Genomic DNA, 55,944 nt, shown 5'->3' on the forward strand with positions numbered 1-55,944 from the left:
CATGACCGCCCGCCCGCCAGCCGCACCCCGCCACAAGGCCCGCATTCTGATAGCCGCCGCAGTCGTCGCCGCCGTCCTCGCCGGTGCTGGAGTGTTCGTCGCTCGCATGGGCAACTCCGGGGACAGTACGGCCGCTTCGCGGCCCAGCCGCTCCGCTCCGGCCGGTGACGTGGTCGGTCCGGCCTCGCCCACCGGGCCCACGGGCGCTCACCGCTCGGGCGACGCCAAGCCCACCGGTCAGGGCGACGACGGGGCCCAGGCGCCGACGCAGCAGCACACAGGCAAGGGGGAGGACGCGGCAGACGGGCGGACTCCCAACGCCACCCCGACCAAGTCCGAGGCCGGCGGCGGCAGCGACCCGACGACCGGCGGAGCCACTCCCAGCTCCAGCCCTGCCCCCGCCTGCCAGCCCATCGGCAGCGGCAAGTACAACTGCCAGGTGTGGCGCAGCGCCAAGTCCTACACCGCGTCCGGCACCGAAGTCGGTGTCCTCGGCGCTGGTACCAACTACTTCTTCTGCCAACAGAACATGGGCCGCCGCGAGACGTACGGCCAGTGGACCAACGTCTGGTGGGCCAAGACGGACGACGACAGCGGCAACACCGACGTCTATGTCAGCGACGTCTACATCAAGGGCGGCGGCAACGACGATCCGGTCCCGGGACTGCCGGTCTGCTAAGGCCACCAGGGCGTCATGGCATCACAGCCTCAGTGCCCTTGTGCCCTCAGTGCCTCACTGCATCGGAGCCTCAGGGCAGTTGAGGCCTTACGAAGCCCTCCAACCCCGACTCCGTCACCAGCCCCACCTCCCGTAACACCCGCGTACCCCGCTCGCACAACTCCCGGTCCGCACGCGCCCGTGCGCAGAACTCCTCCGGTGTCCGCCCGAACAGCATCCTCAACTCCGCCGATCCACACAGCAGTTCGGTGAGCAGCGCCCGCTCGCCCGGATGCCGACGCGGCACACCCGTACCGTCATGCAGGACACCGTGCCGGTTGACATAGACGTACGCGCCCCGCATCAACGCCCCTGATCCAAGCGCGACTGGGAACTCGGCCCCGGACAACCACGCCCGGTCGTACGCCCCTTCGCTCGCGTCCACCACCGCAAGCTGCCGCGCGTCGAACCACGTCACGAACAACTCCCGTACGACACCAGGAGAGTTGACCGGCGACGCCGACACATACCCCACGCGGCTCACATGCGCCGAGACACCGACCTCGATGCCCGTGACTCGTACCTTCACCATCGGGACGGGAGACGTGATCTCGAACTCCGCCATCTTGTGGCGGAGTTGGCCGGGACAGGCGTTGGAGCCGATCGCGAGCACCGGAGTGCGGTCCTCGTACGTGACGCGGTCGTCGAGGGGCAACAGCAGGTCCCCGACGAGGAGTCCGGACGTGGCGGGCCACACGCCCGGGTAGCTGAGCGGATCCTCGCGCGGCGCCCCCGCCAGCCCCAGCTCCTCCAACGTAAGCAATGGACGCAACCTACTGCCGCCCACAGGGTCGTTCACCCCCCGCTCAGTCCGACGGCGGCAGCTCGCCCGAGCCCCGGGTGATCAACCGGGTCGGCAACTCGATGCGTTCCGGGGCGATGAGCGTGCCGTCCAGTTGACGGAAGAGGCGGTCCGCGGCCGTACGGCCGAGGGTCGCCGAGTCCTGGGCGACGACGGTCACGCCCGGCTGGAGCAGATCGGCGAGTTCGAAGTCGTCGAAGCCCACCAGGGCGACCCGACGGGCCTGTTCGGCGAGGACCCGGACGACGGTGACCGTCACACGGTTGTTGCCGGCGAAGATCGCGGTCACGGGGGAGGGGCCGGTCAGCATCTCCTCGGCCGCCCGGCGCACCCGCACAGGGTCGGTCACGCCGAGGGACATCCACGCGTCCTCGACCGGTATCCCCGCGTCCTCCATGGCGGCCCGGTAACCACGCAGTCGCTCAACAGCCGTGTGGATACGGGGCATGTCACCGATGAAGCCGATGCGCCGGTGGCCGTGGGCGATGAGATGGGTGACGCCGTCGCGCGCGCCGCCGTAGCTGTCGGACAGGACGACGTCCGCGTCGATCTGGCCGGCCGGGCGGTCGACGAAGACCGTCGCGACGCCCGCCTTGATCTCCGGCTCCAGATAACGGTGGTCGTCCCCGGCCGGGATCACCACAAGACCGTCCACGCGCCGCGCGCACAGCGCCAGCACCAACTCCTGCTCGCGGTCCGGGTCTTCGGCGCTGGAACCGTTGATGAGCAGGGCACCGTGGGCGCGGGCGACCTCTTCGACGGCGCGGCTGAGCGGGCCGTAGAACGGGTCGGCGAGGTCCTCCAGGACGAGGCCGATGCTGGCCGTGCGGCCCTTGCGCAGGACGCGGGCGCTGTCGTTGCGGCGGAAGCCGAGGGCGTCGATCGCCTCCTGGACCCGGCGCTCGGTGTCGGGAGTGACGCCCGGCTCGCCGTTGACCACGCGCGACACCGTTTTCAGGCCGACACCGGCGCGCGCGGCCACGTCCTTCATGGTCGGACGGTTGCCGTAGCGGTTCTCGGGGCGGCGGGCGGTCTCTGGCACGATGCGCTGTCCTGTCCTGTCGTCCACGGGGGATGCATAGGTCCATGGGTTTGTATGAGGATGTGGCGTCGAGCATAGAGCCTGGACAACGTTGTCATATGCGAGAGAGACTGTCCACCGAATATCTCCGGCCTGCGCCCCCACCGCGAGACCGGCCCAACTCACCTTCTGGTGGTTCTCATGTTTGACGGGGAGATCTGACACTGTGATGCACACCGACCTCGTGGCCGCGCTCGACATCGGCGGCACCAAGATCGCCGGGGCGCTGGTGGACGGCCACGGCAAGATCCTGGTGCGCGCGCAGCGCCCGACGCCCTCGCAGGACGACGGCGACACCGTGATGCGAGCCGTGGAGGAGGTGCTCGCCGAGCTGACCGCATCGCCCTCGTGGTCCCGTGCGAGCGCCCTCGGCATCGGCAGCGCGGGTCCCGTGGACGCCTCCGCCGGCACCGTGAGCCCGGTCAACGTGCCCGGCTGGCGCGACTATCCGCTCGTCGAGCGGGTGCGCGCGGCGACCGGGGACCTGCCCGTCGAGCTGATCGGCGACGGCGTGGCGATCACCGCGGCCGAGCACTGGCAGGGCGCCGCGCGCGGGCACGCCAACGCGCTGTGCATGGTGGTGTCCACGGGAGTCGGGGGCGGCCTCGTCCTCAACGGGCAGCTGCACCCCGGACCCACCGGCAACGCGGGCCACATCGGCCACATCAGCGTGGACCTGGACGGCGACGCCTGCCCGTGCGGTTCGCGCGGCTGCGTCGAGCGGATCGCCAGCGGTCCCAACATCGCCCGGCGGGCGGTCGAGAACGGCTGGCTGCCGGGCCCGGACGGCGACACCTCGGCCGCCGCGGTGGCCGCCGCCGCCCGCGCGGGCGACCCGATCGCCGTGGCCTCCTTCGAGCGGGCCGCGCAGGCCCTCGCCGCCGGGATCGCCGCCACCGCGACCCTGGTCGAGATCGACATCGCCGTGATCGGCGGCGGCGTCGGCAAGGCGGGCGACGTGCTCTTCACCCCGCTGCGCAAGGCGTTGAGCGACTACGCGACGCTGTCCTTCGTGCAGCGTCTGACGGTGACGCCGGCCCAAATGGGCACGGACGCAGGGCTGGTGGGAGCGGCCGCGGCCGCGCTCGCCGGGCGGACGAGCACGACCGCGGCCGGGGTGGTGTGAGGCACCGACCGGCGGAAACGTTCGTTCAGCGGCCGACGACCCCGATCAGCAGGTGAGTTGAGCGTCCGCCCAGTCCGCGTGGTCCGAGTCGATCCCGTCGCCACCGTCGGTGACGACGAGTCGGACCACCTGGGCGCCGGTCACGTCCGCCGTGATCGGCTGGGCGGGCATCGCGTTGGTGAGGACGCCGGTGGAGGCGACCTTCGTACCGTCCGCCCAGATCTCGAAGGCGACGGTTCCGTTGGCCCCCTTCTCGTCGTCCACACCGACGTCCGCGGTGACCTTCTCGCACGTCTTCCCGGTGTAGTACTCGACGTCGCTCGCGGCGTGTACGCCCAGCCCCTTGGCGTACACGACCCCGCCGAGACTGATCGGATGACCGTCCCCGGCGGCACTCTCCCCGTTGCTGGTGTTGCGCTCGACGGGCCCCCATCCATTGGTCGTCGACATCCAGGGAAGGTCGCCGAGGTACGAGGTGCCCGCGGGGGGAGCGACCACCACGGACGCGGTGAACGGCAGGGTGTCGGTCACGCGCGTACCGCTCGGTGAGCGGTAACTCGCCTTCAGCGTCAGGTCGTACGACCCCGTCGGCGTCCCCGCCGGAGCGGTGACCGTCCACCTGGTGCGCAGCGACCGGCCTGTGGCTACGGCCTTGGCGGTCGTCGACGACTTGGCCCGCACCTTCCAGCCCGCGGGCCCGGTCAGGCTCACCGAGACGTGCTCGGCGGTCGTACGGCCGAGGTCGGTGACCGTCGTCGTGAGTGCGGTCGGCTTGGCCGCCTGGACCAACGGGGCACTGTCCAGGCCGAGTTCGACGGCGGGCGGGTTCTTGATCGCGTGCCGGTCGGCGGAGACCCGTACGAGGACCGTGCCGTGGGCCGGGACCGTCGCGGAGATCGTGCCCGCGGTGTTGTAGCTCTGGTGCTGCCACAGGTCCCGCAGGGTGTACGCCTTGGCGTTCGGGAGGCCGACGGCCGCCGCGGTCGTGGCGATGCGCTGGGCGCTGCCGGACTCGTTGAAGAGCGCGACGCTACGACTGCCGTCCCGCATCGGCTTGGCGACGACCCAGCGTCCGCCCTCGGACGTGACAACGTTGCCCTGCTTGCCCAGCGGGTCCTGGTCGACCGCGATGACCTCCTTGTTGTCGAGGATGTCGAAGGTCGCGGCGGTCGCGGTACGGAGGTCGGAGCCGATGAGGAGCGGCGCGGCCATGATCGACCACAGCGAGAAGTGCGAGCGGTACTCGGTGTCCGTCATGCCGCCGTTGCCGACCTCCAGCATGTCGGGGTCGTTCCAGTGCCCGGGGCCGGCGTACGGAGCAAGTGGCAGGTTCTGCTTGAGGATCGACAGCATCGAGCCCCAGTTGTCGCTGATGTCACCGGTCGTGCGCCACAGATGTCCGACGTCCGCGGCCCACTCCCAGGGCTTGTTCTCGCCCCACTCGCAGATGCTGAAGACGATCGGGCGGCCGGTCGCCTTCAGGGCGTCGCGCATCGTGTTGTAGCGCAACTTGGCGTCCACGCCCTGGTTGTTGCAGTTGTCGTACTTGAGGTAGTCCACGCCCCAGTCGGCGAACTGCTGCGCGTCGCTGTACTCGTGGCCCAGGCCGCCCGGGAATCCCGCGCTGTTGCACGTCTTGGTGCCCGCGCTGGTGTAGATGCCGAGCTTGAGCCCCTTGGAGTGCACGTAGTCCGCGACGGCCTTGATGCCGTGCGGGAAGCGGACCGGATCGGGGACGAGCTTGCCGTCGGCGTCCCGGGACGGCAGGGCCCAGCAGTCGTCGAGGTTGACGTACTGGTAACCGGCGGCCTTCAGGCCCTTGCTGACGAAGAGGTCCGCAATGCCCTCGACCATGGACTCGTTGAACTCGGCACGGCAGTGGGTGGAGTTCCAGTTGTTGAAACCCATCGGAGGTGTGAGTGCCTGACCGTCGGCCAGGGCGGGGGAGAGGGGGTCCTGCACGGGGGCCGCGACTGCGGGCGCGGCGAGGCCCGCCGTGCACAACAGCCCTGCTGCGAGCGCTCCGAATGCTCTTCGGCGGGTCGTGCGGGTGTGGGGCTGACGCATGCTGACGTTCCTCCGGACTCGCGAGAGATGGGATCACTTCCTGTGCATGCCATGTGCGCGATTACGGTAGGACGTGTCGAACTCTGTTGGAAGAGGTGCGTATTTATTGTTCGACTTTCCATCGCGCAAGTTTTGAACACGTTCAACTTTCTGCGCTAGGCTCACTCCCGAACAGCCCGATCGGAAGGGGGAGCCCGGTGAAGATCGTCATTCCCGGCGGCACGGGACAGGTGGGCGCGATCCTCGAACGCGCCCTGACCGAGGCCGGCCACGAGGTCGTCGTCCTGACCAGGCGGCCGACGCGCGACCGCGAGGTGTGGTGGGACGGCGAGCGGCCGGGCACCTGGGCCCGGGAGATCGACGGCAGCGACGTCGTGATCAACCTGGCGGGCCGCAGCGTCAGTTGCCGCTACACCCCCGCCAACCTGAAGGCCATGATGGACTCGCGCGTGCGCTCCACCCGGGTCGTCGGCGAGGCGATCGCCGCCGCCGCGCACCCGCCGCGCGTCTGGCTCCAGATGAGCACCGCCACCGTCTACGCCCACCGCTACGACGCCCCCAACGACGAGGCCACCGGCGTGATCGGCGGCGCCGAACCCGACGTACCGGACTACTGGTCCTACAGCGTGGAGATCGCCAGGAACTGGGAGCGCGAGCAGGAGCGGGCCGACACCCCGCACACCCGCAAGGTCGCCCTGCGCGCCGCCATGGTGATGAGCCCCGACCGGGGCGGTGTCTTCGACGTCCTGTCGGGGATGGTCCGGCTCGGGCTCGGCGGTCCGGTCGCGGGCGGTGCCCAGTACATCTCCTGGATCCACGACCAGGACTTCGTCCGCGCGGTCGAGTTCCTTCTCGACCGCGACGACATCGCCGGACCGGTGAACCTCGCCGCCCCCGGACCGCTCCCGCAGCGCGCCTTCATGCGCGTCCTGCGCGCCGCCCGCGGCGTCCCGGTGGGGCTGCCCGCCACCAAGTGGATGGCGGAGCTGGGCGCCTTCGCGCTGCGCTCGGACACCGAACTCCTGCTCAAGAGCCGCCGGGTGGTCCCGGGGCGGCTGCTGGCCGAAGGGTTCACCTTCGACCATCCGCAGTGGCCGGAAGCGGCCGTCGACCTCGTACGGCGGGCCCGGGACGGGGCGGGTTCCACCCGGCGGCCGGTCCGGGCGTGACCCCGGCGCGCTTCGTCAGTTGAACGGGGCATGAAGAAGCGCAGCATGCTGGCCATCGCCTCCCTCGCCACCGGTTTCGTCGTCGCCGCGATCTCCCCGTCGCACTCGCACGACCACGACGTACTCGGCGATCTGAACGTCAAGGACACCGTGGGCTCCATGGATCACCTCGTCAGTGACGGCAGCTTCGCCGTCGACGAGAACGCCCTGGGACAGAACAGCTGACACCGGTCGGAAAGCTCGGCGCCGGTGCCCCGTCGGAGGGGGCACCGGCGCCGTCGTATGCACGCCCTCAACTGCGGCTGGTTTCCGTGGCAGGGTGGAACGGGCAAGCCTCAGGGGGCCAAGAGAAGAGGGGGAACTGTCCGTGATCGTCTGGATCAACGGTGCGTTCGGTGCAGGCAAGACCACCACCGCACGGGAACTGATCGACCTGATCCCGAACAGCACGTTCTTCGACCCCGAGATCATCGGCGGGGCACTCCCGAAGCTGCTCCCGCCCAAGCACCTCGCGGAGGTCGGCGACTTCCAGGACCTGCAGATCTGGCGGCGGCTCGTGATCGAGACGGCGGCCGCCATGCTCGCCGAGCTCGGCGGGACCCTCGTCGTCCCGATGACACTGCTGCGCCAGGAGTACCGGGACGAGATCTTCGGCGGCCTCGCGGCCCGCCGGGTCACGGTCCGGCATGTGCTCCTCGCCCCGGCGGAAACGATCCTGCGCGAGCGAATAGCCGGCCGGGAGGTCCCACCGGACCTCCCCGACGGCGAGATCCGGATGCGGCAATGGGCGTACGACCACATCGAGCCGTACCGCACCGCGCTCGCCTCCTGGCTCACCGCCGACGCGCATCTCGTCGACACCAGTGCCCTCACCCCGTACGAGACGGCCTGCCGGATCGCCGAGGCCGTCGGCAGCGGTGCCGTGCCCGTGTGCGACATCGTGCAGACCCCGGAGCCCACCTCCGAGACCCTCGCGGCCGGAGTGCTCCTCTTCGACGAACAGGACCGCGTGCTGCTCGTCGACCCCACCTACAAGGCCGGCTGGGAGTTCCCCGGCGGTGTCGTCGAACCCGGCGAGGCACCCGCCCGGGCCGGTATGCGCGAGGTCACCGAGGAGACCGGCCTCGTGCTGGACGAGGTACCCCGACTGCTCGTCGTCGACTGGGAACCGCCCGCACCGCCCGGCTACGGCGGGCTGCGCCTCCTCTTCGACGGCGGCCGGCTGGACGCCGCCGTGGCCGACCGACTGCTGCTGCCCGGGCCGGAGTTGCGCGGCTGGTGCTTCGCCAGCGAGGAGGAGGCCGCCGACCTGTTGCCGCCGGTCCGCTACGAGCGGCTGCGGTGGGCGCTCAGGGCCCGGGAACGCGGCGCCGCGCTCTATCTGGAGGCGGGCGTACCGCTCGGCTGACGACCTGTCAATTTGCGCTCTGATCAACGATGTTGGTCGTGACTTTGCCTTTTCGGGGACACCACCTGGGGACTTTGCGGGGTGTGGGTCGTTCCGATAACAAAGCGAGGGTGAATTGTCGCCTTCCCGGTATGAACAGGAACGTGAAGAAGGTACGTCGGAGCTCTAACGTCTTTGCGCAGCTCAGTTCTCTCGCGGCCGCCGGCCGCCTCGACGGGACCGGACATTTCGCCGGTCGAAGGAGAGGAACATGCGCGTGCCATCCTCGGCCCTCACCCGGGCCCTCACACTCGCCGCCGGGCTCGTCCTGGTGCTCACCGCCTGTAGCAGTGGCGGCGGAGGCGGCGACTCCAGCAAGGGCAGCTCGGCCGGGCTCACGTCCTGCAACACCGTGGGCAAGGCCAACACCTGCAACTCGGCCACCACCAAGTCCGGCGGAACGTTCACCTACGTGCTGGAGAAGAACATCCAGCAGTGGAACGTCCAGGACGTCAACGGCAACACCTTCGAGAACGGGGAGGCCCTGGAGGTCGTCCTGCCGCAGGTGTTCATACCCCAACCGGACTTCACCGTCGCCCTCAACACCGACCTGGTGACCTCGGCGACGCAGACCAGCACCAGCCCGCAGACCATCGTCTACAAGATCAACCCGAAGGCGGCGTGGAACGACGGGACGCCCATCACCGCCGACGACTTCATCTACTACTGGCGCACCAACAACGGCAAGGACTGCCCGCCGCCGCCCGCCAGCGACTCCACGCAGACCAAGGGCTGTCTGCCGCAGAGCACCGCGGGCTACGACCGGATCAAGTCCCTCACGCCTTCCGACAACGGCAAGACCGTCACGCTGGTGATGACGAAGCCGTACTCGGACTGGAAGTCCCTGTTCGGCGCGGGCTATCCGCTCTACCCGGCCCACACCGCGGAGAAGATCTCCGGTGCCAAGGTCGGTGACGCCACCGCCATGACGGCCACACAGATGGCCCAGGCCTGGCAGTACTTCCTGAAGACACCGCCCACCAAGTACCCCACCGCGGGCGCCTACAAGATGCAGCAGTGGGTCGACAACGACCACGCCACCTATGTGCCCGACCCGAAGTGGACCGGCGCGAAGAAGGCCACTCTCCAGCGGCTGATCTTCAAGGTGATCTCGGACGCCACCCAGGAACCGACCGCCCTCAAGAACAACGAGGTTCAGGCGATCTACCCGCAGCCCGAGGTGGACCTGGTCAACCAGGTCAAGGACATCCCCGGTGTCACCTACACCATCGGCAACGGGCTGACCTGGGAGCACTTCGACCTCAACCTGCACAACCCGGTGCTCGGCAAGTATCTGCCGCTGCGGCAGGCGATGTTCACGGCGATCAACATCAAGGACATCATCGCCAAGACGGTCGGTCAGTTCGACCCGGCCGTGAAGCCGCTCGGCAACCACAACTTCGTTCCCGGGCAGGCCGGTTACAAGGATCTGGTCACCAGCACCGGCCAGGGGTCGGGTGATCTGACCAAGGCGAAGAAGTACCTCACGGACGCCAAGTTCACCGGTGTGGGCACGGCGTTGAAGACTCCGGACGGCAAGGCCGTCGGACCCTTCAACTGCCGCTACACCACCGGCAACCAGATCCGGCAGAGCGAGTGCCAGATCCTGCAGAGCAACCTGGCGAGCCTCGGCATCAAGGTCACCATCAAGCCGATCGGCGCCGCCGACCTCGGCACGGTCCTCTCCGGGCACCAGTACGACATCATCGTCTTCGCCTGGGTCGCGGCACCGTTCCCGAGCAGCGGCGCCCAGCAGAACTGGTTCACCGGCGGTGGCGGCAACTTCGGTGGCTACAGCAACAAGACGGCCGACTCCCTGATCTCCCAGGCCGTGGGTGAGACCGACGCGACGAAGGCCGCCGCGCTCCTCAACCAGGCCGACCAGCTCATGGTGAACGACGCCTACGTCCTGCCGCTCTACCAGAAGCCGACGTTCCTCGCCGTGCAGACGCGGTTCGTGAACATGCGGAACAACGCCACGAACGTGGGCCCGGCCTACAACACCGGTGAATGGGGCCTGAAGAAGTAGTCCCTCAGTCAGAGGAAACAGCTCCACCGGCACGCCCGCCGGGCCCGTCCCCGCAGACACCGGGGCCGGGCCCGGCCGGGACGGCATCACCGACCCGCCGGCCTCCGAGAGAAGACCGCATGCTCGCCTACACCGTGCGCCGCATCCTCGTCTCCATACCCGTTCTCGTCGTCTCGACGTTCATCGTGTTCCTCGTCGTCATCAACTCCGGTGATCCGGTGGCGAACTTCGCCACCTCACGACAACCCGCGCCCAGCCAGGCGGCGGTGACCGCCTTCGCGCGGCACATCCACGCCAACCAGCCGGTCATGGAACGCTATTGGAACTGGATCACCGGCGTCCTGCACGGCGACTTCGGCCCGTCCGTGCAGGCCAACCTGAACATCGGACACGACCTGTTCACCCGCTTCAAGGTGACCATCACCCTGGTCGCCGCGGCGATGATCCTCGCGCTGATCATGGCCGTCGTCTTCGGCGTGTTCAGCGCCATCCGCCAGTACTCCGCCGCCGACTACACCATCACCTTCTTCGGCTTCCTCTTCCTCGCCATGCCCGTGTTCTGGTTCGCGGTCCTGCTCAAGCAGGCCGGGATCTGGTTCAACCAGAAGACCGGCAGCCAGTTCCTCGGCACCATCGGAGAGAAGTCGCCGTACCTCGAAGTCGACACCACCTGGAACGAGTTCACCGACCACGTGGGCCACCTCATCCTGCCCACCATCACCCTCGCGCTGGTCTCCTTCGCGTCCTGGACCCGCTACACCCGTGCCTCCATGCTGGAGGTCCTCAACAGCGACTACGTACGGCTCGCCCGCGCCAAGGGCCTTCGGCGCGGCAAGGTGATGACACGGCACGCGCTGCGCACCGCCCTCATCCCGCTGGCCACCGTCACCGCGCTCGACATCGCGATCATCCTGGGCGGCGCGGTGATCACGGAGACGATCTTCCAGTGGCACGGCATGGGCGAGATGCTGGTCCAGGCGGCGACCACGCTCGACGTCTACCGCACCATGGCCTGGCTGTTGCTCTCCGCCGTCGTCGTCATCGGGTTCAACCTCATCGCCGATCTGCTCTACGCCGTACTCGACCCGAGGATCCGCTATGACTGACATCGAGGCACCGGGGTCCGCGGGCACTCAACTACCCCGTGGGGACCACGAGTTCACCGTACGACAGCGCACCCAGACCCAGCTGGTGCTGCGCCGCTTCGTGCGGCACCGGGCCGCGATGGTCAGCCTCGTCGTGTTCCTGCTGATCATCCTGTGGGCGTTCATCGGTCCGCACCTGTGGCACTACTCGTACGCGAAGTACACCGAGGACAACTCCAAACCCCCTTCCTGGAAGCACCCGTTCGGCACCGACTCCTCGGGCTACGACGGCTACGCACAGGTCATGCGCGGCACCCAGACCTCGCTGAAGATCGCCATCATGATCGCGCTCGGCTCCACCTTCCTCGGTGCGATCTGGGGAGCCGTCGCCGGCTTCTACAAGGGCATCGTCGACGCCGTCATGATGCGCATCGCGGACCTGGTGCTTACGCTGCCCCTGTTCGCGATCGCCCTGGTCATCTCCTCCCGCACCGGCGGCTCCTGGTACTGGATCGCCATCGTGATCGCCGGGCTGACCTGGGCGTACGTGGCCCGGGTGGTGCGCTCTTCGGTGCTGTCGCTGCGCGAGAAGGAGTTCATCGAGGCGGCGCGGGCGCTCGGCGCCTCGGACACCCGGATCATCTTCCGGCATCTGCTGCCGAACGCGCTGGGCCCGATCATCGTCAACGCGACGATCCTGGTGGCGACCGGCATCCTCACCGAGACCGCGCTCTCCTTCCTCGGCTTCGGTGTCCAACCGCCCGACACCTCCCTGGGGTTGCTGGTCTCCCAGGCGCAGACGGCGGTCGACACCCGGCCCTGGCTCTTCTACATCCCCGGCGCGTTCATCATCGCGATCGCGCTGACCATCAACTTCATCGGCGACGGACTGCGCGACGCCTTCGACCCCCGGCAGCAAAGGGTGCGACAGTGACGACCACGAGTCATGGAGTGCACGAGGTCCCCGTGACGTCCGCGGTGCTCGAAGTCGAGGACCTCAGCGTGGAGTTCGGCACGGAGGACGGGACGGTACGGGCCGTGCGCGGCGTCGGCTACCGGCTCGACCGGGGCGAATCGCTGGGCATCGTCGGCGAGTCGGGGTCCGGGAAGTCGGTGACCGCCCTCGCCGTCATGGGCCTGCTGCCGACCGGCGCCAAGGTGAGCGGCTCGGTCCGCTTCGAGGGCACGGAACTGCTCGGTCTCTCCGACGCGCGCCTGTCCGACCTGCGCGGCAGCGGCATCGCGATGATCTTCCAGGACCCGATGACCTCGCTCAACCCCGTCTACAACGTGGGCTATCAGATCAGCGAGACCCTGCTCCGGCACAACCCCGGGATGACCCACAAGGACGCCCGCAAACGGGCCGTGGAACTCCTCGGCACGGTCGGCATCCCCAGCCCCGAGCGGCGCGTCGACACCTACCCGCACGAGATGTCCGGCGGGATGCGCCAGCGCGTCGTCATCGCGATCGCGATGGCCAACGACCCGGACGTGATCATCGCCGACGAGCCGACCACCGCCCTCGACGTCACCGTGCAGGCCCAGATCCTCGAAGCGCTGGAGACCGCCCGCGCCGAGACCGGCGCCGCGCTCGTCCTCATCACCCACGACCTCGGAGTGGTGGCCGGCCACACCGACCGGGTCGCCGTCATGTACGCGGGCCGGATCGTGGAGACCGGGTCGGTCGAGGACATCTTCTACACCCCCCGCATGCCCTACACCCTGGGCCTGCTCGGCTCCCTGCCCCGCCTCGACCGCGAGGAGGCACGGCTCACCCCCATCGGCGGATCACCGCCGAGCCTGCTCAACCTGCCACCCGGCTGCCCCTTCTCCCCCCGCTGTCCGATGCGCCGGGACGTGTGCGACACCGACGAACCCGTCCTGCGCAGGGCGGGCGGAGATCTGCACCTCAGCGCCTGCCACTTCGCCGACGAACTCGTCGACACCGGCGCCGACCAGGTCTTCGACGCGGTCGGCGCGGACGCCGAGGCCCTGGCCCGCTTCGCCGACGCGGCGCCCGCCACGAACCCCGAGGAGGACCCCGTATGACCGCGCCCGCGCAGGCCGCCACCCCCCTGCCGCCGCTGCCCGGCCACGGCGGCACCGGCGAACCGGTCCTCCAGGTAAGGGACTTGGTCAAACACTTCCCGGTCATGTCCAAGGGCGTCATCCGCCGGCGCGTCGGCGACGTGCACGCCGTCTGCGGGGTCTCCTTCGACCTCTACGCGAACGAAACCCTGGGCCTGGTGGGGGAGTCGGGCTCCGGCAAGACGACGATCTCCCGCACCGTCCTCGGCCTGGAACGGGCCACCGCGGGCCAGGTCCGCTACGGGGAGCACGAGCTGACCAAGCTGAGCAGACGTCAGATGCGGCCGCTGCGCCGCGAGTTGCAGATCGTCTTCCAGGACCCGTACGCCTCCCTGGACCCGCGGATGACCGTCCACGAGATCGTCGCCGAGCCGCTGCGCATCCACGGCCGGTACGGAGCCGGGGCGGGCGGCGAGGTGAGCGAACTCCTGCGGCTGGTCGGACTCAACCCCGAGCACGGCAACCGCTTCGCCCATGAGTTCTCCGGCGGGCAGCGCCAACGCATCGGCATAGCAAGGGCGTTGGCCCTGCGCCCGAAGGTCGTCATCCTCGACGAACCGGTGTCGGCCCTCGACGTGTCGATCCAGGCCGGTGTTCTCAACCTGCTCATGGACCTGCAGAGCGAACTCGGCCTGTCCTTCCTGTTCGTCGCCCACGACCTGTCCGTGATGCGGCATGTGGCCGGCCGGGTCGCCGTCATGTACCTGGGCCGCCTGGTCGAGATCGCCCCGGCCCGCCAGCTCTTCGCCCGCCCGGCGCATCCGTACACCCAGGCGTTGGTCTCCGCCATCCCGCTGCCCGACCCGCGCAAGGAACGCGCCCGGAAACGGATCACCATCCAGGGCGACGTCCCGAGCCCGGTCCGCCCGCCCAGCGGCTGTCGCTTCCGCACCCGCTGCCCGAAGTTCGCGAACCAACTCACCGACAGCGAACGGACGTCGTGCGTCGAGGAGGCCCCGGCGCTGGTGGACCGGGGTGGTGGCAACCCGGTCGCCTGCCACTACGCGGAGAGCATGGAGCTGTTGTAGCCGAGTTCCTCGGCGGACGGGTACGGCGTCAGCCTGCTCCCGTCCATGAAGCGCCGGTTGAAGTCGCCCACGGTCAAAGCGAGTCGGGCGTACCGGGAGATGAGCGCGGCGGCCGCACCCGGGATGCCCTCGGGCTGCTTGCCGTCAGAGCACGCGCGGATGAACTCCAGCCGCTCGTCCGGCCCGTAGCCGTACTGGTCCACGACGAGCCAGTGCACCAGATAGGAGAAGGCGTAGGCGCGGTCGTAGTGGAGGTGGCGGTCGTAGAAGTCGCTTTCGTCCGCCGCGAGTTTGAAACGCGGGGAGAGCGCCAGGCCGTAGTCGGCGAGATGGAGCTGCTGCCCGTCGGTGAGGATGTTCCTGAAGTGGACGTCGAAGTGCAGGAGTTGCCGCTCGCGGAGGAAGCCGGTGACGGCATCGAGGCCCTGCTCCACGAGGGCGCAGGCGATGTCGGCGTCGTCGGTGCGGAGTTGGGCGTTCAGCCAGTCGTGGACGGTGAGCGGCAGGTGTTCCATGAACAGCGTCAGGCTCGCGGACGCCGTGCGCAGGGCCTCGATGTGCTCACGTCCGGCGCCCCAGTACGCCACGGTCCGTTCCACGTCGGCGAGTTCGTCGGGCAGCGGCTGCTCCGGGTCGGGCAGGACCCGCCAGTGGTGCAGCAGCGGGAAGCCCGAAAAGCGGTCGGACAGCACCCAGTTGGTCGTCATCTCGTGGACGGCCAGCTCACGCCAGACGCCGAAGCCGGGACTGGGGAGCGCGCCGATGCCGTAGTGGCAGAAGGCGGGTGCCCCGAACACGTTGGCCGTGGACCGCACGTTCTCCGGATGCCGCTCCAGGTCCGTGAGCGGCATCCGCTTCACGAACACCTTTCTGCCGTCGACCTCGATCAGCGCCGAGCGCCCGCCGATGCCGGACCCCAACGGCGTTCCGGACGCGACCAGTTCGGCGAGTTCGTGGTCGGAGAGGAGGGCGAGGGAGGTGGCGATGTCACTGTGGGCGGCGATGCGCGCGGTGCGGGACATGCGCCCATCCTCGTTCAGGCGGCGCCGAGCCGGACGGTCATCTCGACGCTCACCGTGTCGTCCGCGCCAAGCCCCTGCGGCTTCCGCACGGCGTTCTTGAGCGGCAGCAGATAGCCGCCGTCCTTGGGGAAGAGGGACGTCGTGAACCCGACCCCGCCGATCCGCGCCTCGACGGGGATCACTCCCCAACCGTACGAGGCCATGGCGGCGACCTCACGGATGTCCGCCGACTCCTCGTCCGGCACGGGGACGAAGTAGTACGGCGAAGGGCCGCGCCACTCGATCACCCGCCCGGTGAAGACGAACCGCATTGCTTCGAACCCCCAACACCCCTCAGAACGCGCTCAGTTGGCCGCGTAGTTCTGGAGGAACAGCGCCTCCGCCACCGACAGCCGCTCCAACTCCTCCGGCGACACGCTCTCGTTGACCGCGTGGATCCGGGCCTCCGGTTCGCTGAGGCCGATGAGGAGGATCTCCGCCTGCGGGTAGAGGGCGGCGAGGGTGTTGCACAGCGGGATGGAGCCGCCCTGGCCGGCGTACTGCATCTCCTGGCCCGGGTAGGCGACCGCCATCGCGTCGGCCATCGCCGTGTACGCCGGGCTCGTCGTGTCGGCGCTGAAGGGCTGGCCCTGGCCGATCTGCTCGGTGCTGACACGGGCGCCCCACGGGGTGTGGGCCTCCAGGTGGGCCTGGAGCAGCTTGGTCGCCTCGGCCGCGTCCACGCCCGGCGGGACGCGGAGGCTGACCAGCGCGCGGGCACCGGCCTGCACGGACGGGGTGGCGCCGACGACCGGCGGGCAGTCGATGCCGAGGACCGTGACGGCCGGGCGCGCCCAGAGCCGGTCGGCGACCGCGTCGGAACCGGTCAGCTCGACGCCGTCCAGCACCTTCGCGTCCTTGCGGAACTGCTCCTCGTCGTACGCCAGCCCGTCCCAGGTCGCGTGCGCCGCGAGCCCGTCGACCGCCGTCGAACCGTCCTTCGCGCGCAGCGAGTCCAGTACGCGGATCAGCGCGGCCAGCGCGTCGGGCGCGGCGCCGCCGAACTGGCCCGAGTGCAGGTTGCCCTCGAGGGTGTCGATCCGGACCCGCACCATGGTCATGCCGCGCAGGGTCGAGGTGACCGTGGGCAGCCCGACCCGGAAGTTGCCTGTGTCGCCGATCACGATCGTGTCGGCCGCGAGCAGCTCGGGGTGTGCCTCGGCGTACCGCTCCAGGCCGCCGGTGCCCTGCTCCTCCGAGCCCTCGGCGATCACCTTCACGTGCACCGGGACCCCGCCGTTCGCCTTGAGGGCGCGCAGCGCGAGCAGATGCATGATGAAGCCGCCCTTGCAGTCGGCGGCACCGCGCCCGTACCAGCGGCCGTCGCGCTCGGTCAGTTCGAAGGGCGGGGTCGTCCAGCCGGCCTCGTCCAGCGGCGGCTGCACGTCGTAGTGGGCGTACAGGAGCACGGTCTTCGCGCCCTCGGGGCCGGGCAGGTAGCCGTAGACCGACTGTGTGCCGTCCGGGGTGTCGAGCAGGGCCACGTCCTGGAAACCCTCGGTGCGCAGGGCGTCGGCGACCCAGCGTGCAGCGCCCTCGCTCTCGCTCTTCGGGAACTGGTCGAAGTCCGCCACCGATTGGAAAGCCACGAGCTCGGTGAGCTCGGTCCTCGCCGTGGGCATCAGCGAGGCGACGGTCTCGGCGACCGGATTCGACGACATGGGCACGCTCCTTGTGGGTGCGACGTTGTACGAATGATGCCGTCGATCCTCCCACAACGGCCTGTGGCGATGTCCGCCGTAGGATGCGGGGGACAGGTGCGGCAGCGGCTTGATCGGGAGCAGTAGACCATCGTGAGCAGCGAGAACTCTTCGGCGGGCGACGAACAGCGGGTGTGGGACGTCGTCGTGGTGGGCGCGGGACCCGCGGGGGCTTCGGCCGCCTATGCGGCGGCGGTCGCGGGACGGCGCGTGCTGTTGCTGGAGAAAGCCGAGCTGCCCCGCTACAAGACATGCGGCGGCGGCATCATCGGACCTTCGCGCGACTCCCTCCCCCCCGGCTTCGAACTGCCGCTGAAGGACCGGGTGTTCGCCATAACGTTCTCGAACAACGGGCGCTTCACGCGGACCCGGCGGTCCCGGCAGATGCTGTTCGGGCTGATCAACCGGCCCGAGTTCGACCAGCAGCTCGTCGAGCACGCGCAGAAGGCGGGCGCCGAGCTGCGCACGGGCGTCACCGTGACACGGGTCGAGCAGCACGGCTCCGCGGTGCCCGACCGGCGTACGGTCGCCGTCGTCCTCCAGGGCGGTGAGACGGTCCTCGCGCGGGCCGTCGTCGGCGCCGACGGCAGTGCCAGCCGCATAGGGGCGCACGTCGGGGTCAAGACCGACCAGGTGGATCTGGGCCTGGAGGCGGAGATCCCGGTGCCGGAGACCGTTGCCGAGGACTGGAAGGGGCGGGTGCTCATCGACTGGGGCCCGATGCCCGGGAGTTACGGCTGGGTCTTCCCCAAGGGGGACACGCTCACGGTCGGGGTGATCTCCGCGCGCGGTGAAGGCGCCGCCACCAAGCGGTACTTGGAGGACTTCATCGCCCGGCTCGGCCTCGCCGGCTTCGAACCGAGCATCTCCTCCGGTCACTTGACCCGCTGCCGGGCCGACGACTCACCGCTGTCGCGCGGCCGGGTGCTGGTCTGTGGAGACGCGGCGGGCCTGCTGGAGCCGTGGACCCGCGAGGGCATCTCGTTCGCGCTGCGCTCGGGGCGGCTCGCGGGGGAGTGGGCGGTCCGGATCGCCGAGGCGCACGACGCCGTGGACACCCGCCGCCAGGCGCTGAACTACGCGTTCGCGATCAAGGCGGGGCTCGGTGTGGAGATGAGCGTCGGCAAGAGCATGCTGGCGATCTTCGAGAAGCGCCCCGGTCTGTTCCACGCCGCCCTCACCGGCTTCCGGCCGGCCTGGAAGGCCTTCATGGACATCACCCGGGGCTCGACGACGCTGGGCGAACTCGTCCGCAGCCATCCGATGGCCCAGCGCGCGCTGACCGCGGTCGACCGCAGGAACGCGGAGCCGGTGGAAGTCGTAGCGCCCGAGGAGGGCGAGGTCAGCTCCTGACCGTGACGTGGAACACCGGGTGGTCGGGGGCGATCCGGAGCAACTCGTCGTCGGAGGAGTCCGGGCCGACTCCTCCGAAGAACACCCCGACCTCGGCCTTCCAGCGCTTGAGGTAGGCGCGCAGCAGCGGCACCTTGTCGTCGCCGGTGACCTCGGTCGCGGTGAAGGTGTCGACCTTCTTGCCGAGCCGCAGCTCACCGCCGCCCGCCGCCCGCATGTTGTGCGTCCACTGGACGTGCCCGCGCGGGGCGACGAGGTACTGCTGTCCGTCCACCGTCAGCAGGTTCACCGGGGTGGTCCGCCACTCGCCGCTCTTGCGGCCGCGGACCGCCAGCACCCGTGAACCCCAGACGCTGAGTCCGCGGCGGGTGAACCAGGCGACGGCGCGGTTGAAGACGTTCACGGTGAACCAGCCGGGCTTCTGGACGTGGGTGCTCATGACGACTCCTGGGCTTTGTTCAGGAGAGCGCGGCTCACTTTTGTGAGCACTGCTCTCGCTCTCGGGAACAGTCTGCATCGGCTTCCCGATCCAATGCAAGAGCGGTGCTCTCTTTTTTGTTCGCCGATCTCGTTTGTGTGCACTGCTCTGAATCCATGCGACACTCACCTGTATGAGCACCACACAAGGCGCCCGCGCACGGGCCAGGATCGAGGTCACCGCGGCCATCAAGGACGAGGCGCGCAGACAGCTCGCCGCCGAGGGCGCCGCGAAGCTCTCGCTGCGCGCCGTGGCCCGTGAACTGGGCATGGTCTCCTCCGCCCTGTACCGGTACTTCCCCAGCCGCGACGACCTGCTGACCGCTCTCATCATCGACGCGTACGACTCCGTCGGCGAGGCCGCGGAAGCGGCACACTCCGAGGTCGTGGACGCGGTCCCGCTGCGGCGCTGGACCGCCGTGTGCGAGGCGGTACGCGGGTGGGCGCTCGGGCATCCGCACGAGTACGCGCTGATCCACGGCTCGCCGGTCCCGGGGTACGTCGCGCCCGAGAGCACCGTGCCGTCGGCCGCGCGTGTCGCCCTGCTCCTCATCGGCATCGCGCGGGACGCCCACCGGGCCGGCACCCTGACCGAGCCCCCGTTCCCGGCCGACCTCCACCCCGAGGCGGAGCGCATGGTCGCGGACTTCGCCGGTGATCTCCCGCCAGGCGTGGCCGTGGCCCTGGTGGCCGCCTGGGCCGAGCTGTACGGACTGGTCAGCTTCGAGCTGTTCGGTCAGTTCCGCCGCGTGGTGGAGGACCGGGGGCCGTTCTTTCGGTATGCGGTACGACGCCTCGCCCTCGCGGTGGGTCTCGCGGAAGGCTGACCGGGGGACGTACTCCCGTACTCCCCGGGAAGTACGCGTGATCACCCCGTCCGGCTGACGCCCTCGGCCCCGCCCGGCGTCTAGCGTGACGTGCATGGACGAGCAGCGCGTACGCGGCGGGGGACCGCCCCGGTGGTGGCGCCACGGACCGCCGTGGGGCGAGGTGGCGGCCCCGACGCGGTGGCCGTGGCGTTCCACGGTGCTGGTCACCCTGTTCGTGTTGATCGGCAGCAGCTTCGCCTCGCACGGCCAGCCCGACCGTGTCCCGCTCGACCTCTACGCGCGCGTGCTGCTCGTCGCCGGATCGGCGCTGCTCCTGTGGCGCCACCGGTATCCCGTGGGGGTGGCCTTCGGGACCGTGCTCGCCGCCGTGCTCTACTTCGGCGCCGGATACGCGTACGGCCCCGTCTTCCTGCCCGTCGCGCTGGCCTGCTTCAGCGCGCTCGTCGCGGGACGCCGGTGGGCGGCCTGGTCCGCGCTCGGCGCGCTCTGGACCGCGCACCTCCTGGTCGCGCACTGGCTCTTCCGCTGGCTGCCCCCGCAGCACGACCACGCGATGCCGTGGGGCCGTGAACTGGCCGTCGCCACCTGGGTGGTGGCCATCGCCGCGGTCTCCGAACTGGCCCGCACCCGTCGCGACCAGTGGGCCCGGGAGCGCGCCGAGCGCGCCCAGGCGGCCCGCCGCCGCGCCGACGAGGAACGGCTGCGCATGGCCCGCGAACTGCACGACGTCCTCGCGCACAGCATCTCCGTCATCAACGTCCAGGCGGGCGTCGGCCTCGCCCTCCTCGACTCCGACCCCGAGCAGGCCCGCACGGCCCTCACCACCATCAAGGCCGCCAGCAAGGAGGCGCTCGGCGAGGTCCGCCAGGTCCTCGACAGCCTGCGTACCCAGGGCGACGCCCCGCGCGCCCCGGCCCCCGGCCTCGACCGGCTGCCCGAACTGGTGCAGCAGGCGGCGAGCGCAGGCCTCACCGTCACGCTCGACGGAACACCGCCCCGCCTTCCGCCCGGCACCGACCTCGCCGCCTTCCGCGTCGTCCAGGAGGCCCTCACCAATGTCGTACGACATTCCGGTTCACGGCACGCGCGCGTGCACATCGGGCACGAAGACGGCGCGCTACGGCTGCGTATCGACGACGACGGCCCCGCGACCGGCGCGGACGTCGGGGGCAGCGGCAACGGACTGGCCGGGATGCGGGAGCGGGCCGCCGCGCTCGGTGGCACGATCGAGGCGGGCCCGCGCCCGGACGGCGGCTTCCGGGTGCTCGCGGTACTGCCGTTGAAGGTCACGCCGAAGGAGGACGACCGGTGATCCGGGTACTGCTCGCCGACGACCAGGCCCTGGTCCGGGCCGGCTTCAAGGCGCTGCTGGACGCGCAGCCGGACATCGAGGTGGCCGGCGAGGCGTCCGACGGCGAGGAGGCCGTGCGCACGGTGCGCGAACTGCGCCCGGACGTCGTCCTGATGGACATCCGCATGCCGCTGCTCGACGGCCTGGCCGCGACCCGCCGGATCACCGGGGACGGCGGTCTTGAGGACGTGAAGGTGGTCATGCTGACGACCTTCGAACTCGACGAGTACGTCTTCGAGGCGATCCGCTCCGGTGCCTCCGGCTTCCTGGTCAAGGACACCGAACCGGACGAACTCCTGCGCGCCGTAAGGGCGGTGGTCGACGGCGACGCGCTGCTCTCGCCCGGGGTGACCCGCCGCCTGATCGCCGAGTTCGCGGCCCGCTCCAAGGAACCGGCGACCGCCGACGCGCTCACTCAACTCACCGAGCGGGAACGCGAGGTGATGGCCCTGGTCGGCATCGGCCTGTCCAACGACGAGATCGCCCGCCGCCTGGTCGTCAGCCCGCTGACCGCGAAAACCCATGTCAGCCGCACGATGGTGAAACTGGGCGCCCGGGACCGGGCCCAACTGGTCGTGCTGGCCTACGAGTCGGGGTTGGTGCGCCCCGGCTGGCTGGGCTGACCCGACTCCCGCCGGTACCGGTACAGCACGGTCACCACCCGGACGAGGAACACGACCGGCACGAGCACGAGTGCCCCGCGTACCAGCAACGTCTCGACGATGACCGGCAGTTCGAACAACAGGGCCGGTCCGGCGACTGCTCCGAAAAGCACCGCCGCCACGAACGCGGCGCTGACCAGCGCGTACCCGATCTCGACGGTCATCGCGTCCCGCTCGGCCTGCGTGCGCCGTCCCCCGGTCATGTCCACCCTGGAAGTCTCACACGGGTGCGCCCGACGGAGCAATCGGCTCCGCCGGGCGCACCCGCGGGGAGGCGTCCCCCTAGTCGCGCAGCGCCACGCGCTCCGCCTCCGCCTCCTTCACAGTGGACTTGGCGACCACGATGGTCTGTTGGTCACGCCGGCCGCGCAGCCCCGGCAGCGTGATCAGCAGCCCGGCCAGCGCGATGAACGTCACCACGACCAGCCCGGGCCGGTAACTGTCCAGCACCGCCTGCGGAGTTGCGTTCGCCGGCGCGTGCGCGGTGACCACGGCCGTGACGACGGCCAGGAAGATCGCGCCGCCCACCTGCACCGAGGTGTTCAACAGGCCGGAGACCATGCCCTGTTCGTGGTCCTCGACCCCGTTGGTGGCCTGGATGTTGAGCGAGGGGAAGACCAGCGCGAAGGCCCCGCCGATCAGCACCATCGACGGCAGGATCATCGCCGCGTACCCGGGATCGACACTGACCCGCAGGAACAGGGCGTACCCCACGACCATCAGCGCGAAGCCCACCACGATCAGCGGCTGCGTGCCGAACCGGTCGACGATCGCCCCCATCTTCGTCGAGGACGCCGCCACGATCACGCCGGCCGGCAGGAAGGCGAGCGCCGTGTGCAACGCCGACCAGCCGAGCAGTTGCTGCATGTACAGCGTGACCAGGAACTGGAAGCCGACGTACGACCCGAAGAGGGCCATCGCGCCGAGCTGGGCGCGGATCTGGTTGCCGGAGCGCAGCACACCGAGCCGGATCAACGGCCCGGCGGAGCGCCGCTCGACGTAGACGAAGACGGTCAGCAGGACGGCAACCGCCAGGAAGGACAAAAGAGTTCGGGCCGAGGCCCAGCCGGCCTCCGGTGCCTGCACGACGGTGAACACCAGGAGCAGCATCGACGCGGTTCCGAGGATCGCGCCCGGGACGTCGTAGCCGTTGTGGTCCTTCTCGCGTTCGCTGCGCGGCAGCAGCTTCAGGCCGGCGAGGAGGGCGAGCACGGCGATCGGCGCGGGCAGCAGCATGGTCAGCCGCCAACTGGCCTCCGTGAGCAGGCCGGAGAGCACCAGGCCCATCGAGAAGCCGGTGGCGGCGCAGGTGGTGTAGATGGACAGGGCGCGGTTGCGCAGCGGCCCCTCGGCGAAGGTCGTCGTGATGATCGACAGGCCGGCCGGTGCGGTGAAGGCCGCGCTGAGGCCCTTGATGAAGCGGCTGGCGATCAGCAGCGGGCCCGAGTCGACGAGGCCGCCGAGCAGCGAGGCCACCGCGAAGACACCCAGGGCGACCAGGAAGACCTGCCGCCGGCCGAGCAGGTCGGCGGTCCGGCCGCCGAGGAGGAGCAGCCCGCCGTAGCCCAGGATGTAGCCGCTGACGATCCATTGGAGCGTCGAGGTGGAGAGGTCGAGTTCGGAGCCGATGGAGGGCAGGGCGACACCGACCATCGACACGTCCAGCGCGTCCAGGAACATCGCGGCGCAGAGCACCAGCAGGGTGCCCCACAGCCGGGGGGTCCAGCGGACCGCCGAGGCGGGGGCCGCGGGAGGGGAGAGCGGAGAGGTCATGCGGCAGAGACTACATGCGCATGCATCGAATGCAAGAGCATTTAATTCCGATGCAACAAACTCGTTTCTCTGCTACGGTGCGCTGTCATGGCGGCGAAGAAGGCCGAGCAGGCGCTCGTGGACCAGTGGCGGGAGATGCTGGCGCTGCACGCCCGCACACAGTGCGAACTCGACCGCGCTCTGCATCGACACGGCCTGTGCGGAAGCGACTTCGAGGTGCTGGACGTGCTGTCCGGCGAGTCCTGCGCGTTCCGTGTCCAGGAGATCTCCGAGCGGGTCCACCTCAGTCAGAGCGCGCTGTCCCGGCTGATCGCCCGGCTGGAGAAGGACGGTCTCGTCGAGCGCGGTATGTGCGCGGAGGACCGGCGGGGCGTCCGCGTGACCCTCACGGACAAGGGACGCACGCTGCACGGCGAGGTACTCCCGTTGCAGCGTGCGGTGTTGACGAAGATGCTGAGCGGCTGACGGTCCGTCAGCTCCAGACGACGGCCGACCTCTCCCGCCACAGCGCGGCGACCGACGGGTCACCGGTGACGGTCGGAAACGGTGCACGGTTCCACAGGGCGAGATACAACTGCCCGGCGGGACCGGCCAGTTCGCAGTCGGCTTCCCCTGCGCCGCCCCGCTCGGTGGCGGGCGGCTCCTGAGACAGTCGTACGGTCCACACGGCGTCGTCCGCGTCCGTCGCGCGCACCCGCAGCACCCGGGGCTCCGCACTGCGGACCCTGCTCCGGCCGCGGGCGTGGAATCCGCGGAGCAACTCGTCGATGCCGTCGGCCGCGAAGTCCGCGGCGAGGTCGCCGGGCGCGCCCCCGCGTGCCGCCTCGGCGTCGACCCGGTGCACGGTCGTCTCGTGCGCCTGCCGACGGGCCCAGAACGCGAGCGGCGACGGCGCGGGCAGGAAATGCCAGCACTCCAGGGCGGGCGGGGCGGCGGCGAGGGCGTCCACGAGTGAACGGTGCCCCGCCCGGAACCAGGCCACCAGCTCGGCCCCGTCGAGATCCGGCAGACCCCCGTCGGGGTGGTGCGCGGTGTACCCCTCGGCGACGAACCCGGTCGCCCAGCGGTGCACCATCCCGGTGTGCCGCAGCAGATCCCGCACCTGCCACCCCGGACAGGTCGGCACCTGGGCCCCGACCCCCGCGACTTCGGCGGCCGAGGCCAGCAGATCACCCTCCCGGTCGAGGGTCCGTACGAACGCGTCGGTGTCCATGGGGGCGAGTTTGCCGTACGGGGCGTGGTCGAGGGCAGGCGGCGGGTGGATCAGCCGGTCGCGAGTGCCTTGCGCAGGGTGTCTGTGGCCATGGTGATGGCGGCCTGGGCGGCGTGGGTTTCGCGTAGGGCGTTGAGCATCACGAAGTCGTGGATGATGCCCTGGAAGCGGACGGCGGTGACGGGGACGCCGGCTTCGCGGAGCTTGTTGGCGTAGGCCTCGCCCTCGTCGCGCAGGACGTCGGCCTCGCCGGTGATGACGAGGGCCGGGGGCAGGCCGGTGAGCTGTTCGGTGGTGGCGCGGAGCGGGGAGGCGGTGATCTGGGCGCGTTCGGTTTCGTCGGTCGTGTACTGGTCCCAGAACCACTGCATGCCGTCGCGGCGCAGGAAGTAGCCCTCGGCGAACTGGTGGTAGGAGGCCGTGTCGAAGCTCGCGTCGGTGACCGGGTAGAACAGCACCTGCTGGAGGAGCGGGACGTCGCCGCGCTCCTTGGCCATGAGGGTCAGTGCGGCGGTCATGTTGCCGCCGACCGAGTCGCCGGCCACGGCGATGCGGCCGGCGTCGAGGCCCTTGGCCGTGCCCTCCTGTACGACCCACTGGGCGACGGTGTAGTTCTGCTCGATCGCGACCGGGTAGCGGGCCTCGGGCGAGAGGTCGTACTCGGGGAAGACCACGGCGGCGTTCGCGCCGACGGCGAGTTCGCGCACCAGGCGGTCGTGGGTGTGGGCGTTGCCGAAGACCCAGCCGGCGCCGTGGATGTAGATGATCACGGGCAGGGGCCCGGAGGCACCCTCGGGCTTCACGATCCGGGCTCGGACGCTGCCGGTCGGCCCGCCGGAGACGGTGATCCACTCCTCGTCGACCACGGGCTTCTCTATGTCGCCGGACTGGACCTCGTCGACGGCCTTGCGGCCCTCCGCCGGGGCGAGGTCGAAGAGGTACGGCGGGTTCGCGGTCGCCTCGACGAACGCCTGGGCGGCGGGTTCGAGGACGGGACGGGGTGCGGTGCTGTCGGTCATGACGATCTCCTTCGGAACGGATGCCGTAGGTGGAGCGGGTGCCGCAGAGGAACGCGTGCCGCAGGCCGGTTGAGACGGCTTTCGACCGGCTCCGGGCCGGTGGTGCGGCACAAGAAGGAGAGTAGCGCGCTACTAAGTCGTGCACAACTTAAGCGTGCTCGATAGAATAGGCCGGACCTGAACGATAAGGTGGTGATTGCCCTGAAGAGAGCGCCCGGAGCAGCACCGGAGCGAGGAGTCGCACCATGAGCCCAGCCGCCGCGGAACCGGCCGAGGGATCGCTGCTCCTCGACGACCAGTTGTGCTTCGCGCTGTACGCGGCCTCCCGCGCGGTGACCGCCCGCTACCGCCCGCTGCTGGAAGAACTCGGCCTGACCTACCCGCAGTACCTCGTCATGCTCGTCCTCTGGGAACAGGACTCGATCTCCGTACGAGACCTGGGCACCGCGCTCCAACTGGAATCGAGCACCCTCTCCCCGCTGCTGAAGCGGCTGGAGACGAACGGCCTGCTGCGCCGCGAACGCCGGCGCGACGACGAACGCTCGGTCGCCATCCGCCTCACCGACACCGGCGCGCGGATGCGCGACCAGGCCGCCGCCGTCCCCCTCGCCATCGGCGACGCCATGGGCCTGACCCCCGATCAGGACGCCCTGGCCAAGCAGCTCCTCCGGCTGATCACCGCCAACGTCTCGGCCGGCTGAACACCCCGCCACCTGCGCGTTCATGCCCGGCGGAGCAGTGTGTCGTCACCGCTGTTCACCTTAGGTTGCAGTCCCAACGGCATCTCCAGCACCGGGTCCCCGGTATACGGTCCGAAGCGATTTCCGGAAAGGAAATGGGGCGCCGCCACCCCCGCCGTAGCCGCGCACGCGACGCCACACGCAGGTCACACCCGGTCAACCCGCCCCTGTACGACGACGTTTAGAGGTGCCATGCCGACCCTGGTCTCCGAAGTCTCGCCTCCGCCCCCGCCGCCGGACGCCACGTCCCGTCACGCCACCGCCACCATCGTGCTGGCCAGTGTGGGGGTCTTCGTCTCCTACCTGCCGGTCGTCGGTGTGTCCGTCGCGCTCCCGGTGATCCAGCAGGCGCTCGACGCGTCCACCACCGGGCTCCAGTGGATCACCGACGCCTTCATCCTGCCGACCGCCGCCCTGCTCCTGACCTGCGGTGTCATCGGTGATCTCTTCGGCCGCAAGAAGATGTACCTGATCGGGCTCGCCCTGTCCTGTCTCGGCTGTCTCGTCGCGCTCACCGCGCACGGCGTCGTCCAGGTCTGCGTCGGCCAGGCACTCACCGGAGTCGGCACCGCCGCCCTCCTCCCCGCGACCCTCGGCCTGATCAGCCACGTCTGCCCCGACCACCGCAAGCGGGCCGCCGCGATAGCCCTGTGGACGGCCGCCCTCGGCCTCGGCCTGACCCTCGGCCCGCTCTTCAACGGCGTGATCGTCGAACACGCGAGCTGGCGCTGGATCTTCCTGCCCACCCTCGCCATCGGCGCCGTCACGGTCCTGGTCGGCGCCTTCACCCTGGTCGACTCCCGCTCGGACCGCGAACGCCACCTCGACCTCCCCGGCCAACTCCTCGCCGTCGTCACCATCACCGCCCTCGTCTACGGCGTCATCGAGGGCGGGGGCGCTCCGGGGTGGGGCTCGGCGGAGGTCGTGACCGCGTTCGTCGTGGCCGCCCTCGCGCTGCCGGCCTTCGTCCTGGTCGAACTGCGGTCGCGCTGCCCGATGTTGGACATGCGGCTGTTCAAGTCCTCGGCGTTCTCGGGGGCCGCGTTCGTCATGGCGCTCACCCTGTTCGCCCAGGTCGGTCTGGTCTTCTCGCTCAGCGAGTACTTCGGCCTCGTCCACCACGCCTCGACCTGGGACATCGGCGTCCGCCTGATCGCGCTCAACGGCTTCACCGTCGTCCTCGGTCCGGTGGTCGGCCGACTGATGCACCGGTTCTCACCCGGCCTCGTGCTGGTGACCGGCCTGCTCGTCGGCGGCATCGGGGCACTCCTGGTCAACCTCTTCGACGCCGGCACCGGAACCGGCGAAGCGGCCCTGGTCATCGGGGTGTTCGGCATCGGCATCGCGCTGGCGATGGCCCCGATCACCACGATCGCGATGAACAGCCTGCCGCGCCGCCTGGGCAGCACCGGCGGTGCCGCGAACGGCGCACTGCGCCAGATCGGCAGCGCCCTGGGCCCCGCCATCTTCGGCGTCATCCTCACCCACCGCACCCTGGAGACGCTGCCCGCACACGTCGCCGCGTCCGGTCTCGCCCCGGCCGACCAAGGCCAGGTCATCGGCATGGTCAACGGCGCCGGCATCCAGGCGGGCGCCTTCCTCCACCTGGGCACCGGCGAGGCGACGGGCCAGGCCCTGGCCGCCTACGGAGCGAGCTTCACCGACGCGCTGCACACCTGCGCCCTGGTCGGCGGCATCGGCATGCTGGTGGCCGCGGCCGTCGCCTTCGTCACGATCGGCGTCCGCGCCCGCGCGCCGCACGGCGAGGCGGAGCAGGAGGTGGAGGTGGCGGCGACCGGCTGAGCAACACCCTTTGTTTCAAGGGCAGTTGTCTCTCGTGCGCAGAGCGGCGAGGGACAACTGCCCTTGAGACGCGAGACAACTGCCCTTGGGACAAGCCTTGTTGACGGTCGGCGCAGTGCGGTCAGTCGATGGCGCTGTCGTTCTCCAGCGCGGGGGCGAGGAGATGGCAGAGGGAGTCGGCCAGCAGGTGCAGGGGGTCGGCGGTCTCCAAGGGCCACTCGACGGCGATCCAGGCGGAGAAGAACGACTCGGTCTGCAGTACGGCCATCAACGCCCGTTGCCGGGCCTCCGCGGGATCGACGCCCCGCCAGCGCTCCGGGGGAGCGACCAGCATCGCGACATACCGCTCGTGCGCCTCGACGTACTGCACCCGTCCCTCACCGAGGCTGCGGAGCGCGGCCGGTGCCGCCGCGTTGGCGACGCGGCGGATCGGTGCCATCTCGCGCCAGCGGGCCGCGGCCTCGTCCAGCCAGGTGCGGATGTCGGCCCGGGTCCAGCACGGAAGCGCGGCCAGATCGGCGTACGCCTCGCCCATCAGGCCGTAGACCCGCTCCACCAGGGCGTCGACGATCTCGGCCTTGCCGGGGAAGTGGGGGTAGACCGTGGCCCGTGTCACCCCGGCGGCCTGGGCGATGTCCTCCATCCGCGCGTCGAGGAACGGCTTCTCGGCGAACATCGTGACGGCCGCGTCGAGCAGTCGGCGATGGGTGAGGATCTTCTGTTCTTCGCGCAGGTTCTTGCGGGGCGTCGGCTCCATCCGCCCAGTGTCTTGCATCGGTCGACTCCGCGAGCTGTCCCTCAACTCGACGGCGGCCAGTCGGCGTAGCGGATGCGACGCAGGTCGACAACGTCGCCGAGGGTTCCCCACTCGTCCTTGCCCAGTCGGGCCAGGGGGCGCAGTCGCGTGACGTCAGGATGGCCGTCGACCAGGACCGCTTCGTCGATCGCGAGATGGACGACCCGTCCGAAGACCACGGTGGAGTTGCCCAGCCGTAGCGTGCTGTGCAGTTCGCATTCCAGCGCCACGGGGGAGCGGGCGACGCGCGGTGCCTTCACCCGCGCACTGGTCTCGCGTTCCACGCCCACGGCGTCGAACTCGCTCATGCCGTCCGGGAAGTCCGTGGCGGTCTTGTTCACCTTGTCGATGAGCGACTCCGGGGCGAGGTTGACCACGAACTGCCCGGTGGCCTCGACATTGCGCAGCGAGTCCTTGCGGCCGACCGAGGTGAACTGGACGACGGGCGGCGCGACCGACGAGACGGTGAAGAAGGAGTGGGGAGCGAGATTGTCGACGCCGTCGGCGGAGACGGTCGAGACCCAGGCGATGGGGCGCGGAACGACGGTCGCGGTGAGCAGACGGTAGACCGCGAACGGTTCGAGCCGGTCCGGGTTGAATTCAGTGCGCATACCAGCGATATATCAGACGTGCGCGGCCGCCCAGGCGGCGACCACCGGCCCGTCCCCCTGCCCTCGTGCCGTCAGTCGCCCTGACTGCCTTGCGTGGTACGGAGGTTGCGGGTGAGCAGTTCGACGGACTGCGGCACGCCGATCCCGTCGTCCCCGCCGGCCGGGAGGCGTCCGTCCGTCGCCTTGAGGTCGGTCAGGGCCCTGTCCATCGCCTCGTGCGCGGCGAAGAGACAGGGGGTGCTGTAGATCGCCACGTCGACCCCGAGTTCCGCCAACTCGCCCAGGGACAACCGGGGGGAGCGGCCGCCGGCGATCTGGTTGAACAGCAGGGGCTTGTCGCCGATGCTGTCGCGGATCCGGCGGATCGCCTCGACGTCGCGCACGCCGTCCACCAGCACCACATCGGCGTCGGTGGCGGCGAGCGCCTTGGCGCGCGTGAGGATCTCGGCGTCGTCGGTGGCGTCGGTCCGCGCGACGACGGTCAGTTCGGTCCGGCAGTCCAGCACCCGTTCGAGCTTGTCGAGATACTCGTCGAGCGGAAGGAGCTGCTTCCCCGCCACATGGCCGCACCGGCGTGGCCGCTTCTGGTCCTCCAGGATCACCCCCGAGGCACCGGCCTGCTCAAGACGCCGTACGACATGACAGGCCACCTCCGGGTCGCCGTAACCGTCGTCGATGTCCACCAGCAGGTGGTGGTCGGGGAAGGCCCAGCGGAGCCGTTCCGTGAAGGCCACGATGTCCGGCCAGGCGATGAAGCCGATGTCCGGCAGACCGTAGTAGGACGCCGCGAATCCGAATCCCGAGACGAAGAAGCCGTCGTAGTGCTGGGCCGCGATCGAAGCCGAGTACATGTCGTACACGCCGATCAGAGGCGTGGTGCGGGGCGTTGCGATCGCGCTGCGCAGTGCGCTGCCGTGAGGCATGGAGCAAGTCCTCTTGTTTCTGGGCGGGTTGGCGATGTGCGCACGCATAACGATCGATATGTAGGGGGAGTTACGCAGGTGCCTCTTCGGCTTTTCGGAGTATCTAAGGGCGGGTGCTGAACGGGCCCAGGACGCCCGCGTCGATGCGCAGGGACTCGAGCATCGTGTAGGCGTTGTCCACCGTGAAGACGTCGGCGGCGGCGAGAGTGCCGGTGTACTTGGCGGCGATCGGGGTCGCGGCCAACTGGGCGGCGGCGTTGAGGTAAGCCTTGAAAATGGCCCAAGAGTTGTTACTGGCGCCGTACTTCTGGAAACAGGGAGTCGGGTCCAGGGACTTGATGGCGGCGCGAACGCTGTCTTCGAGGTCCGTGACGTACTGCTTCTGGATCACGCCGTCGGCGCGGACACCGAGGCGGCCGAGGTGACCGCCGACAAGGGTTTTCCATGGGTACGACATGGCCACGTCGTGAGCGTTGATCCAGCCCGGGATGTTCTGCGAGACCGCGAGGTTCCCGAAGGGCACCCAGCCCGGGAAGAGCACGTCGACGACCATCAGTGTGTCGTGGTCGGGGGCGTGGATGAAGATGTTGTCCGGCGAGTGGTTCGGGCCGTGGTAGGTCAACTCGAGGCGCTCTCCGCCCACTTGCAGGACATGGTGACGGTCGAAGATCTCGGTGGGGGCGGGACGGTTCGGATCGGCGTCGACGCGGAGCAACTCGCGGGTGTTGCGGTGTCCGACGCGTATGACCTTCTCGCCGAAGAGGGACGAGGCGCCGATGTGGTCGGCGTGGGAGTGGGAGTAGACCAGGTGTGTCACCGTCGCCGGCCTTCCGTTGGCCCTGGTCGCCTCGTCGATGGCGCGCCGCAGGTTGTGCCCGATGGTGGGAGGCGCGTCGACGAGCACGACCCCTTCCCTCGTGGTCAGGAACATCGCCTGATAGTTGGAGTCGGTGACCCAGTACCGATGGCCTTTGATACGGCCGACGAAGTAGCCGTCCGCGTTGAGTGCCGGGCCCAATTTGAAGCACTTGGGTACGGCGATGTGCCCTGCCCCATGCGCAGCCCGACCACCGCCGAGCCCGGCCGCCCTGGCAGCGGCCGGGCGGTCGAGGCGTCAAATGATGAACGTGGGCTGTTCGGTGATGCCGAGCAGGCTGCGGCCGTAGATCTCGCGGCCGAGATCGGGGTTGACCACGCCGTGGCGTGACGCGGTGCCCAGGTCGCGCCAGATGCGCTGGAGCGGGTTGGTCAGGGCGAAGGTGCTCGCGCCGGACACGGAGACCGGGCGGTCCACCGCCTCGCGGCTGCGGGTCGCGGCGACCGCGGTGTCCATGCGGATCCGGGCGCGCTCGGCGACCGTGAGCTGCCGGGCCTCGGCGGCCGCGTGGGCGAGGTCGTCGGCGGCCCGGTAGGCGTGCAACTGGGCCGTGTCGATGAGGGAAGCGGCGTCGGCTACGGCGAGTTGGACGCTCGGTGAGTCGGCGAGGCGCTCGTAGACCGTCAGGGACATCGGCTTGCGGGCCGCGGTCGCGAGGGTCAGATCCAGCGCGGCCCGGGCCATGCCCGGCATGGGTGCGACGACGGTGAGAGCGAGCATGGAGGCCACCGCCACGGCGTTGCGGGGCTCGCCCTCGTGGCGGGTCGCGTACGCGCCGGTCAGCACACTGCCCATGTTGAGCGTCCGGTGGGCAGGCACGGTCACCCCGTCGGCGACGACGGTGCTGTTGCCGGTGCCGGCCATGCCCGCCACATGCCAGGTGTCCTCGATCGTGACGTCCTCGACCGGCACCGGGGCGATCGACGGCGGCTGGTCCGCGGCACTCGGAGCGATCACCAGGGCCACCCATTTTGTCGGCGCGGGCGTTGGTGATTGATGCCCGGCAGCGGGATCTGCGACCGCGGCCGATTTCAGCTGAGACCGCTCGGATGCGCCGGGGTGGTAACGGAGGCGCCGATGGATCTCGCGATTCCCGTGGACGTCCCTGCCGGACGGCCGTGGACCGGCTGCTCGCTGTCATTCGCCTTCCGTCGGTGCTCCTGGACTTGTCGCGTAGCGGTGGCGCATGGCGTCGCTCGCGGCGGGGCCGGCCGCGAAGACGTACGCGCTGCTGTCGTCGAGCCGGCGGCCGGTCGCAGCATCGACGACGACGGGCTCGACCTCCTCGCCGGTGTCTGCGTCGACGAGGATCATGCTGCGTTCCGCCGGTGCGAGGCGGGAGTTGCCCCACGAGGCCAGGGCGACGATCACCGGCCGCAGGGAGTGGCCGAGTTCGGTCAGGACGTACTCGTGCCGGACGGGGTTGGCCTGGTAGGGCCTGCGTTCCAGGAGGCCGTCCGCCACGAGGGTCTTCAGCCGGGTGGTGAGCATGCTGGAGGAGATGCCGAGGCTCTCCTGGAACTGGTCGAAGCGGGTGTAGCCGTCGAAGGCGTCGTGGAGGAGCAGCAGCGTCCACCACTCGCCGACGTGCTGCACCGTCGTGGACAGCGGGCACTCCCGGTCCTCCAGCCTGATCCGGCTTGCCACGGCGACCGTCCCTTCAGTTACTGCTAAAGTCGAAGTCAGTTGCTTCTATTTTAGCAGTCGCCTGGGGGGTGGTGTCTTGCGTGCCCGCACCCGGAAACGGAATACAGCATGGATCCATCCGCCAGTGCATCTCTCGAAGGCGGACGCGCTCTCGTCACCGGCGGCACCAAGGGCACCGGAGCCGCCGTCGCCCGTCTGCTCGCGCAGGCCGGTGCGACCGTACTCGTCACCCCGCGCAGCCGCCCCGACGGGATCGACGACAAGACGTTCATCGCCGCGGACCTGTCCACTGCCGAGGGCGTCGCCCGCGCCGGAGGGTTCGTCGCGCTCGACGAGGGGGGCCGGGCGCGAGAGCTGAACATGAACCGGTTGGCCGCCGTCCGTCCGGACCCTGCCCTGCTCCCGCGCATGATCGCTGCGGGCAAGGGCGTGATCGTGCACGTCACCTCGATCCAGCGCCGCACCCCGCTCTGGAACGGAACCTCGGCCTACGCCGCCGCCGAGGCCGCCCCGGCACCTACCGCAAGGGGCTGGCCAACGAGGTGGCCTCGCACGGCGTCGGCATCAGCACGGTCTCGCCCGGCTCCGTCCGGACATCCGCGGCCCGATCGCCTCGTCGCCCGGATCTCCGAGGAAGGGGGCGCGACGAAGGAGGTTGCCCTCGGCCGCCTCGCGGACTCTCTGAGCGGCATTCCCCTCGGCCGCTCCAACCAGCCTGAAGAAGTCGCCGAGTTGGTCGCCTTCCTCGTCTCCGACCGGGCCTCGCCCATGGTCGGGGCCGAGCACGTCATCGACTTCGGCACCGTCCCGACCGTCTGAAACACCGTCAAACCGGCCTGAACGGCCGTCGATTCGAGGAGTGTCATGCACGACGAACAGCACCGGACCATCGCCCCGGACGCCCTGCCCGAGATGGTCATCCGCTATCTGAGCGCGCACAGCGCCCGCGACACCGCCACCGCGGTCTCGGTGTTCACCGACGACGCCACGGTGACCGACGACGGCACCACGTACGAGGGCACCGCGGCGATCACGGACTGGCTGGACCGCTCCGCGACCGAATTCACCTACACCACCCGGCTCACCGGGGCCCAGTACGTCGACGCGACCCGCTGCACTGTCACGCAGCGCCTCGAAGGCGACTTCCCCGGCGGAGTCGTGGATCTGCACTACCGGTTCACCCTCCGCGACGACCTCGTCGAACGCCTCGTCATCGAGGTGTGAGGTGTGAGGCGTGAGGTGCGAGGTGTCGGGACGTCTGTGGTCGGTCCCTTTGATGCACCGGCTCAGTGGAGACATCCGGGTCGTATGTCTCCCACTCGAGGTGAAGGTGCCGCCGCCCGGTCTTCGTCTTCGCGCGGCGATCAGCTGTCGGTCCTGTGCAGTTTGAGGACGCGGCCGGTGATGGGGTTCGCGATGGCGCGCAGGTAGGCAAGGGCGACTTCGACGGCCGGTACGGGGGTGAAGCCGGGGAAGTAGGGATGGTAGGCCACGGACTCGGTCAGCACCGTGGGGCTGACGCAGTTGATCCGCAGGCCGCGCGGGAGTTCCGTCGCGGACGCTTTCACGAAGCCCTCCACCATGTGGTTCACCGTCGCGCCGATCGTTGCGGCCTGTGTGAACTCGTCCGTCAGCACGCCGGAGACCAGCGTGAACGAGCCCCGGTCGGCGATGTGGGGCAGAGCGGCCCGCACGAGGTTGATCTGTCCCATTCCCTTGGCCGCGACGGAGTCGGCCCACTGCTGGTCCGTGGACTGCTCCAGCGGAGCCGGGAACACGTCACCGGCCGCGCTGGCCACGGCGTCGAAGCCCCCGGCCTCGGCGGCCTCGGCGAAGAGAGCCCGCAGGCTCCCCATGTCGGTGATGTCCGCCTGGAGATCGCCGGAGGTACGGCCCACCGACAGGACCTCGTGGCCGTGTGCGACGAGCGTTCCGCGCACGGCCGTACCGATCGTTCCTGTTCCGACAACGATCACCTTCATGACGTACTCCTCAAGGTCGTCGCTCGCTGATGTGCGGGCTCGGTCGACCCCGACACATGTGTCAACCATAAACCAGGGTGTCACTGACTGACATGTTTGGCGGCGGCAGCTATTCTGGACGCATGGTCGACACAGTGAGGGCGAAGCCGGGGTTGCGGGAGATGACCCGGCGCGCAGTGCGGGCGCAGATCGCCGAGACCGCGATGACGCTGTTCGTGGCGAACGGTTTCGAGCAGACGACGGTCGATCAGATCGCCGCCGCGGTCGGCATGTCGGGACGCAGTGTGTTCCGCTACTTCCCGACCAAGGAGGACATGGTCGTCGGCCACATGGACGAGATCGGCGACAGACTCGCCGAAGCCCTCGCGGCATGCCCCCTCGACGAGGACGCCTGGACCGCGCTGCGCCACGCCATGCAGCCCCACCTCGACGAGCTCACCGCCCACGCGGACAGCAACGTCTCGGTGGCAAGGATGCTCGACGCGACTCCCGCGTTGAGGCCGTCGCTGCTGAACAAGCGCGCGCGCTGGGCGGAGGCGCTGCTCCCGAACATCGTCCGACGGCTGCGGGGGCCGACCCGCACCCGGGAACTGCGGGCCCGCGCGATCGTCTCCTCCGCCCTGGCCTGTCTGAACGTCGCCGTCGACGAGTGGGCGCGGGCCGGCGGCACCCAGCCGATCGACGACCTCCTCGACACCGCGCTGACCGCTGTCCGGGGCTGACACCAGGCTGCGCCGACGGCTCCGTACGAGACACCGGCCCGGCCGATGTCTCCGCGTCCGCGCCGGTGACGTCCGTTGGCGTCGGGCAACGCGCCCTCGCTCCGCCCGAGCTTCTCGAATGCCGCTCCAGACGGGTCCTGGAGCCATGTGAACTGCGCCCCGACGACGATGTCGTGTGTTCTACGGAATGCGGATGGCCTGGGAGCTGGAACGCTTCGCTGCCGGGGGCGAACGGGGACTGCCGCCCGCGCTGGTCCTCGCCCCTCGGTTCGACCGGGACGACGTGTCACAGGCGTTGGCGCGTGGAGCCGACGGCTATCTCCTGGCGGAGCGTCAACCGGCGGTGCTCGAAGCGGCGTTGCTGTGCACCGCGCATGGCATCAGCATCATCGACCCGGTGGTTGCCGCCTACCACGTCGACCCGGAAGGTCGGGCCGAAGCGGTGGGTGCAGGGCGCGGGCAGAGGGTTTCCGGCGTACTGCTCGAGGGCGCGGCCGGGACCGCCGCGGTGCGTCCGCTGCTCTCGCGCGGGGAGGGACAGGTCATGGAGCCGAAGAGCGGGTTCCTTGTGTTCAACCGGTGACGGGGCAACGGCAGGTCGGCTTCGAAACCCCCACTCTGTCTGATCGAGGGGACCTGGCTCAGCCGAAGGAGGCCCTCTCGTTCACATGGAACATGTAGTCGTACCAGTGCGCCTTGATGTAGGTGTACCGCGTCGGGTCGTAGCCCCACAGCGTGTCCAAGGCGTCGGCGATCACGTCCTCGTTCGCGCGGACGTAGTCGAGAACCGCCCCGGAGACAGGCGCGTACGACCAGTGCCAGCGCTCCTCACTGATGGCGGGAGCGGCCGCGGCCGACTCGGCCGTGTACGTCTGGAGGAAACCGTGACGTGCGGCATTGGCGCGCAGCCAGGTGTAGTCGGCGGCCTCGGGCCCGCCGTCCGCCCAGTCCTGGGGTGTGGTGTCGAAGAAGTCCGCGTCGGAGCCCAGGTGGTGGCGCGAGACACCGGGCGCCGTGGAGGTGCGGAGTATCTCGATCTGACGTTCCTCGGAAGTCAGCGTCGCCCACACCTCGCGGTGCGACTCCTTGTCGGGGTCCCACTGCGGATCGGTGCCGAGCTGAGTGGGGTATGCGGCGCGGACTTCGGGAGTGACGATGCCGAACGTGCCGGCCCCGCCCGAACCGGTGCGCAGGAACTCGTACTTGCGGTCCCATATCGTCCGCTGTGTCGCCGCGGAACGTATCCAGGAGACGAGGACCGCGTCGCGTGCGGTCTCCGTGCCCGTCGACGCGGCGTCGGCCAAGGCGTTGATCTGCGTGGTCGTCTCCGTGCTGATCTCGGCGGGTGCCGGTCCCGTCCCCGTGATCCAGGCGGCGACGGCTGCCGGGGCGGTGGAGTCGAGGATCCCGGCGATGAACTGTTCGCGGTCGGCGATGTCCTGCTGGGAGCCGTACGTCCGCGCTGTCGCGGGGGAGTCCGTGGCGGCAGCCACCCAGCCGGTACCGGCTCCGCCGACCGCGGCCGCTCCGGCGGTCAGCAGTCCGAGGAAGCGCCGTCGGCTGGATGCCGCGCGGCGGTGGGCCGGAGTCGGGCTGCCGTCTGAAGCGTGCATGGTGGTCCGTCCGTGAGATCGTTTTCATGAGCCGGTCGACTGCTCAAGATCGCACAGGTGTCACTGGAGCGACAGAGGCAATTGTCACTCAAGTAGTGCTGGTGTCAGGGAAGTTGGCGCATACGCGGGCGACGGCCGCGGTACGCGCAGGGGGCTCGGCAACCTGCCGGGCCTGTCGGGAGTCGGCGCACACCTCGGCAAAGGCCCGTACCCGGCGGAGAGCGAGCTCCGCCCGGTACGGGCTGCTTGGTGGCGTGACCCGAGCTCAGGTCGCGCTGTCGGCGACTGCCTCGGCCTCCGGAGGCGTACGCGCGGGTTCACCTGCCGCGGTCGGCCCGGTGCCGGTCGCTTCAGGCATCGGCCTGGAGCCGGGCGAGTTCGGCCTCCAGGTCTGCCATCGCCTCGCCGCCGGCCATGAGGTCGGTGATCTCCTCGCGAGTGCGCTCGCCCTTGCTGAAGTCGTCGGCCTTCTGACCCCGGATCAGGACGGCGAAGTGGTCGCCGACCATCATGGCGTGGCGCACGTTGTGGGTGACGAGAATGACCGCGACCCCCTTGGCGCGGGCCTGCATGACGATCCGCAGGACGTGCGCGGCCTCCTTGACGCCGAGCGCCGCCGTGGGCTCGTCGAGGATGAGGACGTTCGCGCCGAAGTAGACGGCCCGTGCGATGGCCAGGGCCTGGCGCTCACCGCCGGAGAGACTGCCCACCAGCCGGCTGCCGTCCGTGACGCGGGTGATGCCGAGGGACTGCATCTCCCGTACGGCAATGTATCCGCCGCTTGGTTTCGGTCACATGGTCCGTTGCCACCCGGCCGGATCACGAGGGTCCGGCTCCACACCTTCGGGAAGGTGCCACGTGCGGTTCACACGTCGAATCCCCTCATCGCAGAGCAGAGCGAGCAGAATCAGCCGGAGCACTGCCGCGGCCCTCGCCACCGTGATCGCGGCCGCGCCGGCCCAGGCGACACCCGCCTTCGCGGCCCAGTCGACGATCCTCCACGTCTCACCGGACGGCCGCGGCACCGCCTGCTCGGCCGCCCGCCCGTGTTCGATCGAGCAGGCCAAGGCGAAGGTCCGGACCCTCAACTCGCGGATGCGGACCGACATCGTCGTCCAGCTCGCGGACGGCACCTACCGGCTCTCCGCACCCCTGACCTTCACCCGCGCCGACTCCGGCAGCAACGGACACACCTTCATCTGGAGAGCCGCGCCGGGTGCTCACCCCGTTCTGTCGGGAGCACGGAAGGCCACGGGCTGGAGACTCCAGGACCGGGCGAAGAACATCTGGAAGGCCGAGGTCGGCACCGGCTTCGACATCCGTCAGCTGTACGTCGACGGTGTCCAGGCCACCCGCGCCCGCACCCAGCTGAACCGCGCCGACCTGACCTCCGACGCCAACGGGTACACCTTCACCAGCAGCGCCCTGAAGTACCTCAACAGCCTTGCCGATCCCGCCCGTACGGAGATCGACGCCCTCGGCTCCTTCACCAACCGCTACTCGCCGGTGGCGGGCATCAGCGACGGCGTCATCACCATGAAGCAGCCGGCCTGGAACAACAACACCTTCGGGTACGACACCATCGGCAACCCCTTCCGTCAGGGGCCGCTGTACATCGAGAACGCGTACGAGTTCCTCGACACGGCAGGGGAGTGGTACCTCGACACCCGCACCGGGACCCTGTACTACAAGCCCCTCCCCGGCCAGGACATGTCCACCACAGACGTCGAGATGCCGAGGCTGGAGTCGCTCCTCTCCGTGGGCGGCACCTACCAGGCCCCGGCGACCCACATCACCTTCTCCGGCCTCCAGTTCTCGCACACCAGTTGGCTCCAGCCGTCCACCGGCCAGGGATACGCCGACCAGCAGACCGGCGCGTTCGTCTACGGCGACTGGACCCGGCCGTCGGACGCGCTGGACTCCTGCCAGTACGGCTGCAAGCTCTTCGAGGCGACCCGCCCCCACTGGCACCAGATGCCGGCCGCCGTCCAGGTGTCGGCCGCCTCGCACATCACCTTCACCGGCAACAGCTTCACCCAGCTCGGCCAGGTCGCCCTCGGCATCGGCAACGACGCCAACGCCCACGCCACCGGAGTCGGCCTCGGCGCCGACACCATCAGCGTGACCGGCAACACCTTCACCCAGGACGCGGGCGGCGGCATCGTGGTCGGCGGAGTCCAGGCCGACGCCCACCACCCCCGTGACCCCCGCATGACCAACCGGAACATCACCATCAGCGACAACGTGATGTACGAACTCGCCCTGGACTACCGCGATATGACGGCCGTGCTGGTCACCTACGCCACCGACGTGACGATCTCCCACAACGAGATCCACGACATGCCCTACACCGGCATCGCGATCGGCTACGGCTGGGGCACCAACGACCCCGGAGGCAGTCAGGACTACGTCAACCGCGGTCTGTACGACTTCCAGCCCGTCTACACCACACCCACCACGCTCAAGAACGTCCGGGTGACCGCCAACCACATCCACGACGTGATGCGGACGATGGACGACGGCGCGTGCATCTACACCCTCTCCGCCGCACCGGGCACCCGCATCGACCGCAACTACTGCGCCGACAACAACGGCCACTACGGCATCTACCACGACGAGGGATCACGCGAGTACACGGACATCAACAACGTCTTCCACAACACGGGCGACTGGGACCACGAGAACTCCAACGCCACCAACAACACAGGCGCGTTGACAGTGACGGACAACTGGGCGAGCAACGCCTCCATCAGCCTGAGCAACGGCCGGCGCGGCAACGTGGTGAGCGGCACGGTCGTCGTGAGCGAAGGCAACTGGCCGCGCGCCGCCGAGCGGGTCATGGAAGAGGCGGGCGTCGAACGATCCGGGGCGTATGACCGGTGAGTGAAGGGAGGGCAGGGGCCCGGGTGTTCCCGGACCCTGCCCTCGCCCAGGGCCGCCCTGCCCTGCCCGCGGGCGGAGCGGGGTGACGTCAGCCCGACCGCGGGTCGACGTGGATCTTGGGCCCGGGTCCGGCGCCGTGCGGACGCTCGCCCGCGAGGACGGGCCCTACCGCTTCCAGGCCGACGGTCGCGGCGACCAGCGGTCTCGGGTCGACGGATCCGTCGGCGTACGCGCGGATGGTGTCGTCGAGGCCGGGGGACGCGGACAGGATGCCCACCGCCGTCACGTCCTTGAGCGCGAGCGTGCGGGTGTCGATCCTGCTGGGCGCCCCGGCCAGTCCCACGTACACGACCCGTCCGCCCGGCTCGACCAACTCCAGTGCCAGTCCCGGTAGCTGGACGGCGTTGGAGGCGTCGACGATCGCGTCGAACGGCAGGTCGGGGACCGTTTTCTCCGTCCATACGTCCGCGAAGCCCAACTCGCGGGCGAAAGCGGGGGAGTTGTCGCTGCGGCCCATCAGATGGACCTCCGCACCGGCGGCGCGGAGGAACATCGCGACCAGCAGTCCGATGGTCCCGGGACCCAGGACCAGGGCGCGGTCGCCGGGGCCGAGTGCGGTGGCGCGGGCCGCCCGCAGGGCGTTGCCACCGGGCTCCACCAGGGCGCCCAGCACAGCGTCGACCGAGTCGGGCAGGACGTGCAACGACGAGACAGGTACGGCCAGTTGCTCCGCGAGGGCGCCGGCCCGCTCCCCGCGTATGCCCAGCTCCTGCCGTTTCTCGCACACGTGCTGGTGACCCCGGCGGCAGCGACGGCAGGCACCGCAGCCGAGCATGGTGTCGCCCATGACCCGCCGCCCCACCCACACCGGGTCGACCCCCTCGCCGACCGACACGACACGGCCGGACCACTCGTGGCCGAGCCGCATCGGATAGGAGGAGTGCCCCTGGTGGAGGTAGGCCATCGCGCCGGTGTAGAACTCTACGTCGGTGCCGCACACACCGACCCGTTCGACGTCGACGACGGCCTCGCCGGGTGCGGCCACCGGCGCGGGGACCTCCTGGACGGCGTACTTCCCGGGCGCTGTCAGGACGAACGCCCGCATCGGACGGGTGCTCATCGCGGCGCGACGACGCGCTGCCGCTGGGCGCCGAGTCCCTCGATGCCGAGTTCCATCACGTCGTCGGGCCTCAGCCACACAGGCGGGTTGAGGCCCATGCCGACGCCCGGCGGGGTGCCGGTGTTGATCAGGTCGCCTGGCTCCAGGACGAGGAACTGGCTGAGGTGGTGCACGAGGAAGTAGGGGTCGAAGATCATCGTCTTGGTGTTGCCGCTCTGCCGGCGTATCCCGTTGACGTCCAGCCACATGTCCAGCGCGAGCACGTCGTCGAGTTCGTCGGCGGTGGCGAGCCAGGGGCCCGCCGGATTGAACGTCTCGGCCGACTTGCCCTTCGCCCACTGCCCGCCACGCTCCAACTGGAAGGCGCGCTCGCTGACATCGTTGACCACCACATACCCCGCGATGGCGGCACGGGCGTCGGCCACCGAGTCCAGGTAGCTCGTGCGCCTGCCGATCACGATGCCGAGCTCGACCTCCCAGTCCGGATTGGTGGAGCCGCGCGGGATGCGGACATCGTCGTACGGGCCCACGAGGGTGTTCGGAGACTTGGTGAAGAGGATCGGCTCGTCGGGGACCGGCATCCCGCTCTCGGCCGCGTGGTCACGGTAGTTGAGCCCGATGTACAGGATCTGGTGCGGGCGCGCGATGGGGGCGCCGACGCGTTCCCCGGCGAAACGGGACACCTGGCCGGCGCTCGCCCGCTCGGTCACGACCGGGCGGATGCGCTCGATTCCGCCCGAGCCGAAGAACGCCTCGTCGAAGTCGGGGACGAGGTCCGACAGGTCGACGTACCTCTCGTCGTCGATACGGGCGACGGGCTTCTCGGCGCCAGGGGCGCCGATGCGCATGAGGTGCATGGGTCGGTCTCCGTTGCTGGTTCGGCGGGCTTCATCGGTACGGCTCACCCAGCGGCCCGAGGACGGCACGGATCTCGGCGAGTGAGTCGAGCAGGCTGGACAGGGGCGTGCGGTAGGTCAGCGCGCTGACGCTCACGGCGCCGGAGGGTGTAGTGGGCGAGGTCGCGTACAGGGGCAGGGCAAGGCAGTTGACGCCGGGCTCGTTCTCCTGGTCGTCGCAGGCGTAACCCTGGGCGCGGACGGCGCGCAGCTCGCGGTACAAGTCGTCGGCCCTGCACAGGGTTTGAGGCGTACGGCGTTCCAGCGGTGAGTCCCCGATCCACGCCTCGACGTCTTCGAGGGTGTCCAACTCGTGGGCGAGCAGCAGCTTTCCGACGCCGGTGGCGTGCGCGGGGTTGCGGCCGCCCACCGTCGAGGTCAGACGGACGGCGCCGGCCGGCGGGTCGACCTTGGAGCGGTAGACCACTTCACGACCGTCGAGGACCGCGTAGTGCGCGGTCTCCCCGAACCGCGTGGCCAGCGTGTCCAGGAGCGGTCGTAGGCGGACCTGCTCGGGTCGTGCCTCGTGGTGGGCGAAGGCCATGCGGAGGAACTCGTCGCCGAGGACGTAGTGGCCGCGGTCGTCCTGGTCGGCGAACCCCGCCCGGCGCAGCGCGCCCAGCGCCCGGTGCACGGTCGGCTTGGGGCTGCCGATCAGCCGGGTCAGCTCGTCGAGTCCGACCCCGTCGGGAAAGCGGGAGAGTTCCCTGAGGACGGCGAGGACCCGGTCCGACCCCACAAGTCGGCTGCTCTCGGCGCCTGTTGGACCGTCCTCGCCGAGGTCTGTCGGTCCGTCGTGTGTCTGCGTATGCTCCATGGCGTTCCAAAAGTTAGACCATCGTGTCGATTGTTGGAAGGAGCTCGACGATGAGACTCCGTAGCGCGCAGTGGTACGAGGGTCAGGACCGCAACGCCTACATCCACCGGGCGTGGATGCGGCGCGGTGTCCCGGAGGACGCCTTCACCGGCCGTCCGCAGATCGCCATCGCCAACACCGCCTCGGACCTGACCCCTTGCAACGCCCACCTGAACGAGGTGGCCGCCTCGGTGCGCAACGGCGTGTACGAGGCGGGCGGCATCCCGCTTGACCTGCCCGTGGTGTCGCTGGGGGAGACCCAGGTACGGCCCACGGCGATGCTCTGGCGGAACATGGCGGCGATGGCCACCGAGGAGATGCTGCGGGCCAACCCCCTTGACGGGGTCGTCCTGTTGGGCGGCTGCGACAAGACGATTCCCTCGCTGCTCATGGCCGCCGCGTCGGTGGACCTGCCCGCCGTCGTCGTGCCGGGCGGCCCGATGCTGACCGGGACCTTCCGAGGCACACCGCTCGGCTGCGGCACCGATGTGTGGCGGCTGTCGGAGGAGGTCCGCGCCGGCACGCTCTCGCAGGAGGACTTCACCCGCTCCGAGTCGTCGATGATCCGGAGCCGGGGGCACTGCAACACGATGGGCACCGCCTCGACGATGGCCGTGGTCGCCGAGGCCCTGGGCACGGTCGTGCCCGGTGTCGCCGGAACTCCCGCCCCCGACAGCCGACTTCTGGCCGCCGCCCACGACACCGGCCGACTCGCGGTCGCCATGGTCGCCGCCGACCGGCGCCCCGGTACCTTCCTGACCAAGGCGTCCTTCCACAACGCGATCGTCGCGCTGGCCGCGGTCGGCGGATCGACCAACGCGGTCGTCCACCTGCTCGCGATCGCCGGACGGCTCGGTGTCGAGCTGACGCTCGACGACTTCGACCGCATCGGTTCCCGTGTCCCGGTCCTCGTGGACCTCCAGCCGGCCGGCCGCTTCCTCATGGACGACCTGCACCGCGCCGGAGGGCTGCTCGCCGTGTTGCGCGAGGTCCGCGACCTGCTCGACCCCGACGCGCTCACCGTCACCGGCAAGCCACTCGTCACCTACCTCGACGACGCCCCGATCTGGGACCCCGAGGTCATCCGCACCCGGGCCGAACCACTCGTCGCCGAAGGCGGCATCGCCGTACTGCGCGGAAACCTCGCCCCCTCCGGAGCGCTCATCAAACCCGCGGCGGCCTCCGCGCACCTGCTGCGCCATTGCGGCCGGGCGGTGGTCTTCGACAGCATCGAGGACTTCCACGCCCGCGTCGACGACCCGGAACTCGACGTCGACGCCGACTCCGTCCTCGTCCTGCGCGGCTGCGGCCCCAAGGGCTATCCCGGCATGCCGGAGGTCTCGAACATGCCCCTGCCGAAGAAGCTTCTCGAGCAGGGTGTCCGTGACATGGTCCGTGTCTGCGACGGCCGGATGAGCGGCACGGCGTACGGCACGGTCGTGCTGCACGTGGCACCGGAGGCCGCGGCCGGCGGACCGCTCGCGCTGGTGCGCACCGGTGACTACATCACCCTGGACGTCGCGGGCCGGCGCCTCGACGTCGACGTACCGGACGACGAACTCGCCCGCAGAACACCGGACTTGGCCACCATCGCGGGCTTCGCGACCCCGGCGCGCGGCTGGGAACGGCTCTACGTGGACCACGTGCTGCAGGCCGACACCGGCGCCGACCTGGACTTCCTCGTCGGGTCCAGTGGATCGGAGGTGAGCCGTGAATCGCACTGATCCGACGGTCGTCAGGACGGCCCTGGTCACCGGAGGCGCGAGCGGACTCGGGGCGGCCAGCGCGCAACGCCTGCGCGCCGACGGCCTGACCGTGACGACGCTCGACCTCCGGGGTGCGGACATCCACGCGGATGTGACGGACGAGGACGCGCTGCGCCGGATCGCGGCCGAGATCGGACCTGTCGACGTCCTGGTCAACTCGGCGGGCATCGTCGGCCCGAACAAGCCGCTCGTCGAGACCACCACCGAGGAATGGCGCCGGGTCCTCGACGTCAACGTCCTGGGCACCGTGAACACCCTGCGGGCCTTCGTCCCCGGCATGCGCGAGCGCGGCTGGGGGCGGGTGGTCAACTTCGCGAGCATGGCGGGCAAGGACGGCAACGCCGACCTGTCGGTCTACTCCGCCTCCAAGGCCGCCGTGATCGCCCTCACCAAGTCCGTCGGCAAGGAACTGGCCACCAGCGGAGTCCTGGTCAACGTCATCACGCCCGCCGTCATCGCCACGCCCATGAACGACGACACGGCCCCCGAGGTCCTGGCGCGCATCACCGGTCTGATCCCCATGCGCCGGATCGGCCGCCCGGAGGAAGTGGCCGAACTGGTCGCGTTCCTGGCCTCCGAGCGGGTCAGCTTCTCCACCGGAGCCGTCTACGACATCAGCGGCGGACGAGCGACCTACTGACCGCCGACCCACCCAAGTCAGTTGGAGAAAGCGTCAGTTGCTCCTCGCGGCCTTCGCGAGCACGTTGGCCGCGAGGCGGACGTGTGCCGCGTCGACGAGGCGGCCGTCGTGGCCGATGGCGCCCGTGCCGCCGGCCTCGGCGTCGCGGTACAGCGCCGTGATCTCCTCGGCGGCGGCGAACTCCGCCGGGGAAGCGGTGAACACCTCGTTGGCCAGGGGGACTTGGCTCGGATGGATGGCCCACTTGCCGTCGAAACCGAGGAGGGCCGCCTGCCTCGCGGACCGTAGGTAACCGTCGGTGTCCCGGTACGCCGGGTGCGGGGCGTCGATGGCGGCGATGCCCGCCGCACGGGCTGCGGCGAGGATCTGGACCCGGGCGTAGTGCCAGAAGTCGCCGGGGTAGGGGCCCACGGGGTCGAAGTTGCCGTCGACGCGGGCGTGCAGCGACACCGAGAGGTCGCCCGCGCCGAAGATGATCGCCTCCAGCCGATCGCTCGCACGGGCGATCTCGTCAGGATCGACTACCTGGAGGCGACCCTCATCGCCTCGGGGGTCAGCGTGCTGCTGGTGCGGGTGTCGTTCGTCGACAACTCCTTCGGCTGGGCCTCCTGGCAGACCGCCGCCATGGTGGGCGGCGGGCTGGTGCTGATCGGCGCGGCCGTGCGGGTGGAGTCGCGGGCCGCCGAACCCGTCGTACCGCTGGGCATCGTGAAGCAGCGCACGACCGCGCTCGCGATCGTCGGCAGCCTCTCCGTCGGTACGGCCATGTTCGGTGCCGCGGTGTTCCTCAGCCAGTACTTCCAGCTCAGCCGAGGGCACAGTCCCACCGAGGCGGGCCTGCTGACGATCCCGATGATGGCCGGCATCCTCATCGCCTCCACGGTCGCGGGGCGGATGATCAGCCGGTCCGGGAAGATCAAGCCGTTCATCATCACCGGCGCCGTCCTCCTCACGGTCGGGTTCGCCGTGCTCGGCACCATCGACTCCAGGACGCCCATGCTCCTGCTGGGCGTGGCGATGCTGTGTGTCGGGATGGGGGTCGGCATGACCCTGCAGAACCTGGTGCTCGTCGTGCAGAACACCGTGCCCCTGAAGGACATCGGCGCGGCCAGCTCCACGGTGTCGTTCTTCCGCTCCCTCGGCGGCACGATCGGGGTCTCGGTCCTCGGCGCCGTGCTGGCCCGGCACGTCCAGGACCAGATCGCGCACGGCCTCGCCTCGACGGGACTGCGGACCACGGGCGCGGTCACGGACATCGGCGCCCAGCCCGCCGCCGTACAGGAGATCATCCGTGTCGCCTACGGCGACGCCACCGCGCAGATCTTCCTCCTCTCGGCCGGGGCGGCCGTCCTAGCCGTGGTCGCCGCGATCCTGCTGAAGCCGGTCAGCCTGCGCAGCAGCCTCGACCTGACCGAGAAGAGCGAGGGAACGGCGACGGTCGCCGCGGAGGCGGGGTGACGGGCCGAACTCGGCCGTGAAGTTGTGCGGACGGGTCCCTCAACCCGTCTACCTGGGTAAACTGCGGGAAACGCCACGTGCCTTGAGGAGGAGCCGGGATGCCGCCGCACAGTCCTTCCGCGGCCGGGGTTCCGGACGAGGGTGACGAGCGGAGCGGGCCGCCCGTCCGGCAGGCGCTGTCGGACAGCGTGTACGAGCGCATCAAGGCGATGGTCATGGACCACGAGATCGCCCCCGGCGCCCGCGTCGGCATCGAGGCGCTCGCCCGCGGCCTCAAGGTCTCGCCGACGCCCGTCCGCGAGGCGCTGGCCCGGCTGGAGTCCGACGGCCTGGTGGTCAAGCGGACGCTCTCCGGATACCGGGCCACCCAGCTGCTGACCCGCCGGGGTCTCGACGAACTCTTCGAGATGCGCCTGCTGTTGGAGCCCAGGGCGGCCGCGCTGGCCGCCGTGAACGCCACCGAGGCCCAACTCGACGCCATCGAGCGGATCGTCGAGGAGATGCAGGCCCACCCGAGCCCGGACGGACGGTACGCGTCGTACCGCGACTTCGCCGCCCTCGACCAGCGCTTCCACGAGGCGATCGGACAGGCCGCGCACCGACCGCTGTTGGCGGACGCGGTGGAACGGCTCCACGCGCATCTGCACATCTTCCGGCTCAACAAGGTGGTCGGCGCCGAGGGCCCCACCGTCGCCGAGCACGAGCGGATCGTCCGCGCGGTGCTGCGCCGCAACCCCGAGCGGGCGGCCGAGGCGATGACGGAGCACCTGACGCGCAGCCTGGAACGGCAGATCGAGGACGGCGAAAGGTCCGCCTCCTAGCCCCCTGTGGCGTGAACGGCCGTTCCAGCGGCGGGAGTTCAGGGCGCCGTGCGCACCGTGCGGTCGTGGATCAGGCGGATGATCCGGCCGCTCATGCGGTCGTAGTCGCGGTCGTTGCCGACCTCGCCGCGAATGCGGTGGTCCGTCATGACGACGACGCGGTCCGCGAGGGTGACCATCTCCGCGAGGTCGCTGGTGATGAGGAGGATGGGCAGGCCGTCGTGGGCGAGGTCCCAGATCAGTTCGTGGAAGGCGCGCTTGGTGCGGACGTCGACGCCCACCGTCGGTTCGTCGATGACGAGCAACCGCGTGTCCGCGGCAAGCCACTTGGCGAGGCTGACCTTCTGCTGGTTCCCGCCCGAGAGTTCACCGGCGTTCTGCCCGAGCCCCGAGACCCGGATGCCGAGCCGGTCGACGAGATCCTGCGCGACCGCCCGCTCCTCGCGCGCCGAGACGAAGCCGAGAGCCTTGGCGAGTCTCTTCCACACCGTCACCGTGATGTTGCGGACGATGGGCTGCTCCAGGAAGACGCCCTCCTCCTTGCGGTTCTCGGTGACGTACCCGATCCCGTACTCGTGCAGGGCCTGGCGCGGTGAGGTGATGCGGACCGGACTGCCGTGCACCCGGATCTCGCCTCCCGTGACGCGGTCCAGGCCGAGCACCGCTTTCACCAGCTCGCTGCGCCCGGCGCCGACCAGTCCGTACAGGCCGACGATCTCCCCGGGCCGGACCTCCAGGCTGATGTCACGGTGCCCGCCGGCCGTGGAGACCTTGTCCAGTACGAGAGTTGGGGTGGCGGAGCGGTCGACCGTGCGGGGGCGCAGCTCCGTCGCCGCGTGGGCGCGGCCCACCATGAGGCCGACGATGTCGTCGTGGGTGTGGTCGGGGAGCGGGGAGGACTCCAGGACCGACTTCCCGTCGCGCAGTACGGTCACCGTGTCGCAGACCGCGAAGACCTCCTCCAGTTTGTGGCTGACGAAGACGACACAGGCGCCGCGCGTGGCCAGTCGCCGGATCACCTCGAAGAGGCGTTCCGTCTCCTGAGGGGAGAGGGAGGCGGTGGGTTCGTCCAGCAGCAGGACCCGGCTCTCGGTGTAGAGGGCCTTGGCGATCTCCACCAACTGCTGCTGTGCGACGGAGAGTTCACGCACCGGGCGCTGCGGATCCAGGTCCACGCCGAGTTCCGCGAGGCACGCCAGGGTCGGCGCGGTCATCGCCTCGCGGTCGACCAGGCCACGGTATGACGGAGGGTTCTGGAGGGTGATGTTCTCCGCCACCGAGAAGCCCGGGATCAGATTGCGTTCCTGGTGGACGACACCGATGCCGGTACGGGTGGCCTCCAACGGCGAGCGCAGATGGACCTGTTGGCCGCACCAGGTCAGCTCGCCGCCGTCGGGGGAGTGCACCCCGGTGAGAACTTTGATGAGGGTGGACTTGCCGGCGCCGTTCTCCCCGAGGAGCGCGTGTACGGTGCCGGCGGTCAGCGTCAGCCCCACGCCGTCCAGTGCCCGGACCCCGGGGAAGACCTTGACCAGGTCGTGGCATGCGAGAAGAACCGTGCCGCTCACTGGGCACCTCCCTTCTGTGGCAGGGCAGTTGGTGACTGCGGGCTCTTCTCCAGGCGCGTCTGGTGCAGCCGGCCACCGGCGACCGTCCCCAGGACGACCAGGCCGATGAGGAGGTTCACCCAGCTCGGGTCCAGCGAGAACTGCGCCCGCGCCGCGTCGATCAGGCGTGTCACGAAGGCCGCGAGGACCGTGCCCAGTACGGCGATCGAACCGCCGGTGAGTGCCACGCCCCCGATGATCGGCGCGGCGAAGCTCGGCAGCAGCCAGTCCCCGCCGACGCTGCGGTTGACGCCGGGCAGCGAGGCCGTGGCGGTCACCGCGGCCACCCCGATCAGCAGTCCGGACAGGGTGTGCGCGACCACGATCTGCCGGTCGGTGGAGATACCGGACAGCCGGGCGGCCAGGGGATTTCCACCTGCGGCGAGGAGCCTTCGGCCCGCGACCGTGCGGTACATGAAGGCGGCCAGCAGTGCCGCCGCGACGAGCGCGGTGACGAAGACGAGCGGAGTGTTCAGCGGCGCCGCCGAGCCGAAGTCGCGCAGGGTGCGCGAGTAGCCGTCGACGGTACGGGTGCCGGTGAGCCGGTACTGCGCGCCCAGCAAGATCGTCATCGTCGCGAGGGTGACGATGAAGCCGTTGATCTGCGTGGCGACGATGGCGACACCGGTCGCCAGGCCGATGGCCGTCGCCGTCGACAGGCCCACGATCACGGCCAGTCCGGCGGGCATCCCGTGATCGGCCATGAGAACGCCCATGAGACAGGCGGTGAAGCCGCCCAACGCGCCTACGGCGAGGTTGAGTTGACCCACGCACAGTGCCACCATCTGGGCCAGCCCGATGAGGATGGGAGTGGCGAGGTACTGGAGGAAGACCCGCACGGAGGGGCCCTCGAAGAACGAGCCGGACGAGGCCGCACCCAGCGCCACGTACCCCGCCACGACCACACACAGCAGCATCGCCGCAGTGGACCGGGAGAACCGGCGTAGCGCTCCGATGGCCCAACTCCTTTGCCCACTAAGGGTGTTCAAGCGGTTCATGTCGAGCGCACCACCTTGCGATAGGACACCACCGTGCGGATCCGGTCGGCCGACAGGGCCAGCAGGAGGACACAGCCGAGATAGATGTTCAGGCTCTCCAGACCGACGCCGAGCAGGTCGAGGCCCTTGCGGATCACCCCGACCAGGGCGGTGCCGAGCAGCGTGCCCAGGACGGACACCACCCCGCCGGTGAGGAGGGTGCCGCCGAGCACCGCGCCGAGGAAGGACGGCAGCATGAAGTCGTCGCCGATGGAGGCGCGGAACGTACCGGTGCCGGCCGCCGCCATGAACCCGGCCAGCGCGGCGAGCAGCCCCGACAGCGTGTGCGCGAGCAGCACCCGGCGCCCGGTGGGAATGCCGGACAGCTCAGCGGCGGCCGGATTGGCGCCGGTGAGCAGCAGTTCGCGGCCGATGCGCGTACCGCCGTAGAGGAAACCGAGGGCGAGCATCGCGAGGACGGTGAACTGGGCTATCTGCGGGACGGCGGGGGAGCCGCAGATGGGGCCCGTGCAGATGTCGGCGAGGGAGTACGAGCGCAGGGCGTCGATGCCGGCGGGGTGGGTGGTGAAGGCGGCGTCGTCGGTGAGGGCCGAGTAGAGGAGGGAGACGAGGCCGAGGAGGGCGAAGTCCATGGCCAGGGTGACGACGAAGGAACTCACTCCGGTACGGGCGATCAGCCAGCCCGTGACCGCGCCGATCGCCGCGCCGGCGGTCAGGCACATGAGCAGCCCGACCTGCATCGGGACGCCGAGACGGTCGTAGCCGAGACCCGCGAACAGGGCGCCGAAGGCGGCCATGCGGCCGACCGCGAGGTTCATGTGGCCGACGGACAGGGCGACCATCTGCGCGAGCGCGACCACGGTCAGGGTGGCGATGTCGCGCAGGAGCGGGAAGAGCACCAGCCGCTGGTCCAGGAAGGCCGGGCGCAGCACGCCGAACAGGACGCTCAGCGCGATGACCAGCACCAGCAGGCCGAGCCGCTGGTTGACCCAGAACGGCATACGGTGGTGTGCCGTCCGCTCCTCCGGGACGGTCTCCGGCGGGCTGATCGAGGTCGTCATGCCACCCTCCGGTCGTCCAGCGCGTCCGGGTCCCAGTCGATGCCGATGCCCGGTGTGTCGGGGGCCACCGCCAGGCCGTCGCGGATGGTCAGTTCGGTGCGGGTCACCGCCCTCAACTGCGGGATGTACTCGACGTATTGGCCGTTCGGCACGGCCGCGGCGAGGCTGACGTGCAGTTCCATCAGGAAGTGCGGACACACCATCACGTTGTGGCTCTCCGCCAGGTGCGCGACCTTCAACCAGGGGGTGACACCACCGATTCGGGCCGCGTCGACCTGCACGACGGAGGCGGCGCCGGCCTCCAGGTAGCTGCGGAACTGCATGAGTGAGTACATGGACTCCCCTACGGCGAGGGGGATTTGGGTCGCCGCCGCGAGCCGGGCGTGCCCGCTGATGTCGTCCGCGGGCAGCGGCTCCTCCAGCCAGTACGGGTCGTACGGCTCCAGCGCCGCCGCGAGCCGCAGGACGGAGGACGCCGACTGGGACTGGTTCGCGTCGGTCATGATGTGCAGCGCCGGGCCGACGGCCTCGCGGACCGCGCGCAGCCGCTCGGCGTCCTCGGACGGATGCGGCCTGCCCACCTTGATCTTGACCCCCGCCCAGCCCAACTCCTGGGCGCGCAGGGCGCCTTTGACCAGTTCCGCGGTGTCGAGATGGAGCCAGCCGCCCTCGGTGTCGTAGACCGGCACCTCCTGGCGGTGGCCGCCGGCCAGCCGCCACAGCGGTTCGCTCGCGCGCCTGCACCGCGCGTCCCACAGGGCGGTGTCCACGGCGGCGAGGGCGAGCGAGGTGATGGCGCCGGTGGTCGTCGCCCGGGTCAGCGTGAACAGCCGCTGCCACAGCGCCTCCACGTTGCGGGCGTCCTGCCCGACGAGCGCGGGCAGCAAGTGGTCGCGCAGCAGGGCGAGTACGGAGCTGCCGCCGGTGCCGATGGTGTAGGAGTAGCCGGTTCCCGCGAGGCCGTCGGCCGTCTCCAGGTCGACCAGGACCGTCTCCTGTTTGACGAAGGACTGCACCGCGTCGGTACGGTCCTGCTCGACGGCGATGTCGACCAGCCTCGCGGTCGCGGCCGTGATGATGCTGCTGCTCATTCAGCGATTCCGGTTTCTGTCGGGGGAGTCGACCATCAGCGGTGCTCGGCGGTCAGGGGTGGTCGGCCGTCAGCCGCAGGAGAGGATCTTGTCGGCGAACTGCTTCTTCAGTTCGGCGGTCTTCGCCTGCCGTGCCTTGTCGTAGCCGGCGACGTTCGCCTTGGTGACGACGAACGAACCGGAGTCCACCTCGACCCCGGGCGAGCGCACCGTGCACTGCTTCGTCTGGAGCAGCGCCAGCGCCCATGTCCCGATCTCGGCCTGCCCGACCGGGTTCTGCACCACGGTGGCCGTGACCGTGCCCTGCTCGATACCGCTGAGGATCTTGGCGTCGTCGTCGATGGCGATGACCTTCGCCTTCGACCCGGACGACTTGACGACATCGGCCGCGGCGACGGCCGGGTTGTAGGCGGTGGCGACGATGCCCGTGATCTGAGTGCCCTTTGCCGCCATCAGGTCGGACACTGCCTTCTGCGCGGTCTGGAGGTCCGTGTCGATGTCGGTGATGGTCTGAAGGAGCTTCACCTTGCCGCCCGACTCCTTCACGGCCTGGGCGACGCCCTTGATCCTCAACTGGGTATTGGCATCGACGTTGTTGCCGGTCAGATGGACCAGGGTGCCCTGGCCGCCCATGGCCGCGATCGCCGCCTTCGCGGCTTTGTAGGCGGCGAGCTGGACGTCGGTGGAGAGACAGAAGTCGGCCTCGTCCTTGTCACCGGCGGGGCAGGACCCCAGGGACGCCACCGGGAAACCCTGCGAACGCAGGTCCGCGAAGGTCGAGTTGATGTCGGTGGGGGAGACGCCGAACACCCCGAACGCGTTGTAGCCGCGCGCCGCGAGCGTGGACAGCAGGTTGTTCTGCTTCTGCTGGTCCCACTCCGCCGTCTCGTCGAAGGCCACGGCGCCGAGACCGTACGTCTCCTTCGCGACGGCGCCCGCGCTCTTCCAGGGCTGGAAGTACGGGTGGGCGCCGCCCGGCACGAGGGCGACCTTGGTCCCCGAGGCGTCCCCGAGTTGGGCGCCGCCGCCGGTGCGAGCGGCCGGCGCGGCCTGACTGCCGGAATCGGCACCGGAGTTCTTGTAGGTACAGGCCGCTGTCCCCGAGGCCAGCAACACGGCCGCGACAACTCCGGGCAGGACAGATCTGGTTGGGAAGCGCATGACCCACCCCTGCGGATTCAGATAGGAATCAGATAGGAAATCGATGCGGCGATCGTGGGGGAGGAACCTGGGCCCGTCAAGACGTTCGGCATAAACAGGTGTGTTGGGTAGGAGGTTTGTGACTCTGGAGGCCAGCGCGCTCGCACCTCACTCGACCCGGCCACGCGTGAAATCGTATAGGAAATGACTGCGTGTCGGTCTGGCTGTAAAGGTGCGGATCATTCCCGCCAATCGAAGATCGCGCGCCCGGCGGCCCTCTAGGATGACTGGCTTCGGCGTTCGCGGGCAGGCAGGTCGCAGGGGGCAACTCGCGGGCGTGCACGGGCAGTTCACCGCAGGGAGATTGCGCATGGGTTCCGATGAGGTCTTAACGACGCCGCTGGACGGGCTGTCGGCCGGCCCCGTGGTGCCGCGGCTGGTGCTGGGCGCACGGCTGCGCGAACTGCGGGAGGAGCGGAACATCGCCCGGCAGTCCGCCGGTGAGGCCATCCGCGCCTCCCGGTCCAAGATCAGCCGACTGGAGGCCGGCCGCCACCGCTTCAAACCGCGTGACGTGGCCGACCTGCTCACGCTCTACGGCGTCACGGAGGAGGCCGAGCGCGCCACCCTGCTGGCGCTGGCCGAGGAGGCCAACTCCCCTGCCTGGTGGCAGCACTTCAACGATGTGGTGCCCATCTGGGCGCGCGCCTACCTCGGGGCCGAGCAGGCCGCGAGTCTCGTCCGCTGCTTCGAGGTCCAACGCGTTCCCCACCTGTTGCAGACCCCCGACTACGCGCGCGCCTCCCTCAGGCTCGCCCACTCGGGTGCCGGCGGGGCGGAACTGGACCGGCGGGTCAGGCTACGGATGACACGGCAGCGGATCCTGCGCAGGCGGCCGGCCGCGCAGCTCTGGGCCGTGATCGACGAGGCGGCGCTGCGACGCCCGGTGGGCGGTACCGGCACCATGCGCGCCCAGCTCAGGCATCTCATCGAGATCTGCCGGCACCCGCAGGTCACCGTCCAGATCATGCCGTTCGTCGCCGGCGGTCACGCGGGGGAGGCCGGTCCGGTCACCATCCTGCGGCTGCCCGGCGGCCGGCTGCCCGACATGGTCTACCTCGAACAGCGCGTCACCGCCCTCTATCCCGACCGGCCGACCGAGATCGAGTGCTACTGGGACGTCATGAACCGCCTGGTGGTCGAGGCGGAACCGCCGGAGGAGACTCCGACGATCCTGCACCGCATCCTTCAGGAGACCTGAACCACCGGGCGGGGCCCAGGGCCTGTCCGGCGGATCGGGTCGGTGGAAAGCGGCGGCGCCTCATCGGCGCGGGTGAGCGGGGTCTGGCGCGTGCGGCTGCAAGGCGGAGGAGGCGTTGACATCAGCGGCTTCGCCGCGGGCGACGCGATGGGGGTCCCCCCGGTCGAGCGAAGCCGGGACTGGGGGAGTCGGCGACCGAGGACAACGCCGCTGGGGGCCTCCCCCACGCCTTTGAGGCAGTGGGGGAGGGCGTGCCGGCCCCCGCTTCTCCGGCATGAACCACCGGACAGGCCCTAGCGTTTGAGGGCGACACCGCCGTACTGGTGCACCTCCGCGGGCAGACCCCAGGCGCTCTCGTCCGGACGCCAGCGCGAGCAGGACGCCACGCCCGGTTCGAGCAGCTCAAGACCCTCGAAGAAGCCCGCGATCTGTTCGGGGCTGCGCAGGATGTACGGGATCGAACCGCCCTCGTTGTACTGGCGGATGGCGTCCACGTAGGCCTCGCTGGTGTCGGTGCTGTCGTACTGCACGAGGTAGCTGCCCGCGGGCAGGG

55 protein-coding genes and 2 pseudogenes (1 of these 57 only partly in view) are annotated in these 55,944 nt (G+C 69.9%); 27 read left to right on the top strand and 30 right to left on the bottom strand.

The window, feature by feature from the left end; genetic code table 11:
• A pseudogene (locus tag JHN63_RS53985) lies at nt 1-679 on the top strand (serine/threonine protein kinase); the annotation flags it as partial.
• A gap of 70 nt (nt 680-749) precedes the next feature.
• Here JHN63_RS53985 and JHN63_RS21315 read toward each other — a convergent pair.
• Both JHN63_RS21315 and JHN63_RS21320 read right to left on the bottom strand, forming a co-directional pair.
• Nucleotides 750-1,481, bottom strand: a complete 732-nt coding sequence (locus tag JHN63_RS21315; protein ID WP_374222934.1) for a hypothetical protein — start codon at nt 1,479-1,481, stop codon at nt 750-752.
• Between the two features lie 43 nt (nt 1,482-1,524).
• The gene (locus tag JHN63_RS21320) at nt 1,525-2,562 is read right to left on the bottom strand and encodes a LacI family DNA-binding transcriptional regulator (protein ID WP_200682710.1); all 1,038 of its coding nucleotides are present in this window, start codon (nt 2,560-2,562) and stop codon (nt 1,525-1,527) included.
• Nucleotides 2,563-2,770: 208 nt separating this feature from the next.
• On the opposite strand from JHN63_RS21320, the gene JHN63_RS21325 reads away from it, so the two are divergent.
• The gene (locus JHN63_RS21325; protein ID WP_200682711.1) at nt 2,771-3,727 is read left to right on the top strand and encodes an ROK family protein; all 957 of its coding nucleotides are present in this window, start codon (nt 2,771-2,773) and stop codon (nt 3,725-3,727) included.
• A gap of 45 nt (nt 3,728-3,772) precedes the next feature.
• On the opposite strand, the gene JHN63_RS21330 is transcribed toward JHN63_RS21325, so the two are convergent.
• Complete coding sequence (locus JHN63_RS21330; protein WP_200682712.1) at nt 3,773-5,794, bottom strand: NPCBM/NEW2 domain-containing protein; 2,022 nt, start codon at nt 5,792-5,794, stop codon at nt 3,773-3,775.
• A 197-nt stretch (nt 5,795-5,991) separates the two neighbouring features.
• On the opposite strand from JHN63_RS21330, the gene JHN63_RS21335 reads away from it, so the two are divergent.
• From JHN63_RS21335 to JHN63_RS21370, 8 genes are all read left to right on the top strand, one after another.
• Nucleotides 5,992-6,963, top strand: a complete 972-nt coding sequence (locus JHN63_RS21335; protein ID WP_200682713.1) for a TIGR01777 family oxidoreductase — start codon at nt 5,992-5,994, stop codon at nt 6,961-6,963.
• A gap of 30 nt (nt 6,964-6,993) precedes the next feature.
• Nucleotides 6,994-7,188 carry a hypothetical protein gene (locus JHN63_RS21340; RefSeq protein WP_200682714.1) on the top strand — a complete coding sequence of 65 codons (195 nt, stop codon included), beginning with the start codon at nt 6,994-6,996 and terminating at the stop codon, nt 7,186-7,188.
• A 142-nt stretch (nt 7,189-7,330) separates the two neighbouring features.
• Complete coding sequence (locus JHN63_RS21345) at nt 7,331-8,371, top strand: NUDIX domain-containing protein (RefSeq protein ID WP_200682715.1); 1,041 nt, start codon at nt 7,331-7,333, stop codon at nt 8,369-8,371.
• Nucleotides 8,372-8,621: 250 nt separating this feature from the next.
• A complete protein-coding gene (locus tag JHN63_RS21350; RefSeq protein WP_200682716.1) occupies nt 8,622-10,439 on the top strand; it encodes an ABC transporter family substrate-binding protein in 1,818 nt (605 codons plus the stop codon).
• 119 nt (nt 10,440-10,558) lie between these two features.
• Nucleotides 10,559-11,545: an ABC transporter permease gene (locus JHN63_RS21355; RefSeq protein ID WP_200682717.1), complete on the top strand. Its 987-nt coding sequence runs from the start codon at nt 10,559-10,561 to the stop codon at nt 11,543-11,545.
• Complete coding sequence (locus JHN63_RS21360; protein WP_200682718.1) at nt 11,538-12,458, top strand: ABC transporter permease; 921 nt, start codon at nt 11,538-11,540, stop codon at nt 12,456-12,458. The genes JHN63_RS21355 and JHN63_RS21360 overlap by 8 nt, the downstream gene beginning before the upstream one ends.
• A 17-nt stretch (nt 12,459-12,475) precedes the next feature.
• A complete protein-coding gene (locus JHN63_RS21365) occupies nt 12,476-13,573 on the top strand; it encodes an ABC transporter ATP-binding protein (RefSeq protein WP_200682760.1) in 1,098 nt (365 codons plus the stop codon).
• On the top strand, nt 13,570-14,640 hold the full coding sequence (locus JHN63_RS21370; protein ID WP_200682719.1) for an ABC transporter ATP-binding protein: 1,071 nt from the start codon (nt 13,570-13,572) through the stop codon (nt 14,638-14,640). The genes JHN63_RS21365 and JHN63_RS21370 overlap by 4 nt, the downstream gene beginning before the upstream one ends.
• On the opposite strand, the gene JHN63_RS21375 is transcribed toward JHN63_RS21370, so the two are convergent.
• From JHN63_RS21375 to JHN63_RS21385, 3 genes are read right to left on the bottom strand one after another with little or no spacing between them, the layout of a single operon-like run.
• Complete coding sequence (locus tag JHN63_RS21375; protein ID WP_200682720.1) at nt 14,613-15,662, bottom strand: protein kinase family protein; 1,050 nt, start codon at nt 15,660-15,662, stop codon at nt 14,613-14,615. The genes JHN63_RS21370 and JHN63_RS21375 overlap by 28 nt on opposite strands.
• A gap of 14 nt (nt 15,663-15,676) precedes the next feature.
• The gene (locus tag JHN63_RS21380; RefSeq protein WP_200682721.1) at nt 15,677-15,973 is read right to left on the bottom strand and encodes a DUF1905 domain-containing protein; all 297 of its coding nucleotides are present in this window, start codon (nt 15,971-15,973) and stop codon (nt 15,677-15,679) included.
• Nucleotides 15,974-16,006: 33 nt separating this feature from the next.
• Nucleotides 16,007-17,362, bottom strand: coding sequence for a dipeptidase (locus tag JHN63_RS21385; RefSeq protein ID WP_200682722.1), 1,356 nt, complete (start codon nt 17,360-17,362; stop codon nt 16,007-16,009).
• Nucleotides 17,363-17,494: 132 nt separating this feature from the next.
• Between JHN63_RS21385 and JHN63_RS21390 the strand changes: the two genes are divergently transcribed.
• Nucleotides 17,495-18,754, top strand: coding sequence for a geranylgeranyl reductase family protein (locus JHN63_RS21390; protein WP_200682723.1), 1,260 nt, complete (start codon nt 17,495-17,497; stop codon nt 18,752-18,754).
• On the opposite strand, the gene JHN63_RS21395 is transcribed toward JHN63_RS21390, so the two are convergent.
• A complete protein-coding gene (locus tag JHN63_RS21395) occupies nt 18,744-19,193 on the bottom strand; it encodes a nitroreductase family deazaflavin-dependent oxidoreductase (protein ID WP_200682724.1) in 450 nt (149 codons plus the stop codon). The two genes, JHN63_RS21390 and JHN63_RS21395, sit on opposite strands and share 11 nt — an antisense overlap.
• A gap of 172 nt (nt 19,194-19,365) precedes the next feature.
• Here JHN63_RS21395 and JHN63_RS21400 point away from each other — a divergent pair, with 172 nt between their 5' ends.
• The 3 genes from JHN63_RS21400 (at nt 19,366) to JHN63_RS21410 (ending at nt 22,035) form a co-directional block, all read left to right on the top strand.
• Nucleotides 19,366-20,058 (top strand): TetR/AcrR family transcriptional regulator, encoded by a 693-nt coding sequence (locus tag JHN63_RS21400; protein ID WP_200682725.1) that lies wholly within the window; start codon nt 19,366-19,368, stop codon nt 20,056-20,058.
• 94 nt (nt 20,059-20,152) lie between these two features.
• Entirely contained in the window at nt 20,153-21,373 is a 1,221-nt protein-coding gene (locus tag JHN63_RS21405; protein ID WP_200682726.1) for a sensor histidine kinase, read from the top strand.
• On the top strand, nt 21,370-22,035 hold the full coding sequence (locus JHN63_RS21410; protein WP_200682727.1) for a response regulator transcription factor: 666 nt from the start codon (nt 21,370-21,372) through the stop codon (nt 22,033-22,035). The genes JHN63_RS21405 and JHN63_RS21410 overlap by 4 nt, the downstream gene beginning before the upstream one ends.
• Here the strand turns inward: JHN63_RS21410 and JHN63_RS21415 are convergent.
• On the bottom strand, nt 21,996-22,283 hold the full coding sequence (locus JHN63_RS21415; protein ID WP_200682728.1) for a DUF6332 family protein: 288 nt from the start codon (nt 22,281-22,283) through the stop codon (nt 21,996-21,998). The genes JHN63_RS21410 and JHN63_RS21415 overlap by 40 nt on opposite strands.
• Before the next feature lie 73 nt (nt 22,284-22,356).
• A complete protein-coding gene (locus JHN63_RS21420; RefSeq protein ID WP_200682729.1) occupies nt 22,357-23,847 on the bottom strand; it encodes an MFS transporter in 1,491 nt (496 codons plus the stop codon).
• An 87-nt stretch (nt 23,848-23,934) separates the two neighbouring features.
• On the opposite strand from JHN63_RS21420, the gene JHN63_RS21425 reads away from it, so the two are divergent.
• Nucleotides 23,935-24,312, top strand: a complete 378-nt coding sequence (locus JHN63_RS21425) for a MarR family winged helix-turn-helix transcriptional regulator (protein WP_200682730.1) — start codon at nt 23,935-23,937, stop codon at nt 24,310-24,312.
• A gap of 7 nt (nt 24,313-24,319) precedes the next feature.
• Here JHN63_RS21425 and JHN63_RS21430 read toward each other — a convergent pair whose 3' ends face one another.
• Entirely contained in the window at nt 24,320-25,060 is a 741-nt protein-coding gene (locus tag JHN63_RS21430; RefSeq protein ID WP_200682731.1) for a maleylpyruvate isomerase family mycothiol-dependent enzyme, read from the bottom strand.
• A 50-nt stretch (nt 25,061-25,110) separates the two neighbouring features.
• A complete protein-coding gene (locus tag JHN63_RS21435) occupies nt 25,111-26,079 on the bottom strand; it encodes an alpha/beta hydrolase (protein ID WP_200682732.1) in 969 nt (322 codons plus the stop codon).
• 245 nt (nt 26,080-26,324) lie between these two features.
• On the opposite strand from JHN63_RS21435, the gene JHN63_RS21440 reads away from it, so the two are divergent.
• Nucleotides 26,325-26,780: a MarR family winged helix-turn-helix transcriptional regulator gene (locus JHN63_RS21440; protein WP_200682733.1), complete on the top strand. Its 456-nt coding sequence runs from the start codon at nt 26,325-26,327 to the stop codon at nt 26,778-26,780.
• Between the two features lie 231 nt (nt 26,781-27,011).
• On the top strand, nt 27,012-28,622 hold the full coding sequence (locus JHN63_RS21445; protein WP_200682734.1) for an MFS transporter: 1,611 nt from the start codon (nt 27,012-27,014) through the stop codon (nt 28,620-28,622).
• A 121-nt stretch (nt 28,623-28,743) separates the two neighbouring features.
• Here JHN63_RS21445 and JHN63_RS21450 read toward each other — a convergent pair whose 3' ends face one another.
• The 6 genes from JHN63_RS21450 to JHN63_RS21475 form a co-directional block, all read right to left on the bottom strand.
• Nucleotides 28,744-29,379: a TetR/AcrR family transcriptional regulator gene (locus JHN63_RS21450; protein WP_200682735.1), complete on the bottom strand. Its 636-nt coding sequence runs from the start codon at nt 29,377-29,379 to the stop codon at nt 28,744-28,746.
• Nucleotides 29,380-29,420: 41 nt separating this feature from the next.
• Nucleotides 29,421-30,029, bottom strand: a complete 609-nt coding sequence (locus JHN63_RS21455; protein WP_200682736.1) for a flavin reductase family protein — start codon at nt 30,027-30,029, stop codon at nt 29,421-29,423.
• 71 nt (nt 30,030-30,100) lie between these two features.
• Nucleotides 30,101-30,952 carry an oxaloacetate decarboxylase gene (locus JHN63_RS21460; RefSeq protein WP_200682737.1) on the bottom strand — a complete coding sequence of 284 codons (852 nt, stop codon included), beginning with the start codon at nt 30,950-30,952 and terminating at the stop codon, nt 30,101-30,103.
• A 103-nt stretch (nt 30,953-31,055) separates the two neighbouring features.
• Entirely contained in the window at nt 31,056-31,970 is a 915-nt protein-coding gene (locus JHN63_RS21465; RefSeq protein ID WP_234477483.1) for an MBL fold metallo-hydrolase, read from the bottom strand.
• A 96-nt stretch (nt 31,971-32,066) separates the two neighbouring features.
• Nucleotides 32,067-32,786, bottom strand: coding sequence for an acyl-CoA dehydrogenase family protein (locus tag JHN63_RS52860; protein ID WP_200682738.1), 720 nt, complete (start codon nt 32,784-32,786; stop codon nt 32,067-32,069).
• A 180-nt stretch (nt 32,787-32,966) separates the two neighbouring features.
• Complete coding sequence (locus JHN63_RS21475) at nt 32,967-33,476, bottom strand: helix-turn-helix domain-containing protein (RefSeq protein ID WP_200682739.1); 510 nt, start codon at nt 33,474-33,476, stop codon at nt 32,967-32,969.
• A gap of 108 nt (nt 33,477-33,584) precedes the next feature.
• On the opposite strand from JHN63_RS21475, the pseudogene JHN63_RS21480 reads away from it, so the two are divergent.
• Nucleotides 33,585-34,295: pseudogene (locus JHN63_RS21480) on the top strand (SDR family oxidoreductase).
• A 45-nt stretch (nt 34,296-34,340) separates the two neighbouring features.
• On the top strand, nt 34,341-34,700 hold the full coding sequence (locus tag JHN63_RS21485) for a nuclear transport factor 2 family protein (protein ID WP_200682740.1): 360 nt from the start codon (nt 34,341-34,343) through the stop codon (nt 34,698-34,700).
• A gap of 140 nt (nt 34,701-34,840) precedes the next feature.
• Here JHN63_RS21485 and JHN63_RS21490 read toward each other — a convergent pair whose 3' ends face one another.
• Entirely contained in the window at nt 34,841-35,458 is a 618-nt protein-coding gene (locus tag JHN63_RS21490) for a short chain dehydrogenase (RefSeq protein ID WP_200682741.1), read from the bottom strand.
• 122 nt (nt 35,459-35,580) lie between these two features.
• On the opposite strand from JHN63_RS21490, the gene JHN63_RS21495 reads away from it, so the two are divergent.
• Together JHN63_RS21495 and JHN63_RS21500 are read left to right on the top strand one after the other, a co-directional pair.
• The gene (locus JHN63_RS21495; RefSeq protein ID WP_200682742.1) at nt 35,581-36,180 is read left to right on the top strand and encodes a TetR/AcrR family transcriptional regulator; all 600 of its coding nucleotides are present in this window, start codon (nt 35,581-35,583) and stop codon (nt 36,178-36,180) included.
• Between the two features lie 193 nt (nt 36,181-36,373).
• Complete coding sequence (locus tag JHN63_RS21500) at nt 36,374-36,763, top strand: response regulator transcription factor (RefSeq protein WP_200682743.1); 390 nt, start codon at nt 36,374-36,376, stop codon at nt 36,761-36,763.
• A gap of 58 nt (nt 36,764-36,821) precedes the next feature.
• On the opposite strand, the gene JHN63_RS21505 is transcribed toward JHN63_RS21500, so the two are convergent.
• Together JHN63_RS21505 and JHN63_RS21510 are read right to left on the bottom strand one after the other, a co-directional pair.
• Nucleotides 36,822-37,793 carry a D-alanyl-D-alanine carboxypeptidase family protein gene (locus tag JHN63_RS21505; protein WP_200682744.1) on the bottom strand — a complete coding sequence of 324 codons (972 nt, stop codon included), beginning with the start codon at nt 37,791-37,793 and terminating at the stop codon, nt 36,822-36,824.
• Nucleotides 37,794-38,143: 350 nt separating this feature from the next.
• Nucleotides 38,144-38,548, bottom strand: coding sequence for an ATP-binding cassette domain-containing protein (locus tag JHN63_RS21510; protein ID WP_234477484.1), 405 nt, complete (start codon nt 38,546-38,548; stop codon nt 38,144-38,146).
• 184 nt (nt 38,549-38,732) lie between these two features.
• Here JHN63_RS21510 and JHN63_RS21515 point away from each other — a divergent pair, with 184 nt between their 5' ends.
• On the top strand, nt 38,733-40,676 hold the full coding sequence (locus JHN63_RS21515) for a right-handed parallel beta-helix repeat-containing protein (RefSeq protein ID WP_234477485.1): 1,944 nt from the start codon (nt 38,733-38,735) through the stop codon (nt 40,674-40,676).
• 88 nt (nt 40,677-40,764) lie between these two features.
• On the opposite strand, the gene JHN63_RS21520 is transcribed toward JHN63_RS21515, so the two are convergent.
• From JHN63_RS21520 to JHN63_RS21530, 3 genes are read right to left on the bottom strand one after another with little or no spacing between them, the layout of a single operon-like run.
• The gene (locus tag JHN63_RS21520) at nt 40,765-41,796 is read right to left on the bottom strand and encodes a zinc-binding dehydrogenase (RefSeq protein WP_200682745.1); all 1,032 of its coding nucleotides are present in this window, start codon (nt 41,794-41,796) and stop codon (nt 40,765-40,767) included.
• Nucleotides 41,793-42,653 carry a fumarylacetoacetate hydrolase family protein gene (locus tag JHN63_RS21525; protein WP_200682746.1) on the bottom strand — a complete coding sequence of 287 codons (861 nt, stop codon included), beginning with the start codon at nt 42,651-42,653 and terminating at the stop codon, nt 41,793-41,795. The genes JHN63_RS21520 and JHN63_RS21525 overlap by 4 nt, the downstream gene beginning before the upstream one ends.
• 31 nt (nt 42,654-42,684) lie before the next feature.
• Nucleotides 42,685-43,509 carry an IclR family transcriptional regulator gene (locus JHN63_RS21530; protein WP_200682747.1) on the bottom strand — a complete coding sequence of 275 codons (825 nt, stop codon included), beginning with the start codon at nt 43,507-43,509 and terminating at the stop codon, nt 42,685-42,687.
• 50 nt (nt 43,510-43,559) lie between these two features.
• Here JHN63_RS21530 and JHN63_RS21535 point away from each other — a divergent pair, with 50 nt between their 5' ends.
• Both JHN63_RS21535 and JHN63_RS21540 read left to right on the top strand, forming a co-directional pair.
• On the top strand, nt 43,560-45,272 hold the full coding sequence (locus JHN63_RS21535) for an IlvD/Edd family dehydratase (protein WP_200682748.1): 1,713 nt from the start codon (nt 43,560-43,562) through the stop codon (nt 45,270-45,272).
• Nucleotides 45,259-45,954 carry an SDR family NAD(P)-dependent oxidoreductase gene (locus tag JHN63_RS21540; protein WP_200682749.1) on the top strand — a complete coding sequence of 232 codons (696 nt, stop codon included), beginning with the start codon at nt 45,259-45,261 and terminating at the stop codon, nt 45,952-45,954. Before JHN63_RS21535 ends, JHN63_RS21540 begins: the two co-directional genes overlap by 14 nt.
• A gap of 33 nt (nt 45,955-45,987) precedes the next feature.
• Here JHN63_RS21540 and JHN63_RS52865 read toward each other — a convergent pair whose 3' ends face one another.
• Nucleotides 45,988-46,461, bottom strand: a complete 474-nt coding sequence (locus JHN63_RS52865) for an aldolase/citrate lyase family protein (protein ID WP_307781944.1) — start codon at nt 46,459-46,461, stop codon at nt 45,988-45,990.
• Between JHN63_RS52865 and JHN63_RS21550 the strand changes: the two genes are divergently transcribed.
• Nucleotides 46,393-47,412, top strand: coding sequence for an MFS transporter (locus JHN63_RS21550; protein WP_307781943.1), 1,020 nt, complete (start codon nt 46,393-46,395; stop codon nt 47,410-47,412). The genes JHN63_RS52865 and JHN63_RS21550 overlap by 69 nt on opposite strands.
• Before the next feature lie 98 nt (nt 47,413-47,510).
• Nucleotides 47,511-48,233, top strand: coding sequence for a GntR family transcriptional regulator (locus tag JHN63_RS21555; RefSeq protein ID WP_200682750.1), 723 nt, complete (start codon nt 47,511-47,513; stop codon nt 48,231-48,233).
• Between the two features lie 38 nt (nt 48,234-48,271).
• Here the strand turns inward: JHN63_RS21555 and JHN63_RS21560 are convergent, their stop codons facing one another.
• The 5 genes from JHN63_RS21560 to JHN63_RS21580 all read right to left on the bottom strand — a co-directional run bounded on the left by JHN63_RS21560 (nt 48,272) and on the right by JHN63_RS21580 (nt 54,151).
• Nucleotides 48,272-49,801: a sugar ABC transporter ATP-binding protein gene (locus JHN63_RS21560; protein WP_200682751.1), complete on the bottom strand. Its 1,530-nt coding sequence runs from the start codon at nt 49,799-49,801 to the stop codon at nt 48,272-48,274.
• Nucleotides 49,798-50,838 carry an ABC transporter permease gene (locus JHN63_RS21565; RefSeq protein ID WP_200682752.1) on the bottom strand — a complete coding sequence of 347 codons (1,041 nt, stop codon included), beginning with the start codon at nt 50,836-50,838 and terminating at the stop codon, nt 49,798-49,800. The genes JHN63_RS21560 and JHN63_RS21565 overlap by 4 nt, the downstream gene beginning before the upstream one ends.
• Complete coding sequence (locus tag JHN63_RS21570) at nt 50,835-51,899, bottom strand: ABC transporter permease (protein ID WP_200682753.1); 1,065 nt, start codon at nt 51,897-51,899, stop codon at nt 50,835-50,837. The genes JHN63_RS21565 and JHN63_RS21570 overlap by 4 nt, the downstream gene beginning before the upstream one ends.
• Nucleotides 51,896-52,990: a mandelate racemase/muconate lactonizing enzyme family protein gene (locus JHN63_RS21575; protein ID WP_200682754.1), complete on the bottom strand. Its 1,095-nt coding sequence runs from the start codon at nt 52,988-52,990 to the stop codon at nt 51,896-51,898. The genes JHN63_RS21570 and JHN63_RS21575 overlap by 4 nt, the downstream gene beginning before the upstream one ends.
• 69 nt (nt 52,991-53,059) lie before the next feature.
• Nucleotides 53,060-54,151: a substrate-binding domain-containing protein gene (locus JHN63_RS21580; RefSeq protein WP_200682755.1), complete on the bottom strand. Its 1,092-nt coding sequence runs from the start codon at nt 54,149-54,151 to the stop codon at nt 53,060-53,062.
• 349 nt (nt 54,152-54,500) lie between these two features.
• On the opposite strand from JHN63_RS21580, the gene JHN63_RS21585 reads away from it, so the two are divergent.
• Nucleotides 54,501-55,391 (top strand): helix-turn-helix transcriptional regulator, encoded by an 891-nt coding sequence (locus tag JHN63_RS21585; protein ID WP_200682756.1) that lies wholly within the window; start codon nt 54,501-54,503, stop codon nt 55,389-55,391.
• Nucleotides 55,392-55,684: 293 nt separating this feature from the next.
• Here JHN63_RS21585 and JHN63_RS21590 read toward each other — a convergent pair whose 3' ends face one another.
• Nucleotides 55,685-55,944, bottom strand: the end of a protein-coding gene (locus JHN63_RS21590) for an SAM-dependent methyltransferase (RefSeq protein ID WP_200682757.1). It continues 556 nt past the right edge of the window; only the last 260 of its 816 coding nucleotides appear in the window; its start codon lies beyond the right edge, outside the window — the gene reads right to left on this strand; its stop codon occupies nt 55,685-55,687.

Source organism: Streptomyces sp. MBT65 (assembly GCF_016612545.1).
In the GTDB taxonomy this organism is placed as follows: Bacteria; Actinomycetota; Actinomycetes; order Streptomycetales; family Streptomycetaceae; genus Streptomyces.

Coding starts and splice junctions, on each gene's coding strand:
- JHN63_RS21510 (WP_234477484.1), bottom strand. CDS start 38,548: ATGCAGTCCCTCGGCATCACCCGCGTCACGGACGGCAGCCGGCTGGTG.
- JHN63_RS21505 (WP_200682744.1), bottom strand. CDS start 37,793: ATGCACGCTTCAGACGGCAGCCCGACTCCGGCCCACCGCCGCGCGGCA.
- JHN63_RS21400 (WP_200682725.1), top strand. CDS start 19,366: ATGAGCACCACACAAGGCGCCCGCGCACGGGCCAGGATCGAGGTCACC.
- JHN63_RS21405 (WP_200682726.1), top strand. CDS start 20,153: ATGGACGAGCAGCGCGTACGCGGCGGGGGACCGCCCCGGTGGTGGCGC.
- JHN63_RS21555 (WP_200682750.1), top strand. CDS start 47,511: ATGCCGCCGCACAGTCCTTCCGCGGCCGGGGTTCCGGACGAGGGTGAC.
- JHN63_RS21490 (WP_200682741.1), bottom strand. CDS start 35,458: ATGAAGGTGATCGTTGTCGGAACAGGAACGATCGGTACGGCCGTGCGC.
- JHN63_RS21395 (WP_200682724.1), bottom strand. CDS start 19,193: ATGAGCACCCACGTCCAGAAGCCCGGCTGGTTCACCGTGAACGTCTTC.
- JHN63_RS21340 (WP_200682714.1), top strand. CDS start 6,994: ATGAAGAAGCGCAGCATGCTGGCCATCGCCTCCCTCGCCACCGGTTTC.
- JHN63_RS21425 (WP_200682730.1), top strand. CDS start 23,935: ATGGCGGCGAAGAAGGCCGAGCAGGCGCTCGTGGACCAGTGGCGGGAG.
- JHN63_RS21375 (WP_200682720.1), bottom strand. CDS start 15,662: ATGTCCCGCACCGCGCGCATCGCCGCCCACAGTGACATCGCCACCTCC.
- JHN63_RS21380 (WP_200682721.1), bottom strand. CDS start 15,973: ATGCGGTTCGTCTTCACCGGGCGGGTGATCGAGTGGCGCGGCCCTTCG.
- JHN63_RS21565 (WP_200682752.1), bottom strand. CDS start 50,838: ATGAACCGCTTGAACACCCTTAGTGGGCAAAGGAGTTGGGCCATCGGA.
- JHN63_RS21535 (WP_200682748.1), top strand. CDS start 43,560: ATGAGACTCCGTAGCGCGCAGTGGTACGAGGGTCAGGACCGCAACGCC.
- JHN63_RS21355 (WP_200682717.1), top strand. CDS start 10,559: ATGCTCGCCTACACCGTGCGCCGCATCCTCGTCTCCATACCCGTTCTC.
- JHN63_RS21450 (WP_200682735.1), bottom strand. CDS start 29,379: ATGGAGCCGACGCCCCGCAAGAACCTGCGCGAAGAACAGAAGATCCTC.
- JHN63_RS21520 (WP_200682745.1), bottom strand. CDS start 41,796: ATGAGCACCCGTCCGATGCGGGCGTTCGTCCTGACAGCGCCCGGGAAG.
- JHN63_RS21485 (WP_200682740.1), top strand. CDS start 34,341: ATGCACGACGAACAGCACCGGACCATCGCCCCGGACGCCCTGCCCGAG.
- JHN63_RS21495 (WP_200682742.1), top strand. CDS start 35,581: ATGGTCGACACAGTGAGGGCGAAGCCGGGGTTGCGGGAGATGACCCGG.
- JHN63_RS21385 (WP_200682722.1), bottom strand. CDS start 17,362: ATGTCGTCGAATCCGGTCGCCGAGACCGTCGCCTCGCTGATGCCCACG.
- JHN63_RS21455 (WP_200682736.1), bottom strand. CDS start 30,029: ATGCGCACTGAATTCAACCCGGACCGGCTCGAACCGTTCGCGGTCTAC.
- JHN63_RS21325 (WP_200682711.1), top strand. CDS start 2,771: ATGCACACCGACCTCGTGGCCGCGCTCGACATCGGCGGCACCAAGATC.
- JHN63_RS21420 (WP_200682729.1), bottom strand. CDS start 23,847: ATGACCTCTCCGCTCTCCCCTCCCGCGGCCCCCGCCTCGGCGGTCCGC.
- JHN63_RS21500 (WP_200682743.1), top strand. CDS start 36,374: ATGGCCTGGGAGCTGGAACGCTTCGCTGCCGGGGGCGAACGGGGACTG.
- JHN63_RS21330 (WP_200682712.1), bottom strand. CDS start 5,794: ATGCGTCAGCCCCACACCCGCACGACCCGCCGAAGAGCATTCGGAGCG.
- JHN63_RS21370 (WP_200682719.1), top strand. CDS start 13,570: ATGACCGCGCCCGCGCAGGCCGCCACCCCCCTGCCGCCGCTGCCCGGC.
- JHN63_RS21580 (WP_200682755.1), bottom strand. CDS start 54,151: ATGCGCTTCCCAACCAGATCTGTCCTGCCCGGAGTTGTCGCGGCCGTG.
- JHN63_RS21575 (WP_200682754.1), bottom strand. CDS start 52,990: ATGAGCAGCAGCATCATCACGGCCGCGACCGCGAGGCTGGTCGACATC.
- JHN63_RS21350 (WP_200682716.1), top strand. CDS start 8,622: ATGCGCGTGCCATCCTCGGCCCTCACCCGGGCCCTCACACTCGCCGCC.
- JHN63_RS21525 (WP_200682746.1), bottom strand. CDS start 42,653: ATGCACCTCATGCGCATCGGCGCCCCTGGCGCCGAGAAGCCCGTCGCC.
- JHN63_RS21530 (WP_200682747.1), bottom strand. CDS start 43,509: ATGGAGCATACGCAGACACACGACGGACCGACAGACCTCGGCGAGGAC.
- JHN63_RS21585 (WP_200682756.1), top strand. CDS start 54,501: ATGGGTTCCGATGAGGTCTTAACGACGCCGCTGGACGGGCTGTCGGCC.
- JHN63_RS21435 (WP_200682732.1), bottom strand. CDS start 26,079: ATGACCGACAGCACCGCACCCCGTCCCGTCCTCGAACCCGCCGCCCAG.
- JHN63_RS21440 (WP_200682733.1), top strand. CDS start 26,325: ATGAGCCCAGCCGCCGCGGAACCGGCCGAGGGATCGCTGCTCCTCGAC.
- JHN63_RS21460 (WP_200682737.1), bottom strand. CDS start 30,952: ATGCCTCACGGCAGCGCACTGCGCAGCGCGATCGCAACGCCCCGCACC.
- JHN63_RS21445 (WP_200682734.1), top strand. CDS start 27,012: ATGCCGACCCTGGTCTCCGAAGTCTCGCCTCCGCCCCCGCCGCCGGAC.
- JHN63_RS21430 (WP_200682731.1), bottom strand. CDS start 25,060: ATGGACACCGACGCGTTCGTACGGACCCTCGACCGGGAGGGTGATCTG.
- JHN63_RS21360 (WP_200682718.1), top strand. CDS start 11,538: ATGACTGACATCGAGGCACCGGGGTCCGCGGGCACTCAACTACCCCGT.
- JHN63_RS21570 (WP_200682753.1), bottom strand. CDS start 51,899: ATGACGACCTCGATCAGCCCGCCGGAGACCGTCCCGGAGGAGCGGACG.